Annotated in this window: 50 protein-coding genes and 2 rRNA genes (2 of these 52 only partly in view); 37 read left to right on the forward strand and 15 right to left on the reverse strand. The window is 72.4% G+C overall.

The window, feature by feature from the left end; translation table 11 throughout:
- The 10 genes from RVR_RS21220 to RVR_RS21265 all read left to right on the forward strand — a co-directional run.
- Nucleotides 1–2,164, forward strand: a 23S ribosomal RNA gene (locus RVR_RS21220); it begins 963 nt to the left of the window's first position.
- A gap of 109 nt (nt 2,165–2,273) precedes the next feature.
- Nucleotides 2,274–2,390, forward strand: a 5S ribosomal RNA gene (rrf, locus tag RVR_RS21225).
- A gap of 92 nt (nt 2,391–2,482) precedes the next feature.
- A complete protein-coding gene (locus RVR_RS21230; protein ID WP_202238872.1) occupies nt 2,483–3,142 on the forward strand; it encodes an HAD family hydrolase in 660 nt (219 codons plus the stop codon).
- Nucleotides 3,143–3,189: 47 nt separating this feature from the next.
- Nucleotides 3,190–4,491: an MFS transporter gene (locus tag RVR_RS21235; RefSeq protein ID WP_202235359.1), complete on the forward strand. Its 1,302-nt coding sequence runs from the start codon at nt 3,190–3,192 to the stop codon at nt 4,489–4,491.
- Nucleotides 4,460–5,647 carry an acetoin utilization protein AcuC gene (locus RVR_RS21240; RefSeq protein WP_202235360.1) on the forward strand — a complete coding sequence of 396 codons (1,188 nt, stop codon included), beginning with the start codon at nt 4,460–4,462 and terminating at the stop codon, nt 5,645–5,647. The genes RVR_RS21235 and RVR_RS21240 overlap by 32 nt, the downstream gene beginning before the upstream one ends.
- 188 nt (nt 5,648–5,835) lie before the next feature.
- Complete coding sequence (locus tag RVR_RS21245) at nt 5,836–6,636, forward strand: phosphatase (RefSeq protein ID WP_202235361.1); 801 nt, start codon at nt 5,836–5,838, stop codon at nt 6,634–6,636.
- Nucleotides 6,637–6,765: 129 nt separating this feature from the next.
- Entirely contained in the window at nt 6,766–6,978 is a 213-nt protein-coding gene (locus RVR_RS21250; RefSeq protein ID WP_202235362.1) for a helix-turn-helix domain-containing protein, read from the forward strand.
- 146 nt (nt 6,979–7,124) lie between these two features.
- Nucleotides 7,125–7,223 (forward strand): 30S ribosomal protein bS22, encoded by a 99-nt coding sequence (locus RVR_RS21255; protein ID WP_003948845.1) that lies wholly within the window; start codon nt 7,125–7,127, stop codon nt 7,221–7,223.
- A 173-nt stretch (nt 7,224–7,396) separates the two neighbouring features.
- A complete protein-coding gene (locus RVR_RS21260; protein ID WP_202235363.1) occupies nt 7,397–8,440 on the forward strand; it encodes an NAD-dependent epimerase/dehydratase family protein in 1,044 nt (347 codons plus the stop codon).
- Nucleotides 8,441–8,525: 85 nt separating this feature from the next.
- Nucleotides 8,526–9,737, forward strand: a complete 1,212-nt coding sequence (locus RVR_RS21265) for a lysophospholipid acyltransferase family protein (protein WP_202235364.1) — start codon at nt 8,526–8,528, stop codon at nt 9,735–9,737.
- A gap of 116 nt (nt 9,738–9,853) precedes the next feature.
- Here the strand turns inward: RVR_RS21265 and RVR_RS21270 are convergent, their stop codons facing one another.
- The 4 genes from RVR_RS21270 to RVR_RS21285 all read right to left on the reverse strand — a co-directional run bounded on the left by RVR_RS21270 (nt 9,854) and on the right by RVR_RS21285 (nt 14,977).
- Nucleotides 9,854–10,939: an IS110 family RNA-guided transposase gene (locus RVR_RS21270; RefSeq protein WP_202235365.1), complete on the reverse strand. Its 1,086-nt coding sequence runs from the start codon at nt 10,937–10,939 to the stop codon at nt 9,854–9,856.
- Between the two features lie 229 nt (nt 10,940–11,168).
- Nucleotides 11,169–12,524 carry a DUF5667 domain-containing protein gene (locus RVR_RS21275; protein ID WP_202235366.1) on the reverse strand — a complete coding sequence of 452 codons (1,356 nt, stop codon included), beginning with the start codon at nt 12,522–12,524 and terminating at the stop codon, nt 11,169–11,171.
- Nucleotides 12,525–12,721: 197 nt separating this feature from the next.
- The gene (locus RVR_RS21280; protein WP_202235367.1) at nt 12,722–13,519 is read right to left on the reverse strand and encodes an ECF subfamily RNA polymerase sigma factor, BldN family; all 798 of its coding nucleotides are present in this window, start codon (nt 13,517–13,519) and stop codon (nt 12,722–12,724) included.
- A gap of 531 nt (nt 13,520–14,050) precedes the next feature.
- A complete protein-coding gene (locus RVR_RS21285; RefSeq protein ID WP_202235368.1) occupies nt 14,051–14,977 on the reverse strand; it encodes an HAD family hydrolase in 927 nt (308 codons plus the stop codon).
- An 84-nt stretch (nt 14,978–15,061) separates the two neighbouring features.
- Here RVR_RS21285 and RVR_RS21290 point away from each other — a divergent pair, with 84 nt between their 5' ends.
- The 8 genes from RVR_RS21290 (at nt 15,062) to RVR_RS21325 (ending at nt 22,992) form a co-directional block, all read left to right on the forward strand.
- Complete coding sequence (locus RVR_RS21290; protein ID WP_237404883.1) at nt 15,062–15,307, forward strand: glutaredoxin family protein; 246 nt, start codon at nt 15,062–15,064, stop codon at nt 15,305–15,307.
- Nucleotides 15,308–15,479: 172 nt separating this feature from the next.
- Nucleotides 15,480–16,154: a 3'-5' exonuclease gene (locus tag RVR_RS21295; protein ID WP_237404884.1), complete on the forward strand. Its 675-nt coding sequence runs from the start codon at nt 15,480–15,482 to the stop codon at nt 16,152–16,154.
- A 131-nt stretch (nt 16,155–16,285) separates the two neighbouring features.
- Nucleotides 16,286–16,996: a redox-sensing transcriptional repressor Rex gene (locus RVR_RS21300; RefSeq protein ID WP_202235371.1), complete on the forward strand. Its 711-nt coding sequence runs from the start codon at nt 16,286–16,288 to the stop codon at nt 16,994–16,996.
- A 67-nt stretch (nt 16,997–17,063) separates the two neighbouring features.
- Nucleotides 17,064–18,428 carry a glutamyl-tRNA reductase gene (locus RVR_RS21305; protein WP_202235372.1) on the forward strand — a complete coding sequence of 455 codons (1,365 nt, stop codon included), beginning with the start codon at nt 17,064–17,066 and terminating at the stop codon, nt 18,426–18,428.
- Entirely contained in the window at nt 18,421–19,494 is a 1,074-nt protein-coding gene (gene hemC, locus RVR_RS21310) for a hydroxymethylbilane synthase (RefSeq protein ID WP_202235373.1), read from the forward strand. The genes RVR_RS21305 and hemC overlap by 8 nt, the downstream gene beginning before the upstream one ends.
- A complete protein-coding gene (locus tag RVR_RS21315) occupies nt 19,491–21,143 on the forward strand; it encodes a bifunctional uroporphyrinogen-III C-methyltransferase/uroporphyrinogen-III synthase (protein WP_202235374.1) in 1,653 nt (550 codons plus the stop codon). Before hemC ends, RVR_RS21315 begins: the two co-directional genes overlap by 4 nt.
- A 223-nt stretch (nt 21,144–21,366) precedes the next feature.
- Nucleotides 21,367–22,353 carry a porphobilinogen synthase gene (gene hemB, locus RVR_RS21320; protein ID WP_202235375.1) on the forward strand — a complete coding sequence of 329 codons (987 nt, stop codon included), beginning with the start codon at nt 21,367–21,369 and terminating at the stop codon, nt 22,351–22,353.
- 90 nt (nt 22,354–22,443) lie between these two features.
- Nucleotides 22,444–22,992 carry a hypothetical protein gene (locus RVR_RS21325; protein ID WP_202235376.1) on the forward strand — a complete coding sequence of 183 codons (549 nt, stop codon included), beginning with the start codon at nt 22,444–22,446 and terminating at the stop codon, nt 22,990–22,992.
- 52 nt (nt 22,993–23,044) lie between these two features.
- Here RVR_RS21325 and RVR_RS21330 read toward each other — a convergent pair whose 3' ends face one another.
- Both RVR_RS21330 and argS read right to left on the reverse strand, forming a co-directional pair.
- A complete protein-coding gene (locus RVR_RS21330; RefSeq protein ID WP_202235377.1) occupies nt 23,045–23,911 on the reverse strand; it encodes a DUF4253 domain-containing protein in 867 nt (288 codons plus the stop codon).
- Between the two features lie 137 nt (nt 23,912–24,048).
- The gene (argS, locus tag RVR_RS21335) at nt 24,049–25,824 is read right to left on the reverse strand and encodes an arginine--tRNA ligase (protein ID WP_202235378.1); all 1,776 of its coding nucleotides are present in this window, start codon (nt 25,822–25,824) and stop codon (nt 24,049–24,051) included.
- Between the two features lie 255 nt (nt 25,825–26,079).
- Here argS and lysS point away from each other — a divergent pair, with 255 nt between their 5' ends.
- Nucleotides 26,080–27,810: a lysine--tRNA ligase gene (gene lysS / locus RVR_RS21340; RefSeq protein ID WP_202235379.1), complete on the forward strand. Its 1,731-nt coding sequence runs from the start codon at nt 26,080–26,082 to the stop codon at nt 27,808–27,810.
- Between the two features lie 102 nt (nt 27,811–27,912).
- Here the strand turns inward: lysS and RVR_RS21345 are convergent, their stop codons facing one another.
- The 3 genes from RVR_RS21345 to RVR_RS21355 form a co-directional block, all read right to left on the reverse strand.
- Nucleotides 27,913–29,688, reverse strand: coding sequence for a DUF2637 domain-containing protein (locus tag RVR_RS21345; RefSeq protein WP_202235380.1), 1,776 nt, complete (start codon nt 29,686–29,688; stop codon nt 27,913–27,915).
- A gap of 221 nt (nt 29,689–29,909) precedes the next feature.
- Nucleotides 29,910–30,638 carry a DUF3558 domain-containing protein gene (locus tag RVR_RS21350; RefSeq protein WP_202235381.1) on the reverse strand — a complete coding sequence of 243 codons (729 nt, stop codon included), beginning with the start codon at nt 30,636–30,638 and terminating at the stop codon, nt 29,910–29,912.
- A gap of 89 nt (nt 30,639–30,727) precedes the next feature.
- A complete protein-coding gene (locus RVR_RS21355; protein WP_202235382.1) occupies nt 30,728–31,594 on the reverse strand; it encodes a hypothetical protein in 867 nt (288 codons plus the stop codon).
- 298 nt (nt 31,595–31,892) lie between these two features.
- On the opposite strand from RVR_RS21355, the gene RVR_RS21360 reads away from it, so the two are divergent.
- Nucleotides 31,893–33,086 carry an RtcB family protein gene (locus RVR_RS21360; RefSeq protein ID WP_202235383.1) on the forward strand — a complete coding sequence of 398 codons (1,194 nt, stop codon included), beginning with the start codon at nt 31,893–31,895 and terminating at the stop codon, nt 33,084–33,086.
- Between the two features lie 69 nt (nt 33,087–33,155).
- Here the strand turns inward: RVR_RS21360 and RVR_RS21365 are convergent, their stop codons facing one another.
- Nucleotides 33,156–33,920: an SDR family NAD(P)-dependent oxidoreductase gene (locus RVR_RS21365; protein ID WP_202235384.1), complete on the reverse strand. Its 765-nt coding sequence runs from the start codon at nt 33,918–33,920 to the stop codon at nt 33,156–33,158.
- 655 nt (nt 33,921–34,575) lie between these two features.
- Between RVR_RS21365 and RVR_RS21370 the strand changes: the two genes are divergently transcribed.
- Nucleotides 34,576–36,675 (forward strand): glycosyl hydrolase family 28-related protein, encoded by a 2,100-nt coding sequence (locus RVR_RS21370; protein WP_202235385.1) that lies wholly within the window; start codon nt 34,576–34,578, stop codon nt 36,673–36,675.
- A 61-nt stretch (nt 36,676–36,736) separates the two neighbouring features.
- On the opposite strand, the gene RVR_RS21375 is transcribed toward RVR_RS21370, so the two are convergent.
- Complete coding sequence (locus RVR_RS21375; RefSeq protein ID WP_202235386.1) at nt 36,737–37,180, reverse strand: SRPBCC family protein; 444 nt, start codon at nt 37,178–37,180, stop codon at nt 36,737–36,739.
- Nucleotides 37,181–38,022: 842 nt separating this feature from the next.
- Complete coding sequence (locus RVR_RS21380; protein ID WP_237404885.1) at nt 38,023–38,634, reverse strand: hypothetical protein; 612 nt, start codon at nt 38,632–38,634, stop codon at nt 38,023–38,025.
- A gap of 106 nt (nt 38,635–38,740) precedes the next feature.
- On the opposite strand from RVR_RS21380, the gene hemL reads away from it, so the two are divergent.
- From hemL to ccsB, 7 genes are all read left to right on the forward strand, one after another.
- Nucleotides 38,741–40,048, forward strand: coding sequence for a glutamate-1-semialdehyde 2,1-aminomutase (hemL, locus tag RVR_RS21385; RefSeq protein WP_202235387.1), 1,308 nt, complete (start codon nt 38,741–38,743; stop codon nt 40,046–40,048).
- Nucleotides 40,045–40,722 carry a histidine phosphatase family protein gene (locus tag RVR_RS21390; RefSeq protein WP_202235388.1) on the forward strand — a complete coding sequence of 226 codons (678 nt, stop codon included), beginning with the start codon at nt 40,045–40,047 and terminating at the stop codon, nt 40,720–40,722. Before hemL ends, RVR_RS21390 begins: the two co-directional genes overlap by 4 nt.
- A 221-nt stretch (nt 40,723–40,943) precedes the next feature.
- The gene (locus RVR_RS21395) at nt 40,944–42,263 is read left to right on the forward strand and encodes a polysaccharide deacetylase family protein (protein WP_202235389.1); all 1,320 of its coding nucleotides are present in this window, start codon (nt 40,944–40,946) and stop codon (nt 42,261–42,263) included.
- A 93-nt stretch (nt 42,264–42,356) separates the two neighbouring features.
- Nucleotides 42,357–42,968: a TlpA family protein disulfide reductase gene (locus tag RVR_RS21400; RefSeq protein WP_202235390.1), complete on the forward strand. Its 612-nt coding sequence runs from the start codon at nt 42,357–42,359 to the stop codon at nt 42,966–42,968.
- Between the two features lies 1 nt (nt 42,969).
- Nucleotides 42,970–43,737 (forward strand): cytochrome c biogenesis CcdA family protein, encoded by a 768-nt coding sequence (locus RVR_RS21405; RefSeq protein ID WP_237404886.1) that lies wholly within the window; start codon nt 42,970–42,972, stop codon nt 43,735–43,737.
- 108 nt (nt 43,738–43,845) lie between these two features.
- On the forward strand, nt 43,846–45,681 hold the full coding sequence (resB, locus tag RVR_RS21410; RefSeq protein ID WP_237405360.1) for a cytochrome c biogenesis protein ResB: 1,836 nt from the start codon (nt 43,846–43,848) through the stop codon (nt 45,679–45,681).
- Nucleotides 45,678–46,757, forward strand: coding sequence for a c-type cytochrome biogenesis protein CcsB (gene ccsB, locus RVR_RS21415; protein ID WP_202235391.1), 1,080 nt, complete (start codon nt 45,678–45,680; stop codon nt 46,755–46,757). The genes resB and ccsB overlap by 4 nt, the downstream gene beginning before the upstream one ends.
- 58 nt (nt 46,758–46,815) lie before the next feature.
- Here the strand turns inward: ccsB and RVR_RS21420 are convergent, their stop codons facing one another.
- The gene (locus RVR_RS21420) at nt 46,816–47,217 is read right to left on the reverse strand and encodes a PLD nuclease N-terminal domain-containing protein (protein WP_202235392.1); all 402 of its coding nucleotides are present in this window, start codon (nt 47,215–47,217) and stop codon (nt 46,816–46,818) included.
- Nucleotides 47,218–47,332: 115 nt separating this feature from the next.
- On the opposite strand from RVR_RS21420, the gene RVR_RS21425 reads away from it, so the two are divergent.
- Both RVR_RS21425 and mqnP read left to right on the forward strand, forming a co-directional pair.
- Entirely contained in the window at nt 47,333–48,784 is a 1,452-nt protein-coding gene (locus RVR_RS21425; protein WP_202235393.1) for a menaquinone biosynthesis decarboxylase, read from the forward strand.
- Nucleotides 48,781–49,698: a menaquinone biosynthesis prenyltransferase MqnP gene (gene mqnP, locus RVR_RS21430; RefSeq protein WP_202235394.1), complete on the forward strand. Its 918-nt coding sequence runs from the start codon at nt 48,781–48,783 to the stop codon at nt 49,696–49,698. Before RVR_RS21425 ends, mqnP begins: the two co-directional genes overlap by 4 nt.
- Nucleotides 49,699–49,785: 87 nt before the next feature.
- Here mqnP and RVR_RS21435 read toward each other — a convergent pair whose 3' ends face one another.
- Both RVR_RS21435 and RVR_RS21440 read right to left on the reverse strand, forming a co-directional pair.
- Entirely contained in the window at nt 49,786–50,901 is a 1,116-nt protein-coding gene (locus RVR_RS21435) for a hypothetical protein (RefSeq protein ID WP_202235395.1), read from the reverse strand.
- A 140-nt stretch (nt 50,902–51,041) separates the two neighbouring features.
- Entirely contained in the window at nt 51,042–51,599 is a 558-nt protein-coding gene (locus tag RVR_RS21440; RefSeq protein WP_202238887.1) for a rhomboid family intramembrane serine protease, read from the reverse strand.
- A 309-nt stretch (nt 51,600–51,908) separates the two neighbouring features.
- Here RVR_RS21440 and RVR_RS21445 point away from each other — a divergent pair, with 309 nt between their 5' ends.
- The 7 genes from RVR_RS21445 to RVR_RS21475 form a co-directional block, all read left to right on the forward strand.
- Nucleotides 51,909–52,700 carry a UbiX family flavin prenyltransferase gene (locus RVR_RS21445; RefSeq protein WP_237404887.1) on the forward strand — a complete coding sequence of 264 codons (792 nt, stop codon included), beginning with the start codon at nt 51,909–51,911 and terminating at the stop codon, nt 52,698–52,700.
- A 184-nt stretch (nt 52,701–52,884) separates the two neighbouring features.
- Complete coding sequence (locus RVR_RS21450) at nt 52,885–53,340, forward strand: Lrp/AsnC family transcriptional regulator (protein WP_202235396.1); 456 nt, start codon at nt 52,885–52,887, stop codon at nt 53,338–53,340.
- A gap of 70 nt (nt 53,341–53,410) precedes the next feature.
- Entirely contained in the window at nt 53,411–54,574 is a 1,164-nt protein-coding gene (gene mqnE / locus RVR_RS21455; RefSeq protein WP_202235397.1) for an aminofutalosine synthase MqnE, read from the forward strand.
- 57 nt (nt 54,575–54,631) lie between these two features.
- Complete coding sequence (locus RVR_RS21460; RefSeq protein ID WP_202235398.1) at nt 54,632–55,231, forward strand: GNAT family N-acetyltransferase; 600 nt, start codon at nt 54,632–54,634, stop codon at nt 55,229–55,231.
- A gap of 113 nt (nt 55,232–55,344) precedes the next feature.
- Nucleotides 55,345–55,659, forward strand: coding sequence for a DUF4229 domain-containing protein (locus RVR_RS21465; RefSeq protein WP_202235399.1), 315 nt, complete (start codon nt 55,345–55,347; stop codon nt 55,657–55,659).
- 109 nt (nt 55,660–55,768) lie between these two features.
- Nucleotides 55,769–56,338, forward strand: coding sequence for a TetR/AcrR family transcriptional regulator (locus RVR_RS21470; protein ID WP_202238891.1), 570 nt, complete (start codon nt 55,769–55,771; stop codon nt 56,336–56,338).
- Between the two features lie 443 nt (nt 56,339–56,781).
- A protein-coding gene (locus tag RVR_RS21475; RefSeq protein ID WP_202235400.1) for an acyltransferase family protein crosses the window boundary here: on the forward strand, nt 56,782–56,882 show its beginning. Its footprint extends 1,153 nt past the window's final position; the window shows 101 of its 1,254 coding nt (coding positions 1–101); the start codon lies at nt 56,782–56,784; its stop codon lies off the right edge, out of view.

Raw genomic sequence — 56,882 nt, forward strand, 5'->3', positions numbered from 1 at the left:
GGTAGAGCACTGGATAGGCGATGGGCCCTACCGGGTTACTGACCTTAGCCAAACTCCGAATGCCGGTAAGTGAGAGCGCGGCAGTGAGACTGTGGGGGATAAGCTCCATGGTCGAGAGGGAAACAGCCCAGAGCATCGACTAAGGCCCCTAAGCGTACGCTAAGTGGGAAAGGATGTGGAGTCGCAGAGACAACCAGGAGGTTGGCTTAGAAGCAGCCATCCTTGAAAGAGTGCGTAATAGCTCACTGGTCAAGTGATTCCGCGCCGACAATGTAGCGGGGCTCAAGCGTACCGCCGAAGTCGTGTCATTCGTACATGAGGGCCAACGCCCGTACGGATGGGTAGGGGAGCGTCGTGTGCCGGGTGAAGCCGCCGTGTAAGCGAGTGGTGGATGGTTCACGAGTGAGAATGCAGGCATGAGTAGCGATACAAGAGTGGGAAACTCTTGCGCCGATTGACTAAGGGTTCCTGGGTCAAGCTGATCTGCCCAGGGTAAGTCGGGACCTAAGGCGAGGCCGACAGGCGTAGTCGATGGACAACCGGTTGATATTCCGGTACCCGCTTTGAAGCGCCCAGTACTGAACCGAGCGATGCTAAGGCCGTGAAGCCGCCTCTGATCTCTTCGGAGTGAGGGGGAGTGGTGGAGCCGCTGAACCGGACTTGTAGTAGGTAAGTGATGGGGTGACGCAGGAAGGTAGTCCAGCCCGGGCGGTGGTTGTCCCGGGGTAAGGGTGTAGCCCGAGGGGTAGGTAAATCCGTCCTTCGTGAAGGGTGAGACCTGATGCCGAGCCGATTGTGGTGAAGTGGATGATCCTATGCTGTCGAGAAAAGCCTCTAGCGAGTTTCAAGGCGGCCCGTACCCTAAACCGACTCAGGTGGTCTGGTAGAGAATACCGAGGCGTTCGGGTGAACTATGGTTAAGGAACTCGGCAAAATGCCCCCGTAACTTCGGGAGAAGGGGGGCCACTTCTGGTGATGGGTTTTTACATCCTGAGCTGGGGGTGGCCGCAGAGACCAGCGAGAAGCGACTGTTTACTAAAAACACAGGTCCGTGCGAAGCCGTAAGGCGATGTATACGGACTGACGCCTGCCCGGTGCTGGAACGTTAAGGGGACCGGTTAGTCACATTTCGGTGTGGCGAAGCTGAGAACTTAAGCGCCAGTAAACGGCGGTGGTAACTATAACCATCCTAAGGTAGCGAAATTCCTTGTCGGGTAAGTTCCGACCTGCACGAATGGCGTAACGACTTCTCGACTGTCTCAACCATAGGCCCGGTGAAATTGCACTACGAGTAAAGATGCTCGTTTCGCGCAGCAGGACGGAAAGACCCCGGGACCTTTACTATAGCTTGATATTGGTGTTCGGTTCGGCTTGTGTAGGATAGGTGGGAGACTTTGATCATCGAGCGCCAGCTTGGTGGGAGTCGTCGTTGAAATACCACTCTGGTCGTGCTGGATGTCTAACCTCGGTCCGTGATCCGGATCAGGGACAGTGTCTGGTGGGTAGTTTAACTGGGGCGGTTGCCTCCTAAAGGGTAACGGAGGCGCCCAAAGGTTCCCTCAGCCTGGTTGGCAATCAGGTGTTGAGTGTAAGTGCACAAGGGAGCTTGACTGTGAGACTGACGGGTCGAGCAGGTACGAAAGTAGGGACTAGTGATCCGGCGGTGGCTTGTGGAAGCGCCGTCGCTCAACGGATAAAAGGTACCCCGGGGATAACAGGCTGATCTTCCCCAAGAGTCCATATCGACGGGATGGTTTGGCACCTCGATGTCGGCTCGTCGCATCCTGGGGCTGGAGTCGGTCCCAAGGGTTGGGCTGTTCGCCCATTAAAGCGGTACGCGAGCTGGGTTTAGAACGTCGTGAGACAGTTCGGTCCCTATCCGCTGCGCGCGTTGGAGTCTTGAGAAGGGCTGTCCCTAGTACGAGAGGACCGGGACGGACGAACCTCTGGTGTGCCAGTTGTTCTGCCAAGGGCATGGCTGGTTGGCTACGTTCGGGAGGGATAACCGCTGAAAGCATCTAAGCGGGAAGCCTGCTTCGAGATGAGGGCTCCCACCCACTTGATGGGGTAAGGCTCCCAGTAGACGACTGGGTTGATAGGCCGGATGTGGAAGCCTCGTGAGGGGTGGAGCTGACCGGTACTAATAGGCCGAGGGCTTGTCCATGTGTGCTCGCGTCCACTGTGTGGTTCTGAAACAACCAGCTACCCACATGCCATTGCCTGGTGAGAACCGGGTGTGTGGTGTGTGTGGTGTGTGGAGAGTTTCATAGTGTTTCGGTGGTCATAGCGTTAGGGAAACGCCCGGTTACATTCCGAACCCGGAAGCTAAGCCTTTCAGCGCCGATGGTACTGCAGGGGGGACCCTGTGGGAGAGTAGGACGCCGCCGAACAAATTTTGAATAAGCGCCAATTCTTGTGCATGTCACAAGGGTTGGCGCTTCTTCGCGTTGGGGGGCCAGGCGGGGGCATGTACCGTGACCTCGTGCAGTACGACCTGGTGATCTTCGACAACGACGGTGTCCTCGTGGACAGCGAGCCCCTCTCCAACCGCATCCTCGCGCAGTGCCTGACCGCGGCCGGCCACCCCACCACGTATGAGGACTCCCTCCGGGACTTCATGGGCGCCGCCCCGCACCGCGTCCACGACCTGGTGCGCGAGCGGTCGGGGGCCGAGCTCCCCGTGGACTTCGACGCGGCCTACCACGCGCAGGTCTTCGCCGCCTTCGAGCGGGAGTTGGAGCCCGTCGAGGGAGTCGCCGCGGTGCTGGACGCGCTCGCCGCGGACGGGGTGCCGTACTGCCTCGCGTCGTCGGGCGGGCACGAGCGCATCCGGGTCGCCCTGCGCAAGACCGGGCTGTACGACCGTTTCGGGGAGCAGCGGATCTTCTCGGCGCAGGACGTGGGGCGCGGCAAGCCGGCTCCCGACCTCTTCCTGCACGCCGCAGGCGCGATGGGCGTCGCGCCCGGGCGGTGCGCCGTGGTGGAGGACAGCCGGCTGGGCGTGCAGGCGGCCGTCGCGGCCGGGATGGACGTCTACGGGTTCACCGGGATGACGCCGGCAGCCCGGCTGGCGGGGGCCACCGCGCTCTTCGCGCGGATGCCGGAGCTGCCGGCCCTGCTGGCCGGCCCGGCGGAAGAGTGAGCGCAGACCCTACTCATCCGTAGCTCCCGCGCTTAGCCTGCTCGCTTATGGACGTCGCTCGCCCGCAGGCTCTGCGGCAAGGCCGGGCCGCCCTCGCGATCAGCTTCTTCGCGCAGGGCGCGCTGTTCGCGCTGCTCGTCACCCGTATCCCGGCGATCCAGGACCGCTACGGGATCAGTGACGGGCTGCTGCCGGTGTTCCTGGCGGCCGTGCCGATCCTGGCCGGCGTCGGGAGCGTGCTGACCGAGCGGCTGGTGAAGCGGGTGCGGCCGAGCGTGGTGCTGCGCTGGGTGCAGCCGGTGGTGGCGCTGGTGCTGGCCGGTCTGGGCGCCGGGAACCGGATGTGGGCGGCGGCGGTGACGCTCGCGCTGTTCGGGGTGTGCGTCGGCGGGCTGGACGCGTCGATGAACATGCTGGGCGTGAGCCTCCAGCGGGAGTGGGGCCAGAGCATCATGCTGGGGTTCCACGCGGCCTACAGCCTCGGCGGCATCGTCGGGGCGTCGCTGGCCTGGTCGGGCGCGCACTGGCACATCGCGCTGTTCTCGCTCTACGGCCCGGCGGTGCTGGTGCTCATTCCCCTGACGCTGACCGCGAGCCGCTGGTACCGCGACCAGCGGCCCCCGGCGGCCGGCGTGGAGGAGTGGGACGGCGGCCCGGCCGTCCCGTACGGGCCCGAACCCCCGGGAGCCGCCGCCGAGGGGCCTGCCGGCCCCTCCGGTGGCCGTCCGGTGGGGACCGGGGCCGCCCAGCAGGTCGTCATGCGCATGCTCCTTCCGCTGTGCCTGGTGATGGCCTTCGCGTACATCGGGGACTCGACGGTCTCCAACTGGAGCGCGAAGTACCTCCAGGACACGCTGCACAGTTCCGACCAGCTCTCCACGGTTCCGTACGCGGTGTACATGGTGACCACGCTGATCGGGCGGGCGGTCGGGGACCAGGGGGTGCGGCGCTTCGGCGCGGTCGCGGTGGTGCGGCTGGGCTCGGTGGTGGCGGTGGCGGGCTTCGCGGTGGTGGCGGTGGCGCCGGGGCCGTGGGTGGGCATGCTCGGCTTCACGCTGCTCGGCCTCGGGCTGTGCGTGATCGTGCCGCAGACCTTCGCCGCGGCCGGGCGGATGTTCCCGGACGACTCGGACTCGGCGATCGCGCGGCTGAACATCTTCAACTACGTCGGGTTCCTGGTCGGGTCGCCGCTGGTCGGGGCGCTCGGCGACGCGTGGAGCTACCGCGGCGCCATGGTCGTGCCGATGGTCCTGGTGGGGGCGACCCTGCTGTACGCGGGATCTTTCGCGAAGGGCGCCGCCGGGTACGGTGTCGGCCATGAGCGGCCGCGCGCAGTTGATGTGGGATGACCGGGTAACGGCGTACGACTTCGGGGCCGGGCATCCGATGGACCCGGTGCGGCTCGACCTGACCTGGGCGCTGGTGCGCGCGTTCGGCCTGGACGCGGGGGTGAAGGTGGTGGCGGCCCCGGCGGCCGGCGAGTCGACGCTGGAGCTGGTGCACCGGTCGGACTACGTGGCCGCCGTGCGCCGCGCCTCGGCGGACCCGCGGGCGGCGCAGGCGGGCGCCGAGGCGGCGTACGGCATCGGCAGCATGGACAACCCGGCGTTCGCGGCGATGCACGACGCGTCCGCGCTGATCGCCGGGCAGTCGGTGGCCGCGGCCGAGGCGGTGTGGCGGGGCGGGGTCGAGCACGCCGTGAACTTCGCCGGCGGGCTGCACCACGCCATGCCGGGCCAGGCGGCGGGCTTCTGCGTCTACAACGACGCGGCGCTCGCGGTGGCGCGGCTGCTGGAGCTCGGCGCCGAGCGGGTGGTGTACGTGGACACGGACGTACACCATGGGGACGGTGTGCAGACGGCGTTCTGGGACGAGCCGCGAGTGCTGACGATCTCGCTGCACGAGACGCCGCGCACGCTCTTCCCGTATGCCACGGGGTGGCCGGAGGAGACCGGCGGGGCGGCGGCGGAGGGCGGCGCGGTGAACGTGGCGCTGCCGGCCGGGACCGGGGACGAGGGCTGGCTGCGGGCGTTCCACGCGGTGGTGCCGGAGCTGGTGGCGGCGTTCCGGCCGCAGGTGCTGGTCTCGCAGCACGGCGCGGACAGCCACGTGGAGGACCCGCTGGCTCACCTGGCGGTGTCGTTGGACGCGCAGCGGGTGGTGGCGGAGGCGTGCCACCGGCTGGCGCACGAGCACGCGGAGGGGCGCTGGGTGGCGCTCGGCGGTGGCGGGTACGCGGTCGCGGACGTGGTGCCGCGGGCCTGGACGCACCTGGTGGGCATCGCGGCGGGTACGCCGGTCGAGCCGCGGACGGCGGTGCCGCGGGAGTGGCAGGACCAGGCGTACGCGCGGACCGGGACGCCGGTGTCGGCACGGATGACGGACGGGGCGGCGGGGCGCTGGACGGAGTTCGACGACGGCGGGTACGACCCGGCGTCACGGCTCGACCAGGCGGTGCTGGCCACGCGGCGGGCGGTGTTCCCGCTGCACGGGCTGCTGCCGTAGCCGCCCAGGGGGCGTCGCCGCCGTACCGGCCCCGCGCGGGCCGGTCCCCGCGCGAGCCCGCGCACGGAGCGCCCCCGCTCCTCCGACGTGGCCGCGCGGGACCGGTCCGGGCCCGGTGCCCACCCGTGGGGGTGATTACCGGACGGTTCGCCGTGTGCCGGTCGTACGGGGTGTGCAGGATCGGGCGCGTGGTGAGTGTGGGTGCGCTGCGCGCACATCTGGTGGCGGTGGGACTCGCGGGCGAGGTACGCACGGCGCGGGAGCAGAGCCTGGTGAACTACGGGCTGTTCGCGGCGCGTGATCCCCGGCAGACCTGCGGGCTCGAACCGGACGGCGAGTGGGGGCGGGCGGAGCTGCTGCGGCTGATGGCCGACCGGTGCGGGGTGTCGGCCGATCCGGACCGGACGTCCGGTCCGGACGTGATCGATCCGGACCGTACGCTGGCGGCCCTCGACGCGTTCGCGGAGCGCCTGGCGCGCGCGGCGCACGACCGGCTACCCGTCCTGCTGGGCACAGGACATCCACATCGTCTCCTCGGTTTCTACGCAACTTTGTCCGCTGCCCTGTCGGCGGCGGGGTGCCGGGTCCTCACCCCGCGCTACGACGAATGCATGCGCATGTCCACTCACTTCGGCGTACGCGCGCACCGCCTCGGCTACGTAGGGGGAGTGGCGCTGGTGCGCTCGGAAGGAGCCGAGAAGGGAGCGCACACCCACTCGCCGCTGCCGGTGCGGGCGGCGCTCGCGGCGGCCGCGCAGCAGGCCGGCACGCTACCGAAACTGGTGGTCGGGGACCATGGATTCGTCTGCGGGGCAGGGCAGTTGGGCATCGAGGCGATCGGTCTGGGGGACTGCGACGACCCGGCGGTTTTCGTGGCCGAGGCAGAGGGCATCGTCTCGGTGGCCGTACCACTCGACGACACCGCTCGCTCGGATTACTACCGGCCGGTCACCCGTTACGTCCTCAAGAGTGCGTGGCTCGGGCAGTAATCATCCCTTCGCAACTCCTCTTCCCCACTTGCATCATCCGCCCCTAATCTGAGGGGGAGCGCACATGCCTGTTTGGAGTCGCCGGAGGGGAAGCCGGTGGCCGTCATGTGCGGAAGGTTCAGGTGTGTCATGGCTGTAACTGAAAGTCGGCCTCTCAACGAGGTCGTGTTCCTCACCGTCGCCGAAGTCGCGGCGGTCATGAGGGTGTCGAAGATGACCGTGTACCGACTGGTGCACAGCGGTCATCTGCCGGCGATTCGCGTGGGTCGGTCGTTCCGGGTTCCGGAGCAGGCCGTGCACGAGTACCTGCGGGAATCCTACGTGGGGGTGGAGTCTGCCTGAGCTGCCCGGGACGGCCCGGTAACGGGCCGGTGACGGACCGCGTGGGCCTCGGTTACGTTCGTCCGCTCGGGGCGGGTAGGCTAGGCCGACGTAGGTCGTGTGGGCTCGGACGCCCCGCACCGAGTGAAACCGAAGCGAGGGTTGTCGTGGGCTCTGTCATCAAGAAGCGGCGTAAGCGTATGGCGAAGAAGAAGCACCGCAAGCTTCTGAAGCGGACGCGTGTTCAGCGCCGCAACAAGAAGTAAGCGCGCTGCTTGCCGCTCTCCTGCCCCCTCCCTCCGCCCGATTCAGGGCGGTCGGAGGGGGCAGTGGCGTGTACGGGGCCGGTCGGCGGCCGGCCGGAGGCGGGGGCGTTTCGTCGCCGCGGCGCAACACCGGCGGGGTACGGTGACAGCATTCCCTCAGGAAGGCGCTGAACGTGGGCAAGGTGGTGCTCGTCACCGGAGTCGCGCGGCAGCTCAGCGGGCGGTTCGTCCGGCGGGTGCAGCGCGAGCCCGAGGTCGACCGGGTGGTCGCCGTCGACGTGGTGCCGCCGGAGCACGACCTGGGGGACGCGGAGTTCGTCCGGGCCGACATCCGGCAGCCGATGATCGGAAAGGTGCTGGCGCAGCACGCGGTGGACACCGTGGTGCACCTGGACGTCAGCGGCACCCCGCTGGGCGCGGGCGGCCGCACCCAGGCCAAGGAGACCAACGTCATCGGCACGATGCAGTTGCTGGGCGCGTGCCAGAAGGCGCCGACCGTCCGCCGGCTGGTGGTGAAGTCCTCGACGAGTGTCTACGGTTCCGCATCGCGCGACCCGGCGGTGTTCACCGAGACCACCCCGGTCAAGTCGCTGCCCAGCGGCGGCTTCGCGAAGGACGCGGTCGAGGTCGAGGGCTTCGTGCGCGGCTTCGCCCGGCGCCGGCCCGACGTGGCGGTGGCGGTGCTGCGGTTCGCCAACATCCTGGGCCCGCGGGCGGACACCCCCCTGGCGGAGTTCTTCGACCTGCCGATACTGCCCACCGTGTTGGGGTACGACCCCCGGCTCCAGTTCGTGCACGAGGACGACGTCGACGAGGTCCTGGTGGTCGCCGCCACGGAGGCGCGGCGGGGGACGCTGAACAGCGGCACGTTCAACGTCGCCGGCGACGGGGTGCTGCTGCTGTCGCAGACCGCGCGGCGACTGGGGCGCCCGACGGTGCCGGTGCTGCTGCCCGCCGTGACCTGGGTGGGCCGGATGCTGCGGACGGCGGGGGTGACGGACTTCTCCGCCGAGCAGATCCGGCTGCTCACCCACGGCCGGGTGGTCGACACCCGGCAGATGCGGGAGACGCTGGGCTTCCACCCCGTCCACACCACGGCGGAGACCTTCCACGACTTCGCCCGCACCCGGCACCCCGGCCTGCTGCCGCCCGCCCGGCTGGCGGCCGCGGTCGACGGCGCGGCGGCCCGGGTGCGGCGCGCGGAGTCGGCGCGGTGACGGTGGGGGCGGACAGCGTGGTGGCGGCGGACGGCGGGGGATCGGGATCGGTGCGGGGGCAGGAGCGGCAGGAGGAGCGGCAGCCATGACGGACGCGAAGGTCATTCCGTTCGGGGATGACGCCCGTCGCCGCGGCGGTGGCGGGACGGGCGCCGGGAGTGGGGCGCGGCGGTCGCGGGGCCGGGAGCGCAAGGCGGGCGCGCCGGCGCCCGGGCAGAAGGCCGAGAACGGCCCCCAGCCGCCGCTGGCCGCCGTTCCGGAAGGCGGTGCGGGCATTCCGGCTCAGGCGGACGGCTCGCCGCCCACAGGGGCGGGACAGGGCTCCGCCGACGGCTCAGCCGACGGCGCCGACGACGGTGCCGCGACCTCGTCGGCGGGTCCGTCGGCGGCGGGCGCGGACGGGCCGGGGGAGTCGCTGTCCGCCGCGTTCGGCGCGGTCGCCGACCGGCTGCTCGGCGGGCCCTGGGAGCGGAAGGTCGCGCAGGGCCTGTCGTTCCTGCGCCGCCGGGTGACCGGGGACTACGACGTCGACGAGTTCGGCTTCGACGCCGACCTCACCGACCAGGTGCTGCTGTCGCTGCTGCGCCCGCTGTACGAGGGGTACTTCCGGGTCGAGGTCAAGGGCATCGAGAACATCCCCGCCGAGGGGGGCGCCCTGGTCGTGTCGAACCACTCCGGGACGCTGCCGATCGACGCGCTGATGACGCAGGTCGCGGTGCACGACCACCACCCGGCGGGCCGCCACCTGCGGCTGCTCGCCGCGGACCTGGTGTTCGTGCTCCCGGTGGTCAACGAACTGGCCCGCAAGGCCGGCCACACCCTCGCCTGCGCCGAGGACGCGCAACTGCTGCTGGAGCGCGGCGAGGTGGTCGGGGTGATGCCCGAGGGGTTCAAGGGCCTGGGCAAGCCCTTCTCCGAGCGGTACAAGCTCCAGCGGTTCGGCCGGGGCGGGTTCGTGGCGACGGCGCTGAAGACGAAGGTGCCGATCGTGCCGTGCTCGGTGGTGGGCGCCGAGGAGATCTACCCGATGGTGGGCAACTCCCGCACCCTCGCCCGCGTCTTCGGCTTCCCGTACTTCCCGCTGACCCCCACCTTCCCCTGGCTCGGGCCGCTCGGGCTCCTTCCGCTTCCGACGAAGTGGACGATCCAGTTCGGCGAGCCGATCCCCACGGAGTCGTACCCGCCGGAGGCCGCGGACGACCCGATGCTCGTCTTCAACCTGACCGACCAGGTCCGCGAGACGATCCAGCACACGCTGTACGAACTGCTGGTGGAACGGCGGTCGGTGTTCTTCTGATCCGGGTGACGTGTCCCGGGCGGGCTGAAACGGGCGGGCCGGTCCGGGTGCGGCGGGAGCGGGGGTCCGTGCCGGTTCCCGCCCCCGCCGCGTACCGGCGGATGCTCCTATGCTTGTCAAGCGGCCGGTGCGAGGTCGGTTTGAGTGATTCGTTCCGTTGGTGTGGTGGTCAGGGCGCGGTAGACCTCGCGGGCGACGAATCGCTTGAGGCAGCGCATGATGTCCTTCTTGTTCAGCCCTTCCTTGGTGCGTCGTTCGACGTAGGCGCGGGTGCGTTCGTCGAAGCGCATGCGGGTCAGGACGATGGTGTGCAGGGCGTTGTTGGCGGCCCTGTCGCCGCCGCGGTTGAGTCGGTGGCGGTGTGTGCGGCCGGAGGACGCCGGGATCGGTGCGACTCCTGCCAGGTGGGCAAACGCGGCCTCCGACCGCATTCGTTCGGGGTTGTCCCCAGCGGAGGCGAGCAGTTGGCCGGCGGTCTCGGGCCCGACCCCGAACAGCTCCAGCAGCTGCGGAGCGGCCTGCTTGACCAGCGGGCCGATCTCCGCGTCCAGCTCGGTGATCTCGGTGTCCAGTGCCTGGAGACGGCGGGCGAGGCGCCGCAACGATCCCCGGGTCGCCGCCAGCGGCCGCGAGAGGTCCTCGCCGGGTCGCAGCCGGGCCAGGGTGCGTATCAGCGCGGCCCGGTCCAGACCGGCGACCTGCTCGCGCAGCATCGCGGGGGCCGACACCAGCAGGCCGCGGATCTGGTTCATCGCCTGGGTGCGGGCCTTGACCGCGCTGCGGCGGGCGAGTCGCAGGACCCGCACGGCCTCGACCACGCCGTCCCGGCTCTTGGGGATGCCGGCGGCTCGGCCCGAGAGCACGGCCATTGCGGCGGCATAGGCGTCGATCGGGTCGGACTTGCCCTTCATCCGCCGTGTCTTGCGGTCCGGCCGGTCCACGTCGAAGACGGTGACCCCGGCGGCGGTCAGCACGCGGGCGAGCTCGGCGCCGTAGGCACCGGTGCCCTCGACGCCGACCGCGACCAGGTCGCCGTGCGAGCGCATCCAGTCCAGCAGGTACCGGTAGCCGCGGATGGTGGCCTCGAACTCGCGATCGGCCAGGTGCCGGCCGATGGAGTCGATCACGGCCGCGTGGTGGGTCAGGCCGTGGGTGTCGACTCCGCCGGTGATCCGCGGCCCGTCGTGCGTCATGCTGGTCATGTCCGTCCTTGCGTATCCGTACCGACGAGGGCGGCACGCGCCGGTCGGGCGGGTGGACAAGACAGTGACGGGGCTTATGCGACAAGCTCCTATGAAGTCACAAGCGCCCGTCCGGCCGCGTGCGTGGTGACGCCCGGATGGGCCGACAAATCCCAAACAGGACAGTCGAGACGTCAGTCAGCCGAGGGGTCAGACCCACCAGCAGCGTCACCACGTCACATCCTCACTGTCAGCCGTCGTCGTCGCTGGTCAGGCCGAGGCCGGGGAGCAGGCCGGGGAGCAGCGGGGGCAGCTCCACCGAGTGCCGGGGCGAGGTCGGGGTCGGCGTGGGGGTCGCCCCGGGGGCGGTGGGCAGCACCGGCTGCGTGTCGAGCAGCTTGCCGGAACCGCCGATCAGGCCGTCGGGCGCGCTCTCCGAGGGCGAGGGGCTGGGGCTCTGCCCGCTGTCCTGGCCGGCCGAGCCCTTCGTCGTGGTCGTCGCGGACGGGTCGCCCGAGGGTGCGCCGCCGGGTGTGCCGCCGTCGCGTCCGGTGCCGGAGCCGTCGCCACCGCGGGTGGCGGGGGAGGTGCCGGAGTGGTCCTTCTGCGGCAGGGACAGCGGGGCGACCTCGGCGTCTATGGCGTCGAAGAGCGAGGTCACCTGGTCGGAGACGTCGGTGAGCTGGCTGGGCAGTTTCCCGCTCAGGTCGGTCCAGCCCTGGCGGTGGTTCTCGGCGAAGGTGTTCAGCAGCTCCATCGGCTGGAGCGAGCCGTCCTTCCGGTACGCGGCGGTGAGCAGGCGGTGCCCCTCGGAGACCTCCTGGTGCATGCCGGACAGCGCCTTGCGCACCTCGGCGACGGACTCGGGGTCGAGCTGCCCGCCGCGGCCGCGGTCCATCAGCCGGCGCGCCTCCTGCATGCGGGTGGAGGCCATGTCGAGGTAGACCTTGCCGCGGGAGGCGTCGCTGCCCGCCATGTCCAGCTTGATGTCCTCCATGCCGCGCTTGAGCCCGTAGAGGCTGTCGCCCGGCAGGGCGTTGGTGCTCGCCGCGGCGACGCCGCCCAGGGCGCCGGCGGCGACCCCCATGGTCAGCCCGCCGACCGCGAGCCGGCGGGACAGCCGGGAGCGCGGGGCGAGCCTGCGCAGCGCGGAGGCCGGGGCGCGCACGCCGCTCTCGCCGCGCTGCTCGGGCACCCGGGCGGTGGCCCGGAAGCTGCCGTCGGCGATCGCCTGCTCCATGGCGGCGATCAACTGGGCGCGCTGCACCGTCTTGCGCGCGGGGTCCATCGCGGGGCGGGGGCGCCGGCCGAGGGCCTCGGCGAGGGCGACCATCGAGCCCTGCTCGGGGTCGGCGTGGCGGTCGGCGGCGTGGGAGCCGTGCGCCCCGCCGGGGTGCGCCCCGCCGGCGGCGTGCGCCCCGCCGTGCCCGCCGGCACCGCCGCCGGAACCGCGGTCCCCGGGCCCGTGGGCGTCGGCACCGCCGTCCGTCACGGCATCGGCGCCGTGTCCGCCGGGGGTCTCCTCGCGGCCGCCGTCAAGCCCGGCGTCCTCGACCGCCTGGGCGAAGGCGTTCGCCCGACGGTGTGCCGTTGCCTGTCCGATCACGGGCGGCACCTCCTCTCGTCTCCACACTCGACTCCCCCTGCCGTCCGGAGGTTGCCCTCTCCGTGGCCGTCCACCCGATCGGGTGAAAAACGGTGAGCGGCGCGCGGCGCGGAAGTGTCTGCATGTGATGCAACGAGTGCCGGTCCGGTTGGGTTACGCAGGTCTGATGATCGGGCAGCGCGAGCCGCGGGCGCCGCTCACCTGGCGTCCTCGGGCAGCAGGCGGGCCAGGGTGCGCACCGCGCGGTACTGGAGCGTCTTGATGGCGCCCTCGTTCTTGCCCATCACACGGGCGGTCTCGGCCACCGACAGGCCCTGGAGGAAGCGCAGGGTGATGCACTCCTGCTGCTGCGGGTTGAGCTTGCGGACGGCCGTGAGCAGCGCCTCGTTGGAGAGCTGTTCCAGCACTGATTCCTCGGGGCTGCGGGCCACTTCGTTGGCGTCCAGCATTTCGCCGGTGGTCACTTCGAGGCGGAACCTGCTCGACTTGAAGTGGTCGGCGACCAGGTTGCGGGCGATCGTGACCAGCCAGGCGCCGAAGTCGCGGCCCTGCCAGGTGAAGGTGCCGATACGGCGCAGGGCGCGCAGGAACGTCTCACTGGTGAGGTCCTCGGCGGTCGCCTTGGAGCCGACCCGGTAGTAGATGTACCGGTAGACGGTGTCGCTGTAGTGGTCGTACAGCCGGCCGAACGCCTCGGTCTCGCCGCCCTGCGCGGCCTCGACCAGGTCCATCATGCGGCCGCTGTCGGTGTCCGACGCGGGACGGCGTGCGGCGGTGCCCTTGTCGGCGGCCTGGCCGCGCTGCGGGCTGCTGTTGCGGGTGCGTCTGCCTGCGGCGGTGCTGATTTCGGCCAGGGCGTAGGCCGGGCCGGGGACGGTGGGACCGGACGTGGCGAGGGCGGGCGCGGCGTACGCGGGGACACGCGGCAACTGGTCGATGACCAGAGCGCGCAGCGCAGCCAGGCCGGAGGTGACAACCCCGTCGTGTGGGTACACGGGACTCCCAGAGGCAGAACTTCCATCACGTGCAGTACGGGACCGTTCACCCGTCGTGGCGACGTGTGGGTACCGGAATGCGTCTGAGGAGAATAACGCTTCGTACAGGCGACGCTACACCGAGTTGTGGAAATCGCCGTTTCCGGCACTTCCTGTGCGGAATCGTGATCGACCAATTATCGAACGGGGCACCCGAGTTGACCACTTGCGGTCGTGAAGCGCTCGTGTGAAGGGCGTGTTGTGCTCGTGTCGAAGTCGAGGATGCGAGCCGCGTGTTCGGCGGAACGAGCCGTGCGCGCCGCGCGGAGGGCGTACGGCCGCGCGTACGCGGCGGGCCGTGCGCGCGGGCGGGCCGGTTCCGGACGGGGCGCTCCCGCGCGGCGCGCACGGCTCGAACGGCCGCCGGGCCCGGCGCGGCGCGCACGGCCGCGCCGCGGCGGTTCGAACGCGCCGCGCGCCCCTTGCGGTGCCGCGCGCGCCCCTTCCGGTGCCGGGCGGCTCCCGCCGACCGGCGCGGCCCTGGCGCGGGTCCTAGCGGTAGCGCCTGCGGGCGGCCAGGGCGGCGAGCACGCCGCCGGTCACCGCGCCCATCCCCGCGGCCGCGGGAATCCCGATCTTCGCCGCCTTGCGCCCGGTGCGGTAGTCGCGCAGCCGCCAGCCCTCGGCCCGCGCGTGCTTGCGCAGGGCGCTGTCGGGGTTGACCGCGTAGGGGTGCCCGACCAGGGAGAGCATCGGGATGTCGTTGGTGGAGTCGCTGTAGGCCGCGCACCGCGACAGGTCGAGGTCCTCGGCCGTCGCCAGCGCGCGTACCGCCTCGGCCTTGGCCGGGCCGTGCAGGGGCTCGCCGACCAGGCGGCCGGTGTAGACGCCGTCGACCGACTCGGCGACGGTGCCCAGCGCGCCGGTCAGTCCGAGCCGGCGGGCGATGATCGTGGCGGTCTCCACGGGAGCGGCCGTGACCAGCCAGACCCGCTGCCCGGCGTCGAGGTGGGCCTGGGCGAGGGCGCGGGTGCCCGGCCAGATCTTCCCGGCCATGTACTCGTCGTAGATCTCCTCGCCGATGCGGGTCAGTTCCTCGACGCGGTGCCCCTTGACGATGGACAGCGCGCTGTCGCGGGCGTCCCGCATGTGCTCGGGGTCCTCGGAGCCGGCCAGCCGGAAGTACGCCTGCTGCCAGGCGAACCGCAGCAGGTCGCGCTTGTCGAAGAACTTCCGCTTGTACAGGCCGCGGCCGAAGTGGAAGAGCGCGGCGCCCTGCATCACGGTGTTGTCGAGGTCGAAGAAGGCGGCGGCCCGCGGGTCGCCCGCCACCGGGAACTGCGGTTCCTCCGGGTCGGCGGTCGCGTCGTCGGACCGCGCCCGGTTGTCGAGGGCGGCCTCCGCGGCGGCCTCTCCTGCCAGCACGCTCCGCTCGGTGGCGGACTGCCTACGGGGGGTGAGCCATTTGAGAGCGGCCATGCCGCCGAGCATAACCACGCCCGGGGGCGGTCCCGCCTCGGCCGGGATGCCGGTACGTGAACGGGGCGGGACACAATGGCGGTCATGACGACGACCCCGAAGACGGTGACCCTCATCGGCCGGCCCGGCTGCCACCTGTGCGACGACGCCCGCGCGGTGATCGGCAAGGTCGCCGCGGAGACGGGCGCGACCGTGACCGAGCAGGACATCACGCAGGACGCCGCGCTGCACGACCGCTACTGGGAGCAGATCCCGGTGGTGCTGGTCGACGGCGAGCAGCACACCTTCTGGCGGGTGGACGAGGGGCGGCTGCGGGCGGCGCTGGCCTGACCGGCGGTGCGCCGGGTCCGGCCGCGACGGCCCGCGTGGGCCGGCCCGGGTCCGACCGCCCGGGTACCCGAACCGGTGGGCATTTTGAGCGGATTGCCGACGGAGCCGCGTATTCGATTACCATCGAGGGCGTTTTGTACACCCGGGGGCGATGCGTGAGGAGTGTGGACGCGTGCTTCCGGGCCGGAGTGAGGGTGCGTACGGCTACGCCGTCGTGGACGTCGAGGCGACGGGTTCGTCCTCGCACCGGCACCGGGTGGTGGAGCTGGCGGTGCTGCTGCTGGACCCCGACCTGGTGCCGCAGGGCGAGTTCACCACGCTCGTCGACCCGCAGGGCCCGGTCGGCCCCACCCACATCCACGGCATCGAACCCGAGCACCTGATCGGTTCGCCGCGGTTCGCCGCGATCGCCGCCCGGCTGCTGGCGCTGCTGCGCGGGCGGGTGCTGGTCGGGCACAACGTCGGCTGCGACCGGGCCTTCCTGGCGGCGGAGTACGCGCGGCTGGGGCTGCGGCTGCCCGCGGTGCCCGAGGTGTGCACCATGCGGATCGCGGCGGCCGGCGACCGCCCGCTGCCGTACGGGCTGTCGCTGCGGGCCTGCGCCGCCGGGATCGGGCTCACCGACTGGAGTCCGCACACCGCGCTCGGTGATGTCCGGGCCACCGCGGCGCTGCTCGCCCACCACGCGCCGCGGCTGCCCGGGCTGTCCGACCTGCTGGTGACCGCGGCCGGGCTGCCGTGGCCGGAGCCGTCCGGCGTGCTCGCGGCGGCGGACGGCCTGTGGGTGCGCCGCCGCAACGATTCGGCGCGCGCGACCGTGCCGAATGTCCGGCATGGACATGCGTGATGCCCATCACTTCCGCCGGGCAAATCGGACACCATCTTTGTGCACGCGTTCACAAAGACATAGCCTGGCGTCCACGGGGCGTCCCCAAGGACCGTGGCCGCCCTCAGCCCAGCTCTACCCGCAGGAGCACCGTGGCAACTGGCCGAACACACCGACCGGCGACCCGCGGCCGAGGGATTCCCGAGGCCACCGTCGCCAGGCTTCCGCTGTATCTGCGGGCACTGACAGCACTCTCGGAGCGCTCGGTGCCCACCGTCTCCTCGGAAGAACTCGCCGCCGCCGCCGGAGTCAACTCCGCGAAGCTGCGCAAGGACTTCTCCTACCTGGGCTCCTACGGGACGCGTGGAGTCGGATACGACGTGGAGTACCTCGTCTACCAGATCAGCCGTGAACTCGGCCTCACCCAGGACTGGCCCGTCGTCATCGTCGGGATCGGCAACCTGGGCGCCGCGCTCGCCAACTACGGCGGGTTCGCCTCCCGCGGCTTCCGCGTCGCCGCGCTGCTGGACGCGGACGCGGCGCTGGCCGGCCGCCTGGTCGCGGGACTGCCGGTGCGGCACATCGACGAACTCGAGACGATCGTCGCGGACAACCAGGTGTCCATCGGCGTGATCGCCACCCCCGCCGGCGCCGCCCAGGAGGTCACCGACCGCCTCGTCGCGGCCGGCGTGACCTCCATCCTCAACTTCGCCCCGACGGTGCTGTCGGTGCCCGACGGGGTCGACGTGCGCAAGGTCGACCTCTCCATCGAGTTGCAGATCCTCGCCTTCCACGAGCAGCGCAAGGCCGGTGAGGAACGCCAGGACCCGGACGGTGACGTACCCGCCGTGATGCCGGCATGAACGAGCCCAGCGCCATGAGGCGACGTGTGTCCGGCGGCGGCCGGCCCGAGCACGACGGGGAGTGTGCATGAGCCTCCTGGTCGTCGGGCTGAGCCACCGCACCGCCCCCGTCAGCGTCCTCGAGCGCGCCGCGCTGCCCGAGGGGGCGCGCGGCAAGCTGCTCCAGGACGCGGTCGCCTGCGAACCGGCCACCGAGGCCGCGGTGCTGGCCACCTGCAACCGGATAGAGCTGTACGCCGACGTCGACAAGTTCCACGCCGGGGTGGCCGAGCTGTCCACGCTGCTCGCCCAGCACAGCTCCGCCGACCTGGACGAGCTCACCCCCCACCTGTACGTGCACTACGAGGACCGGGCCGTCCACCACCTGCTGTCGGTGGCCTGCGGCCTGGACTCCATGGTCGTCGGCGAGGGCCAGATCCTCGGCCAGATCAAGGACGCCCTCGCCCTCGGCCAGCAGCAGCACACCGCCGGCCGCCTGCTCAACGACCTGTTCCAGCAGGCGCTGCGGGTCGGCAAGCGCGCCCACTCCGAGACCGGCATCGACCGCGCCGGACAGTCCCTGGTCACCTTCGGGCTCTCCCAGCTCGCCCCGGCCACCGGCCCGCTCGAGGGCCGCAGCGCCCTGGTGGTCGGCGCCGGGTCGATGTCCTCGCTCGCCGCGGCGACCCTGGCCCGGGCCGGGGTCCGCGAGCTGGCGATCGCCAACCGCACCGTGGAGCGCGCCGAACGGCTGGCCGCCCTGCTGACCGAGCAGCACCCCGGGCTCAGCGCCCGCGCCCTGACCATCCCCGAGGTGCCCGACGCCGTCTCCCGCGCCGACCTCGTGGTGTCCTGCACCGGCGCCACCGGCCTGGTGCTGACCGCCGACGACCTGCGGTCCGCGATCGGGCGCCGCGCCGCCGAAGGGCCGCTGGCCGTCCTGGACCTGGCGATGCCGCGGGACGTGGACCCGGCCGCCCACCAGATCGACGGCCTGCACTTCGCGGACATAGAGTCGCTCGCCGCGGCCTCCGCCGACGCCCCGATGGCCGCCGACGTGGACCAGGTCCGGGCCATCGTCTCCGAGGAGGTCGCCGCCTTCGGCGCGGCCCAGCGGGCGGCCCGGATCACCCCCACCGTGGTGGCGCTGCGCGCGATGGCGGCCGACGTCGTGGCGGGTGAACTCGCCCGTCTCGACGGTAGGCTGCCCGGTCTGGACGACAAGCAGCGCGCCGAGATCACGCAGACGGTGCGCCGCGTGGTCGACAAGCTCCTGCACGCCCCGACCGTGCGGGTCAAGCAGCTCGCCGGTGAGCCCGGCGGGGCCGGCTACGCCGACGCGCTGCGCGAACTCTTCGACCTCGACCCGCAGGCGGTCGCCGCCGTCAGCCGGGCCGACACCCGGCCGCCGACACGGGTGGCACGCAACCGAATCGAGGCGGGCAATGAGTAACCCTGCGGGGGCGGAGCCGGTGCGGACGCCGGCGGCGGCCCCCGGACCGACCGGCGCGGACCGGCCGCCGGAAGACGCGGACGCGCGCGCCTCGCGGCGCGGCCCCGCCGCCGACGGGGCGCCGCTGCGGCTGGGCACCCGCCGCAGCAAGCTCGCGATGGCGCAGTCCGGCATGGTCGCCGACCAGGTACGGCAGCTCACCGGCCGACCCGTCGAACTCGTGGAGATCACCACCTACGGCGACGTCTCCAAGGAGTCCCTCGCCCGCATCGGCGGCACCGGCGTCTTCGTCTCCGCGCTGCGCGACGCGCTGGTCGCCGGCGACATCGACTTCGCCGTGCACAGCCTCAAGGACCTGCCCACCACGGTGCCCGACGAGCTGGTGATCGCCGCGATCCCGGTCCGCGAGGACCCGCGGGACGCCCTGGTGGCCCGTGACGGCCTCACCTTCGCCACGCTGCCGCCCGGCGCCAGGATCGGCACCGGCTCGCCGCGCCGCATGGCGCAGCTCAACGCGTGGGCACGGTCACACGGACGGGACATCGAGACGGTCCCGATCCGTGGCAACGTTGACACCCGAATCGGGTACGTTACTTCCGGCACGCTCGACGCGGTCGTGCTGGCCGCCGCCGGGCTGAACCGTATCGGCAGGCTCGCCGAGGCGAGTGAGCTGATCGGTACCGACGTCAGCCTGCCCGCTCCGGGGCAGGGCGCACTCGCCGTCGAATGCGCCGCCTCCCGCCAGGAGTTGGCCGCACAGCTCGCCGAACTCGACGACCCGTTCACGCGGGCTGCCGTGACCGCCGAGCGATCCCTGCTCGCCGCCCTTGAGGCCGGTTGCTCCGCCCCCGTGGGCGCGCTGGCCGACCTCGTGGCCGACGGGCAGTCCACCGAGCTGCGCCTGCGCGGCGTCGTCGGCAGCACCGACGGCACCTCGCTGGTGCAGATGTCCACCACCGGTCCCGTACCGGCGTCGGACGACGAGGCGCGGGCCGTTGGCCGCGAACTCGCCGTGGCGATGCTTGCCAAGGGTGCGGCCGGTCTTATGGGGGAGCGCACATCTTGAACCCCGCCGCCGTCGCTACAACCACCCCGGCCGGCACCGCCGCCGGCCTCGCCGCACCAGCCGCCGGGCATGTGACCTTCCTCGGTGCCGGACCCGGTGACCCGGGACTGCTGACCCTGCGCGCGGTCGAGGCACTGGCCCTCGCCGACGTGCTGGTCGGCCCCGGCGACGTGCTCGACGTCGTCCGCGGCCACGCCCGCCCCGATGTGGGCACGGCCGAACCCGCCGCCGGCGGTGAGGTGTTGGACGCCGCCGCTGCTGCGTCACAGCTTGTCATGTCGTCCGCGCGCACCGGTAAGCGGGTGGTGCGTGCGGTGGCCGGCGACCCCGGCCTGGACGCGTCCGCGGCCCAGGAGATGCTGGCCTGCGCCCACGCGGGCATCCCGTTCGAGGTCGTCCCCGGCGTCGCCGCCGCCCTCGGTGTGCCCGCGTACGCCGGCGTGCCGCTCAGTGGCGACGTCCGGTTCGTGGACGCCGCCACCGCCTCCGACCAGTGCTGGGGCGAGGTCGGTGCCAGCACGGCGACGCTGGTGGTCTCCACCACGCTCCAGACCGTCGCCGCGGCCGCCGCCGAACTCGTCGCCGCCGGGCGCAAGCCCGACACCGCGCTGACCGTCACCGTGGCCGGCACCACCACGCGCCAGCGCACCTGGAGCGCGACCCTGGCCACCATCGCGGCCGAACTGAAGTCGACCAAGGCGCTGCCGACGCCCGAGGGCCCGATCGCCGCGATAGCCGTCGTCGGCGAGCCCACCGCGTACCGCCGGCAGCTCTCCTGGTTCGAGACCAAGCCGCTGTTCGGCTGGCGCGTCCTGGTGCCCCGCACCAAGGAGCAGGCCGCCTCGCTGTCCGACCAGTTGCGCTCCTACGGCGCGGTGCCGCACGAGGTACCGACCATCGCGGTCGAACCCCCGCGCACCCCGCAGCAGATGGAGCGCGCGGTCAAGGGCCTGGTCACCGGCCGCTACGAGTGGATCGCGTTCACCTCGGTCAACGCGGTCAAGGCGGTCCGCGAGAAGTTCGAGGAGTACGGCCTGGACGCCCGGGCGTTCGCCGGGATAAAGGTCGCCGCCGTCGGCGAGCAGACCGCGCAGGCCCTGGTCGAGTTCGGCGTCAAGCCGGACCTGGTGCCCAGCGGCGAGCAGTCCGCCGCCGGGCTGCTGGAGGACTGGCCGCCCTACGACCCGGTCTTCGACCCGATCGACCGGGTGTTCCTGCCGCGCGCCGACATCGCCACCGAGACGCTGGTGGCCGGTCTCGTCGAGCTGGGCTGGGAGGTGGACGACGTGACCGCGTACCGCACGGTGCGCGCCTCGCCGCCGCCGGCCGAGACCCGGGAGGCGATCAAGGGCGGCGGCTTTGACGCGGTGCTGTTCACGTCGTCCTCGACGGTGCGCAACCTCGTCGGGATCGCCGGCAAGCCGCACAACGTCACCGTCATCGCGTGCATCGGGCCCGCGACCGCGAAGACGGCCGAGGAGCACGGGCTGCGGGTGGACGTGATGGCCCCCGAGCCGTCCGTACACGCGCTCGCGCAGGCGCTCGCCGAGTTCGGGCGGGCCCGCCGCGCGACGGCCGAGGCGGCGGGCGACCCCGTCACCCGGCCCAGCGAGCGCCGTCCCGGCGCCCGCCGCCGTTCCCGGGTGTAGCGACCGCACCTACGCGCCCGAAGGGCCCCTCCCGCCACGGGAGGGGCCCTTTGCGCCCGCGGCGCGGGAAGCTGCGCGTCCGCCCGTCCGGGCGGGCCCCGGAGCCGGCCGGAGAGCCCCCCTTCCAGGGCCGCCGGCGCCGACTGATCGTCGGCAACCGCACCCCCTGGGCGGGCGTACCGTGGAAGCGGCCCCTGGTCCCCACAGAAAGGCGGCGCAGCCGATGAGCAGCCGGTACGGCGAGTTCCCCGGAGCGCGGCCGAGGCGGCTGCGGACGTCCCCCGCGATGCGCCGCCTGGTCGCGGAGAACCGCCTGGACCCCGCGGAGCTGATCCTCCCGATGTTCATCCGGGAGGGCATCGGCGCGCCCGTCGAGATCTCCTCGATGCCGGGCGTGGTCCAGCACACCCGCGACACCCTCCGCAAGGCCGCCGTCGAGGCGGCGGAGGCCGGAGTCGGCGGATTGATGCTCTTCGGCGTCCCGGAGTCCAAGGACGCGGTGGGCAGCGCCGGCACCGACCCGGACGGCATCCTCCAGCAGGGCATCCGCGACGTCGTCGCCGAGGTCGGTGACGCGGTCGTGGTGATGTCCGACCTGTGCCTGGACGAGAACACCGACCACGGCCACTGCGGTGTCCTGGACGACCAGGGCCGGGTCGACAACGACGCGACCCTGGAGCGCTACGCCGAGATGGCCCGGGTGCAGGCCGACGCCGGCGTCCACGTGGTCGGCCCGTCCGGCATGATGGACGGCCAGGTCGGTGTGATCCGCGACGCACTGGACGAGATAGGCCGCCAGGACGTGGCGATCCTCGCCTACACCGTGAAGTACGCCTCCGCGTTCTACGGCCCCTTCCGCGAGGCGGTCAACTCCTCGCTGCGCGGCGACCGCAAGACCTACCAGCAGGACCCGGCGAACTTCCGGGAGTCGATGCGCGAGCTGGCGCTCGACCTCGCCGAGGGCGCCGACATGGTGATGGTCAAGCCCGCGTTGCCGTATCTTGACGTGCTGAGGAAGGTCGCGGACACCGTCGACGTGCCCGTGGCGGCGTACCAGATCTCCGGTGAGTACGCGATGGTCGAGGCCGCTGCCGAGAAGGGCTGGATCGACCGCGACCGTGCGATCCTGGAGACGCTGACGTCGATCCGGCGGGCGGGTGCGAACATGATCCTGACCTACTGGGCCACCGAGGTCGCGCAGCGGCTGTAGCGGCCGCCGCGGTCCCGCGGCCGCCCGGGGCCGCGGGGAGCAGCGGCCGGACCGTCCGCCGAGCGCGTGTTGAGGAAGGGGAGGGGTCCGATGAGTCGGGGCATACCCTCGTGGGCCGCGGTGAGCGGGCTGACGGCCGGGGCGATGGCCGTGGTGTCGGTGCTCGCGGTCCAGGCCAGCGGATCCGCCCCGGGCGGCAAGCCGACCGCGGCGCCGCCCACCCCGCACCCTTCCGTCAGCAAGCAGGCACCGCAGACCCCGCCGCCGGTCCCGCCGAACTCGGACACCGGCAAGCGGATCGTCTACTCGGTCTCCCAGCACCGCGTGTGGGTGGTGCCGCGCTCCGGACCGACCTCCACCTTCCTGGTGCAGCCCGGCACCGTGCCGGCCCAGATCGGCACGCACTACGTGACCGGGCGCAACGCCACCGGCACCGGCTCGGACGGGGTCAAGGTCGAACACGTGGTGTTCTTCGAGTACACCGCCGAGACCTGGGTGGCCTTCTCGGCTCCGATCGACGACAAGGTGACGGCGCCGTCGTCCTCGCTGCGCACCGGCGCGATCCGTGTGCACCGCGCCGACGAGACGAAGATCTGGAACAACACGGTCATCGGGTCCACGGTCGTCGTGCTGAAGTGAGCGCGCCCCGGGCCCCGGTCCCGGTCCTGGTCCTTGTCCCGGGCCCACCGGCTCAGTCCCACCAGAAGGTCCAGACCCTCTCGCCCACCAGCGTCTTCGCGTAGCCGCGCAGCGTGTCGGGGCCCTGCTCGACGGTGTCCGGGCAGAAGGCCAGGTGCTCGGCGGCGACCGCCTCGGCCTCCTCCACGGTGATGGGCGGGGCGGCCAGCGCGGCGACCAGCGTGCTGAAGCCGAGCGCCACCACGCGCAGGCCGAACCGGTCCTCCCAGGAGCGCAGCACCGCGCAGAGCAGGGCCACGTCGCCCACGTGGTTGGCCGGGCCGTTCCAGCCGATGGCGGCGGGGATGTCGGCGCTGCGGCGGGCGTACACCAGGGCGGCGCGCGGGTCGTGGAGGCGGCCGGAGGCGGTGAGCGCGGCGGCCAGTTCGGCGGCCACGGCGTCCGGGCGCCCGGCGGCGGCGTCGGCGGCGGTCAGCAGCGCCGGGGCCAGGCCGGGGAAGTCGGCGCCGAACGGGGCGGCCCAGTCCGCGAGTCCGGCGTCCCCCTGCGCGCCGTCGCCGCCCGGGTCCGCGGCGCCCTCCTCGCCGACGGCCGGCGGCCACGCCCCGGCCAGGTACTCCTCGGCGTCATGGTGGCCCGGGTACGACATCGCGCCGGGGTCCAGCTCCCAGTCGGCCACGTCCTCCAGGCCGGGTATCTCGCCGCACTCCAGCAGCAGCGGCAGCAGCCCGACCGCCCGGGCCGGCGCCAGTCGCGCCCAACTGCCCGCGTCGGCCGGGGCGTCCGCCTGCCACAGCAGCGGCTCGTGCTCCCCGTCGTCGCCGTCGCCGACCAGCCGGCCCGGGGGCAGCCGCAGGCCGAGGGCGGCACCGCTCGGGTCGTCGGTGAGCCGGGGGAGGGGGTTCGGAAGCATCGCCATGCGCCGACTCTAGGGCCGCCCACCGACACCTCGGTCCGGCGGCCGCCGGCGGCATCCGGTCCCCGGCAGTCCCCGGCCCGCGGCCGTCGGCAGGCGTCCGTCCGGCCTCCGGCACGCGCCGGGGGCCGGACGTCCGGCTACAGCCGGTCGGGGCTGCGGATGCCCAGCAGTTCGAGGCCCTTGGCCAGGGTGCGGCCGGTCAGCTCGCACAGCAGCAGGCGGTTCTCGACCTGCGCCGGGCCGCCGTCCGCGGTCAGCACCGGGCACTGCTCGTAGAACGTGGTGAACAGCGAGGCGAGCTGGAAGAGGTACGAGGCCAGCCGGTGCGGTTCGTAGCTCTCCGCGACCTCCGCCAGCGCGTCCCCGAACGCGTCCAGGTGCAGGCCCAGCGCCCGCTCGGCGGGCTCCAGGGCCAGCTCCGGGTGGGCGGCGGGACGCTGGTCGGCGCCCGCCTTCCGGAAGATCGACCGGGTCCGGGCGTACGCGTACTGCAGGTAGACGCTGGTGTCGCCGTTGAGCGAGACCATCCGGTCGAGGTCGAAGATGTAGTCCCGGCCCAGCGACGTGGACAGGTCGGCGTACTTGACCGCGCCGATACCCACCTGCCGGCCGTTGTCCACGATCTCTCGCTCGGACAGGCCGATCTTCTCGCCCTTCTCCCGCACCACCGCGGTGGCCCGCCCGACCGCCTCGTCCAGCAGGTCCTCCAGCTTCACGCTGGCGCCGGCCCGGGTCTTGAACGGCTTGCCGTCGGCGCCGAGCACGGTGCCGAACGGCAGGTGGCGCGCCACCACCCCGTCGGTGAGCCAGCCGGCCCGCCGGGCGGTCTCGAAGACCATCCGGAAGTGCAGCGACTGCCGGACGTCCACCACGTAGAGCAGGGTGTCGGCGTGCAGGTCCTGGGTGCGGTTGCGGACCGCGGACAGGTCGGTGGCCGCGTACCCGAAGCCGCCGTCGGACTTGCGGACGATCAGCGGGACCGGCTCGCCGTCCTTGCCCTTGATGTCGTCGAAGAAGACGCACAGCGCGCCCTCCGAGCGCACCGCCACCCCGGACTTCTCCAGCAGCTCGCACGTCTCGACCAGCATGTCGTTGTACCCCGACTCGCCGACGATGTCCTCGTCGGCGATCGGGATGTCCAGCTTGTCGTAGACCGAGAAGAAGTAGATCTTCGACTCGTCGACGAACCGCTGCCAGGTCGCCAGCGTCCCGGGGTCGCCGGCCTGGAGGTCGACCACCCGGCGCCTTGAGCGCTCCTTGAACTCCTCGTCGGAGTCGAAGAGGCCGCGGGCCGCCTTGTACAGCCGGTCGAGCCGGGACATGGACGCCTCGCCGGCGTCGGCGCCGCCGGGCTCGGTGTGGTCCAGCGCGTGCGGGTGCTCCAGCAGGTACTGGATCATCATGCCGAACTGGGTGCCCCAGTCGCCGATGTGGTGCCGCCGCACCACCTGCTCGCCCTCGAACTCCAGGATCTTCGCGATCGCGTCGCCGATCACGGAGGACCGCAGGTGGCCGACGTGCATCTCCTTCGCCACGTTCGGCTGGGCGTAGTCGATGACGGTGATGCCGGGGGCGGGCTTGCCGGCCACGCCGAGCCGGTCGTCGGCCGCGCGCAGGGCGAGGTTCGAGGTGATCGCGGAGTCGGCCACGCCGATGTTCAGGAACCCGGGGCCGGAGACCTCGACCGAACCGACCACCTCGTCCGCGGGCAGCGCGGCGGCCACGGCCGCGGCCAACTCCCGCGGGTTGGCCTTCGTCCGCTTGGCCAGGCCCAGCACCCCGTTCGCCTGGAAGTCCGCCCGGTCGCTACGTCGCAGCAGCGGGTCGGCGTCGACGGCCGACGGCACCGCGGACGCGAGGGCCGCGGAGACGCGCTGCTGGAGCGAGGCGGAGAGGGAAGGGACCGAGGCCATGGAGGTGCCGTTCCGTGTGTCGGGAGGTCGGACGTGCCACGTGGCGTGGCGGCACCATTGTCCCACGGGCCCCGCGACCGCCTCACCGGGTTATCCACAGGCCGGCGGTCCGACGTCGAAGTTGTCCACAGGCGGATATTCCGCTGGCGGGCGGGTGTGCCAGGTCTGGGAGAATGAACGTGCCGGGCCGCTCCCGGCCGCCGGGGCCGGACCCCGGCGGAAGACCGCCGGAAAACCCCCAGGAAGAAGAGGACCGTGGCTGCAAGCACCGAGGCCGACTGGGTCTCCCGTTTCGCGGACGACGTCATCGCCGAGTCGGAGCGCCGCGCCCCCGGGAAACCCGTCGTCGTCGCGTCCGGGCTCAGCCCCTCCGGCCCGATCCACCTGGGGAACCTGCGCGAGGTCATGACCCCCCACCTCGTGGCCGACGAGATCCGCCGCCGCGGCATCGAGGTGCGCCACCTGATCTCCTGGGACGACTACGACCGGTACCGCAAGGTGCCCCAGGGCATCCCGGGGGTCGACGACTCGTGGGCCGAGCACATCGGCCGGCCGCTGACGTCGGTGCCCGCCCCCGCCGGCTCCGCGCACCCGAACTGGGCCGAGCACTTCAGGTCCGCGATGGTCGACGCCCTCGCCGCCCTCGGTGTGGAGTTCGACGGGATCAGCCAGACCGAGCAGTACACCGCGGGCGCCTACCGGGACCAGGTGCTGCACGCCATGCGGCACCGCGCCGACATCGACGCGATCCTCGCCCAGTACCGCACGAAGAAGCCCGCGCCCGCCGCCAGGCAGGGCCAGAAGCCGGTCGACGACGCGGAACTGGCCGCCGCCGAGGGCTCGGGCGCCGCGGAGGAGGACGACGGCAGCGGCGCCGGCGCGGAGTACTTCCCGTACAAGCCGTACTGCGCGCGGTGCGGCAAGGACCTCACCACCGTCACCGCGTACGACGACGCGAGCACCGAGCTGACCTACACCTGCGCCTGCGGCCACGGCGAGACGGTCCGGCTCGGCGAGTTCAACCGCGGCAAGCTGGTCTGGAAGGTCGACTGGCCGATGCGCTGGGCGTACGAGGGCGTGGTCTTCGAGCCGTCGGGTGTCGACCACTCCTCGCCGGGCTCGTCCTTCCAGGTCGGCGGCCAGATCGTCGGCCCGATCTTCGGCGGCGAGCAGCCGATCGGGCCGATGTACGCGTTCGTCGGCATCTCCGGCATGGCCAAGATGTCCTCCTCCAAGGGCGGGGTGCCCACCCCCGGCGACGCCCTGAGGATCATGGAGCCGCAGATCCTGCGCTGGCTGTACGCCCGCCGCCGCCCCAACCAGTCCTTCAAGATCGCCTTCGACCAGGAGATCCAGCGGCTGTACGACGAGTGGGACTCCCTGTCCCGCAAGGTCGCCGACGGCACCGTGCTCCCCGCCGACGCGGCGGCGTACGGCCGGGCGGTCGGCACCGCCCGCGGCGAGCTCCCGCGCACCGTCCGCCCGCTGCCCTACCGCACCCTGGCGTCGGTCGCCGACGTGACGGCGGGGGCCGAGGCGCAGACGCTGCGCATCCTCTCCGAACTCGACCCGGAGCACCCGCTGACCTCGCTCGCCGAGGTGCGGCCCCGGCTGGACCGCGCCGAGGACTGGATCTCGACCTACGTCCCGGCCGAGCAGCGCACCGTGGTGCGCGACCGGCCCGACACCGAGCGGCTCGCCGCCCTCGACGACGCCGACAGCGGCGCCCTGAAGCTCCTGCTCGACGGGTTGGAGGAGCACTGGTCGCTGGACGGCCTGACCACGCTGGTCTACGCGGTGCCGAAGATCCGGGCCGGACTCGCGCCCGACGCGAAGCCGACCCCCGAACTCAAGGCGGCCCAGCGGTCGTTCTTCGTGCTGCTGTACGAACTGCTGGTCGGCCGGGACACCGGCCCGCGGCTGCCCACCCTGCTGCTGGCCGTCGGCCAGGACCGGGTGCGGTCGCTGCTGGGCGGTGCTTCCTGACCGGCCCGGGCTGAGCCGCACCCGGCGGCGAGGACGGAGAAGTCCGGACCGGACGCGGAGGACCGTGGCGGGGCGGACCGGGACGTCACCGGGTCCAGCGGATCAGGGGATGTACTCGGTCTCCGCCTCGGAGGTGTAGCGGTAGCGCAGCTCGCGGTGCGCGGCGATCAGTTCGCGCTGCTCGGGCGCGGTGCCGCCGTACGCCTCCTCCAGCAGCCGGGCGAGCTGGCGGGCGTTGGGGAAGGTGCCCTGCTCCCGGACGTACTGCCGGTAGGCGGCGAAGTAGGCGTCCTCGACCGGCACGTCGTCGGGCAGGCGCAGGGTGCCCGACGGGTAGGTCGTGAGGTTCGGCTCCGGCTCGGCCCCGGGAGCCGGCCCGGACGCCGGGGCGGCGGCCTGCTGTGCGGCGGTACCGGGCTCCTCGGTGCGCTGACCGGGAAGGGCGAGGCCGCCGGGGGCGCCCTGCGCGCCGTCGACCGCGTCGGGCGCGGCGCCGTCGGTCCCCACACTGCCCAGCGGGCGGGTGCGGTTCGGCCCGTTCGGCACCATCACCTGCGGCTGCTGCGGACCGTCCGTCGCGGGGGCGCCCACCGGCGCCCGGCCCTGCTCCGAGGTGTCCTGGCCGGGCCCCTCCGGCCCGGCGCCCTGCTGGGCCGCGTACTCCTGCTGCGCTGCGAACGCCTGTTGGGCTGCGAACGCCTGTTGGGCTGCGAACGCCTGCTGCGCCGCGTACTCCTGCTGGGGGTCGTACCCCGGCTCGCCGTACGGCGCGGGGTAGGGGTGGCCCTGGGCGGCGGCCCGCTGCGCGGCGAACCAGGGGCTGTGGTGCGGCGCGCCCTGCCAGTCGCCCTGCTGGGAGATCTGCTGCTCCAGCAGTTGGCGCTCGTAGAGCTGCCGCTCGTACTCCTGCGCCTGGGCCAGCGCCAGGTCGAAGTCGTCGTCGAGGTCGGCCGGCGGGCTGTCCGCCTGTTCGGCTCCGCCTGCCCCGCCTGCCCCGCCTGCCGCGGTCGGCGCCTGCTCCGCGGCGCCCTGCCCGCCGGCGGTCCGCCCGCCCGGAACCTGCTCGCCGCGGACCTGTTCGCCGGAGCCCTGGCCGTCGGCCGCGCCGCCGTCCGGGGCCGGCGCACCCGCTCCGGCCGCGTCCCCGGACGCCGCCGGCCCGGCCGTCAACTGCTTGGCCGCGGGCATCACGTCGATCCCGGCCGCCTCCAGGCCCGCGCCGGCCGTCTCGGACAGCGGCACGCCGTAACGGGCCAGCCGCAGCGGCATGATGGCCTCGACCGGGGCACGGCGCCGCCACGCGATGCCGTAGCGGGCCCGCAGCCGGGCCCGGTAGACCAGCCGGTCCTGCTCGCGCCGGATGACCTCCTCGTAGGAGCGCAGCTCCCACAGCTTCATCCGCCGCCACAGCCGGAAGGTCGGCACCGGGGCGAGCAGCCAGCGGGTGATGCGCACGCCCTCCATGTGCCGGTCGGCGGTGATGTCGGCGATCCGGCCGATCGCGTGCCGGGCAGCCTCGACCGCCACCACGAACAGCACCGGGATGATCGCGTGCATCCCGACGCCGAGCGGGTCGGGCCAGGCCGCGGCGCCGTTGAAGGCGATGGTGGCGGCGGTGAGCAGCCAGGCGGTCTGCCGCAGCAGCGGGAAGGGGATGCGCAGCCAGGTCAGCAGCAGGTCGAGCGAGAGCAGGACGACGATCCCGGCGTCCACGCCGATCGGGAAGACGTTGGCGAACCAGCCGAAGCCCTTGTGCAGGGCGAGCGTGCGCACGGCGGCGTACGAACCGGCGAAACCGATCCCGGCGATCACCACGGCACCGGAGACGACGATGCCTATCAGTATCCGGTGAGTCCGGGTCAAACGTATCGCGGCCACCCGCGGCCCCTCCTGCTGCTCGGCACCTCTCCCCGTGAACTGGCCGCCCCAGAGTGCCACATGCGGGTGCCGTCGGCGGGACCGGTGGACGCCCCGAGCCCGCTCGCGGTCGGACAAACGTACGGATAGGGGGCCGGTGAGGCCGAGTTGTTACGCGTGCTGCCGCTGCCGCTGGCACCGGCGTCGTCGGCGCCGTCGTATCGGCCGCCGTCGCGGTGGCGTCAGGCGTTGGCGGCGGCGATCGCGGCGACCACGTCCTTCGCAGCCTGCTGCGCGTCGCCGTCCACGGTCTTCGCGCTCGGGTTCTTCTTGCCCTCCAGCCCGGCGCCGTCGTACTCGACGAGCACGACGACGTTGCCGGTGCGGACCACCACGGAGTCGTTCTGCGACTTGACCTTCGACACGATCGTCCAGCCGCTGATCGACCTGGCCTCGTCGCCCACCCCGGTCACGCCGGTGGCGGTGGTGCCGGCGGTCTTCTCGGCCGCGGAGACCGCGTCGGTGAACCGCTGGTGCGCCTGGAGGTCGGCGGCGCCGAGGGCGGCCGAGGAGTCGTACCGCTCCAGGCTGACCGACAGCCAGCGGTACTGGAAACCGTCCGTGCCGTTGCCGGTCCAGGAGCAGCCGCTGCGCGAGCCGCCGGTGTCGGCGGTGTCCGTCGCGGTGCCGCCGCTGTGCTTGGCCTTCGGCACCAGCTTGGTGACCGTGTCCTTCGTCACCGTGGAGCAGGGCGACGGCAGCGTCGTGAACCGCGCGGGCGCCAGCGGGGGGGTGGTGGTGGCGCTCGGGGCCGCCGAGGCGGAGCCGTCCTTGCCGCCGTCCGCGTCCGAGTCGGAGCCGGACGAGCCCCCGGAGCCCGAGGAGCAGCCGGCCACCAGCAGGGCGGGCACGGCGGCGCCGGCGAGCAGCACGGCCAGGCGGCGCTTGGAGGGGCGTCGGCGTCGTTCCATGGTCTCGGGTCCTTCGGCAGCGGGGGTGGTCGGCCGGTTCGGCCCACCACCCTAAGGGGTCGCGGCGCGGGCCCGGCCCGCGCCGCGGTTCAGCCCTCGACCTTGTGCTGGAGGTCGCCCGCCACCTTCTCGGCGTCCTTCTGCAGGTCAGCGCTCTTCGGTGGCTGCGCGTCAGTGGCCGACGACTGCGTGTAGGTGACGGTCGCCAGCACGTTCGCGGTGCGGAAGACCAGCGTCACCGTGCGGCTCGAACCCTTCCCGGGTGTCTTGGCCACGTCGTTGATGAATGCGGCGTTCCCCACACCCGACAGCAGGCGCGGGGCGAGGCCGGCGCTGTCCGTGCCGGTGTTCTCCCCGTCGCCGGAGCCGGCCGCGTCGGTCGGACCGGAGGACGGGGTGCCGGAGCCCGAGGCCGCGTCGTCCGCGTCGTCGCCGGAGCCCCCGCCGGAACCGCCGCCCGTGGCCGTCGGGGTCGCGCTCGCCGACGAACCGCCGGGCGGGGTGAGCGGGATGGAGGCGGCCTGCGCCTTCTTGTCGAAGTCCGTCGTGGCCTGCGCCTCGTCGCTGACCGAGGGGTTGTAGGACACCACGCGGACCAGGCTCAGGTTCAGCGAGCGCGTGGTGCCGTCGGCGGCCTTCGCCTTCCACGAGCAGCCGACCAGCCGGTCGATGTCGTAGGTCAGGGACTCGGTGCCGGAGTAGTCCGCCAGGCCCGGGACCAGCTTCTTCAGCGAGTCCGCGTCGACCGAGGTGCACGGCTGCGGCAGGGTCTGGTACTTGCCGGGCGGTGCCGAGGCGGCGCTGTCGCCCCCGACCAGCCCGGTCTTCCCGTCCTTGTCCGCGCCGTCGGACGAGCCGGTTCCGGTGCACGCGCTGAGGACGGCGACCGCGACCGCGGTCAGCACCGCCCCGGCGGCGAGCGGCAGCCTTCGTGTCGACGGCAACGTGGACCGCACCGGCCGGACCCCTTTCGTCGTTCCTCGCGGTAATTCCTTGGCGCATACGAGCGAGCCTTGGACACAATGTCTATCGCACCCGGGGCCGAAACCGCCCGTCGGGGCGGTGCGCCGGACGGCCCCGCGAGCCCGTCGGTACGGCCCCGCCGCCCTGCCGTGCGCGTCCTCGCGGACCCGGGCGGAGCGCGCCCGCAACCCGTTCTTCGTATTGTCGCTCAATTACCTGTGTCGCTCTCCGCACGGAAATCCGCGCCGGAACCGCACCACCGCCTGTCCGTACCGCCATCGGGGGGAATCCATGTCGTACACCGAGCTGCCGGGCGTCCACGTACCGATCCGGATGTGGGCCGATCCCGCGTCCGTCGAGCACGGCGCCCTCCAGCAGTTGCGCAACGTCTCCTCGCTGCCCTGGGTCAAGGGCCTCGCGGTCATGCCCGACGTGCACTACGGCAAGGGCGCGACGGTCGGCTCGGTCATCGCGATGCACGGCGCGGTCTGCCCGGCGGCGGTCGGCGTCGACATCGGCTGCGGCATGAGCGCGGTCAGGACCTCGCTGCGGGCGGGCGACCTCCCGGGCGACCTGTCCCGGCTGCGGACGAAGATCGAGCAGGCCATCCCGGTCGGCCGCGGCATGCACGCGGACCCGGTGGACCCGCGCTCGGTCCACGGCTTCCGCACCGCGGGCTGGTCCGACTTCTGGTCCCGCTTCGACGGCCTCGCCGACGCGGTGAAGTTCCGCGCCGAGCGCGCGGCCCAGCAGATGGGCACGCTGGGGTCGGGCAACCACTTCGTCGAACTGTGCACGGACACGTCCGACGCGGTGTGGCTCATGCTGCACTCGGGCTCCCGAAACATCGGCAAGGAACTCGCCGAGCACCACATCGGGGTCGCCCAGGGCCTGTCGCACAACAAGGGCCTGGTCGACCGCGACCTCGCGGTCTTCGTCGCCGACACCCCGCAGATGGCCGCCTACCGCAACGACCTGTTCTGGGCGCAGGAGTACGCCAAGCACAACCGTGCGGTGATGATGGCCCTGTTCCAGGGCGTGGTCGCCAAGGAGTTCAAGAAGGCCCGGCCCACCTTCGAACAGGTCATCTCCTGCCACCACAACTACGTGGCCGAGGAGCGGTACGACGGGATGGACCTGCTCGTCACCCGCAAGGGCGCGATCCGCGCGGGGAGCGGCGAGTACGGCATCATCCCCGGCTCCATGGGCACCGGTTCGTACATCGTGCGGGGGCTCGGCAACGGCGCGGCGTTCAACTCCGCCTCCCACGGCGCGGGCCGCCGGATGAGCCGGAGCGCGGCGAAGAGGCGCTTCACCGTCCGGGACCTCGCCGAGCAGACCCGCGGCGTGGAGTGCCGCAAGGACTCCGGCGTGGTGGACGAGATCCCGGGCGCGTACAAGCCGATCGAGCAGGTGATGGAACAGCAGCGCGACCTGGTCGAGGTGGTGGCGAAGCTCAAGCAGGTCGTCTGCGTCAAGGGCTGACCCGCCCGGTGCCGCCCGTGCCCGGTGCCGCCCGCGCCCGGGGGCGCCGGGCGGCGTGGGCGGCGTGGGTCAGTGTTCGCGGTGGACCTTGGAGTTGCTGGCCTGGGCGCGGGGGCGCAGGACCAGGAGGTCGACGTTGACGTGGGCGGGGCGGGTGACGGCCCAGGCGACGGTGTCCGCGACGTCGTCGGCGGTGAGGGGCTCGGCCACGCCGGCGTAGACGGCCTCGGCGCGGGCGGAGTCCCCGCGGAAGCGGGTGAGCGAGAACTCCTCGGTCCTCACCATGCCGGGGGCGATCTCGATCACCCGCACCGGCCGGCCGTTGAGTTCCAGGCGCAGCGTCTCGGCGATGACGTGGGCGCCGTGCTTCGCCGCCACGTAGCCGCCGCCTCCCTCGTAGGTGGCCAGCCCGGCGGTCGAGGAGAGCACCACCACGGTGCCGTCGCCGGAGGCGGTCAGCGCCGGCAGCAGCGCCTGGGTCACGTGGAGCACGCCGAGCACGTTGACCTCGTACATGGTGCGCCAGTCGGCCGGGTCGGCGGTGGCGACCGGGTCGGTGCCGAGCGCGCCGCCCGCGTTGTTGACCAGGACGTGCAGCGGGGGGAGGGCGTCGAGCGAGGCGGCGAAGGCGTCCACCGCGGCGCGGTCGGTGACGTCGAGGGCGTGGACGGAGGCGCTGCGGCCGGAGGCGGTCAACTCCTCGGCCAGCGCGGTCAGCCGGTCGGTGCGGCGGGCGGCGAGGGCGACGTGGTAGCCGGCCTCGGCGAGCCTGCGGGCGGTCGCGGCGCCGATGCCGCTGCTCGCACCGGTGACCACTGCGGTACGGGAAGTCATGTCGCGCTGCCTTTCGGACGGTCCTGCTGCTGAAGCCGGAGGGCGCGCCGGGCGCGTGGGGGCCGTACCTGTCCGGTCCCCGCCCGCCCGGCTCCTTCCTGATCAGCATAGGTGGGGCCGTCCCGGGCCGTCCCGGGTCCCTCACGCGGCCGCGTCGAGCGCCCGCAGTGTCACCCGCTGGTCGAAGGCGAGCCGGGGCGACCGTCGTCACGCACATCAGCGGCGCGCGGGCTGTGTGCGCGCCGGCGGGGGCGCGGTGCCGCGGGGCCGGTCCGGTGTCGGTCCGCGGGAGTGCCCCGGTGGTTGCCATGACCCGGGTTCCCGTCCGCCGGGGTGCCGTCGGCAGAGCCGGACGTCCGGAGGCGGGGAGGGCATCTGTCATGTCCCGACCCCCGCGCCCCGCCTGCCCCGCGCACCTCCCAGCAGCAGCCCGGAACCCTCCCGGGGAGCGCCCCCGGCGTCCCTCCCGCCTCCTCCGCCACGGGCGTCCGGCCGCAATGACTTCAACGTGCGCCGCAAGAACTCAACATCCAGGCGTACGTGTTCGCCATTTATGAGAAATAGCTGTGCAGGAATCTTGTGGCGGTGGATCGGGCCGCCCTACTGTCACCTCACCGTTCAGCCCTCGACAGACACCGAGAGAAACGAGCTAGCGATGTCACGGAGCAGCACCGGCGCGGTGGCAAGTGGGCCCGGCAGACCCGGACGAAGAGCGGCGGCCGCCCTCGCCGCGGTGACCGCGGCGGCGGTCGGCCTCGGCGTGCTGGCGGGCGCGCCCGCGTACGCCGTCGGCGCCGGACGCCCCGGCGGGCAGCAGGGCGCGGGCACGGCCGCGTCCGTCACCCGTGCCGCCCTCGATCCGTCGCTCGTCGCGGGCCGGGGCGCGGACCCCGGGTTCGCCGAGCAGGAGGCCGAGGACGCCGCCACCGACGGCACGGTGATCGGCCCGAGCACGGCCGCCTACACCCTGCCCGCCGAGGCGTCCGGCCGCAGCGCGGTCACCCTGGAACCCGGCCAGTACGTCGAGTTCACCCTGCCGAGCGCGGCCAACGCGATCAACGTCCGCTACAGCATCCCGGACGCGCCGGCCGGCGGCGGCATCACCTCGCCGCTGGACGTGACGCTCGCGGCGAAGAGCGGTGGCGCCGTCCAGGGCCGCAGGACGATGACGCTCACCTCGCAGTTCGCGTGGCTGTACAACCAGTACCCGTTCTCCAACGACCCCGACGCGGACCTGCTCGCCCCCGACCAGTGGATCACCGAGTGCGCGTGCGTGCCGGACCAGACCACCCCGGCGCCGGTGGTCAGCAAGCCGTTCCGCCCCAACCACTTCTACGACGAGCAGCGGCTGCTGCTTGGCCGCACCTACCAGGCCGGGGAGAAGGTCCGGCTCACGGTGCCGAAGGGCGCCGCGGCCACCACGGTCGACCTGCTGGACTCCCAGGTGGTGGCCGCGCCGAAGGTGGACCTGCGCGCGGTGGACGTGCTGGCCTTCGGCGCCGACCCGACCGGCCGCAGGGACTCCGCGCCCGCCCTCGACAAGGCGATCGCCTTCGCCCGGCGCGCCCACCTGAAGGTCTACATCCCCCCGGGCACCTTCCAGGTGAACCGCCACATCGTGGTGGACGACATCACGATCGAGGGCGCCGGCAACTGGTACACGGTCATCAAGGGCCACCAGACCACGCTGGACGCGTCGGCGTCCGGCGGCCCGGCCCACACCGGTGTCGGCTTCTACGGCAAGGACGCGGCGGACGGCGGCAGCAGCGACGTCCACCTGTCCGGCTTCGCGATCGAGGGCGACGTCCGGGACCGGGTGGACACCGACCAGGTCAACGGGATCGGCGGCGCGCTCAGCGACTCCAGCATCTCGGGCCTGTACATCCAGCACACCAAGGCCGGCATGTGGCTGGACGGCCCGATGCACGACCTCACGATCACCGGCAACGAGATCGTGGACCAGACCGCGGACGGGATCAACTTCCACACGGGCGTGACGGATTCGGTGGTGCGGGACAACTTCGTCCGCAACACCGGTGACGACGGGCTGGCGATGTGGTCGGACCAGGTCGAGGACGCCCGCGACACCTTCGACCACAACACCGTGCAGACGCCCGTGCTCGCCAACGGCATCGCGCTCTACGGCGGCACCGACAACACCGTCTCCGGCAACCTGGTCGCCGACCCGATCCGCGAGGGCAGCGGCATCCAGGTCGGTTCCCGCTTCGGCGCCGAGGCGTTCACCGGGCACCTGTCGATCACCGGCAACACCACGGTGCGGGCGGGGACGTACGACCTGAACTGGAACATCGGGATCGGCGCGATCTGGTTCTACGCGCTGGAGCGGAGCATCAGCGCCGACATCGAGGTGACCGGGGACGACTTCCTCGACAACACCTACAACGCGATCATGCTGGTGAGCGACTACCCGGTGAAGGACCTCTACTCGATCACCGGCGTGCACTTCAAGGACATCAGGGTGGACGGCACCGGCACGTCGGTGGTGAGCGCGCGGGCCGCCGGCGGCGCGACCTTCCAGGACGTGCGCGCCCGCAACGTGGGCGCGGTCGGCGTCAACAACTGCGGTGCGTTCGACTTCACGCCCGCCGGCTCGGAGTTCACGCTCACCGACCTCGGCGGGAACACCGGCGGGGGCACCACCGGGGACTGGCTGGCCCCGTGGGAACTGCCCAACACGATCACCTGCGACGACCGGCCGGCGGTGGTCCCGCCGCCCGCCCCCTCGGCCTGGTGACCGGCTGAGGACACGCATCCCGTGACCGCCGCCGCCCGGACCTCCCCCCGGGCGGCGGCGGTCACGTCCGCGCCGCGGTGTCCTCCGCGCGGGCCTTCAGGGACGCGCCCTCGGTGTCGACCATGCGCCGTACGGTGCCCGCGCCGAGCCGGCCGAGGAGCGCGCCGACGGGACCCTCCATCGCGAAGGTGAGGACGACCTCGCAGCGGTCGGCGCCCTCGGGCCGGACGACGTGGTCGGCCCACTGCCGCACGCCGGCGGCCGTACGGCTCCAGCGGAAGCGGCGGCCGGGCTCGAAGGCGTCGACGGTGTAGGTGGTGGGGCGGCGGCCCGGCTGGGTGAGGGTGACCGCGCTGCCGGTGCCGAACCCGCCGACAGGGCCCGGTCCTTTCACCTCGGCCGCCGTGACCGTGGGGGTCCACCCCGGCCAGCCGCCGGGGTCGGCCAGCAGTTCCCACACCGTCCGCGCCGGCGCCGCCACCCGTAGCCGCGACTCGTACCGCATGCCCGCCTCCCGGGGTCCGGCCGTTCAACCGTTTGACCGTCTGGTCAAACCGCTCGCTCCACTGTAGCCGTGGGCCCCGTAGGGTGAGGGCGTGAGCGCGAAGGACGAGTTGGCCGGCGCCGTCCTGGACCACCTGCTGGGCGACGAGGGCCGGGACGGGCTGGACGGGAGCCTGCGCGCGCTCGCCGGCGCGATCGGGGTGGGGCACTCGCTGCTGCTGTACCACTTCGGGTCGCGCGAGGGGCTGCTGGCGGCGGTGCACGAGCAGTGCGAGCGGCGCGAGCGGGCGCACCTGGCCGCCTTCCGCGCGCAGGGCGGCGACCCCGTCTCGACCATGCGCCGGATGTGGCGCCACCTCGCCGAGCCGCGCATGTGGCCGCTGTACCGCCTCGGCTTCGCGCTGCGGTCGCGCCGGCCCGGGGTGGACGGGACCCGCGAGCCGTGGATCGCCGAACTGCTCCCGCTGGTAGGGGCGGTGGGCGTGCCGGCCGACCGGGCCCGGGCCGAGGCGATGCTGTGGCTGGGCACCAGCCGCGGCCTGCTGTGGGAACTGGCCACCGGTGCGGACCCGTCGGAGGTGGACGCGGCGGCCGAGGTGTTCTTCGCGCTACGGCTGACCCCTGGCCGGCCCGCTGCGCGGGGCGCCGCGGCCGCCGGGAACCGCCGTACGCCCGCGGCCGCCGGGAAGGCCGGTGCGCCCCGGGACGTCCCGCTTTCTCCCCGTCAGAGAAGGGGAGTTGTGCGTGTCCCGGCCGTTGCGCCGATCCGCCAGAGGCAAAAGCGGGCGAAGGGGGTGAAGCGGGCGGCGGAGCCGGCCGGCGTCCGGCGGGCCGGCGCCGGGCTCACGGCCAGACCAGGCAGTAGAGCTGGTGGCCGGATTCCTCGCAGCGGCGGGCGAAGTCCTGCCACTCGTGGAGCATCTGGTAGATCACGAACGCGTCCCGCGGGCCGCGCCGGTCGGGCACCGTGGACCAGATGAAGGCGGCCGCGCCCAGCGACTCCTCGTTGGCGGTGCGCAGCGGGTCCACCACGGACGCGGGCAGCCGGACGACGGCGTAGTCCGGGTGCAGCACGACGAGTTCGAGCGGCGGGACCTTCGACGGCGGTATGCCCTCGATGCCGGTGAGCACCATCGCGGCCATCGTCTCCGGCTTGACCTTGGTGTACATGCCCTGACCGAGTTCGTCCCCCCCGAGTTCCTCCGGGCGCATGGAGATGGGGACGCGGGCCGCCGTGGCCCCGTCGGGCGCGCCGAAGTACTTGTAGGTCACCCCCACTCGGCCACCCCTGCTCCTGCCCTCTGCGGTCGGTCGCTGCTCCGGACGGTCGGCTCCGGAGCCGGTGTTCTCCTGCGGTGCGCGATCGGCGGGCCGGCGTCGCCGGCCGGTGGGACGGGGGTTTTCAGGCTCGCGATCGCCCGGCACGTCGCCCGGTTCACCACCGCGCTGCTGCATTCCACTACCCGACCATCCGTCGACCCAACCATGCAACCCGATCATCGTCTCAGATGCGAGGTCGAGACGTTGCGGCGCAACGCCCGTCGTTTGAGAGCATGTGCCTGTGAGCTATCCGTACGAAGCACCAGTGTCCCAGGAACTCTTCGACCGCGCGGCGGCCGTGACGCCAGGTGGCGTGAACTCCCCGGTGCGGGCGTTCCGCGCGGTGGGCGGCACCCCCCGGTTCATGGTCTCCGGTGCGGGCCCGTATCTGACCGACGCCGACGGGCGCGAGTACGTCGACCTCGTGTGCTCGTGGGGGCCGATGATTCTCGGCCACGCGCACCCCGAGGTGATCGCCGCGGTGCAGGCGGCCGTGGCGGCGGGCACCTCCTTCGGCACGCCCACGGAGGGCGAGGTCGCGCTCGCCGAGGCGATGGTGGCGCGGGTGGAACCGCTGGAGCAGGTGCGCCTGGTGTCGTCGGGCACCGAGGCCACGATGTCGGCGATCCGGCTGGCCCGCGGGTTCACCGGCCGCGCGAAGGTGGTGAAGTTCGCCGGCTGCTACCACGGTCATGTGGACGCCCTGCTGGCGGCCGCCGGTTCCGGGGTTGCCACGTTCGGGTTGCCGGACACCCCCGGGGTGACGGGCGCGCAGGCCGGCGAGACCCTCGTGCTGCCGTACAACGACATCGAGGCCGTACGGGCCGCGTTCGCCGCCCACCCGGGCGAGATCGCCTGCGTGATCACCGAGGCGTCGCCCGGCAACATGGGCGTCGTGCCGCCGCGGGACGGCTTCAACGCCGCGCTGCGGGAGCTGTGCACCGCCGAGGGCGCCCTCTACGTCTCCGACGAGGTGATGACCGGCTTCCGGGTCAGCGCCGCCGGCTGGTACGGCCTCGACGGGGTGCGGCCTGACCTGATGACCTTCGGCAAGGTGATGGGCGGCGGTTTCCCGACCGCGGCGTTCGGCGGCCGCGCGGACGTGATGGCCGCGCTCGCCCCGGCCGGGCCGGTCTACCAGGCCGGCACCCTGTCCGGTAACCCGGTCGCCACCGCCGCCGGCCTGGCCCAGTTGCGGCTGCTGGACGCGGCCGCCTACGCCCGGCTCGACGCGGTCTCCGCGCAGATCCGCGGGCTGGTGAGCGCCGCGCTGGACAAGGAGGGCGTCGCGCACCGGGTGCAGACCGCGGGCAGCATGTTCTCCGTCTTCTTCACCGACGCCGAGGTACGCGACTTCGCGGACGCGAAGCAGCAGGAGGCGTACCGTTTCACCGCTTTCTTCCACGCGATGCTGGCGCAGGGCGTCTACCTGCCGCCGTCCGCGTTCGAGTCCTGGTTCGTGTCGACCGCACACGACGAGCAGGCGGTGCAGCGGATCGCCGCCGCGCTGCCCGCCGCCGCACGTGCCGCAGCGGAGGCCCACGCATGAGCGCCGAACAGAACGATCTGACCGTCGTGCACCTGATGCGCCACGGCGAGGTGCACAACCCCGAGGGGGTGCTGTACGGGCGCCGGCCCGGCTACCACCTGTCCGACCTCGGCCGGCAGATGGCCGAGCGGGTCGCGGAGCACCTGGCGGGGCGTGACATCCGCCACGTCGTCGCCTCCCCGCTGGAGCGGGCCCAGGAGACCGCGACCCCGATCGCGAAGGCGCACTCCCTGGACCTGGCGACCGACCCGCGGCTGATCGAGGCGGCGAACATCTTCGAGGGCAAGACCTTCGGCGTCGGCGACGGGGCGCTGAGCCGCCCGGCGAACTGGAAGCACCTCACCAACCCGTTCCGGCCGAGCTGGGGCGAGCCGTACGTCGACCAGGTGGTGCGGATGATGGCCGCGCTGGGCGCGGCGCGCGACGCGGCGCGCGGCCACGAGGCGGTGTGCGTCAGCCACCAGTTGCCGATCTGGATCGTGCGCTCCTACGCGGAGAAGCGCCGGCTGTGGCACGACCCGCGCAAGCGGCAGTGCACGCTCGCCAGCGTGACCAGCTTCACCTTCCAGGGCGACGACATCGTCTCCGTCGGCTACAGCGAGCCGGCGATCGACCTGGTCCCGGCGAAGCTGCGGGCCGGCGCGAAGCCGGTCCGGGGGTCCGTCGGCGCGTAGTGCCCGGTCGGCGGCGGCGCCCCCGGCGCGGGCCGCCCGGCCGTCTTCCGCACCCCTTCACTACGGCACCCGTGCGCGCATATGCCAGCTCCGAGCCTCTTTTAAGGTGATCTTATTAGTCCATAAGTGCCCTCTCTCTCGGCGAGTCCCTGTTTTCGCCACGACCGCGCGGAAGTGGTGAGGGGCAACGAGGACGCAGACGCCGAGAGACGGGGATTTGCATGAGCGCCATGACCCGAAGGGCCCTGTTGACCACCACCGCCGGAGCCGCCGCGGGTGTCGCCGTGGCGGGCTGCGGAGCCAGCGACGGGAGCCACTCGGGAGCCGCGCCGAGTGCCCGCAGGACGGGCGAGCACTCCGGCGCGAGCGGGGCGAGGGCGCCGTCCACCACCGTGCGGCTGATCGGCGACGGCTCCACCGCCGACACCGGACCGCAGCCCGGCCAGCCCGTGGTGGACCGGCTCGAACCGGGCCAGACGCCCCCGCAGTTCGTGGTCTTCTCCTGGGACGGCGCCGGCGAGATCGGCAACGGCCTCTTCCCCCGCTTCCGCAAGCTCGCCGACGACCACGGCGCCAAGATGACCTTCAACCTCTCCGGCCTCTACCTGCTGCCGGAGTCCAGGAAGCTCCAGTACGCGCCGCCCAACAGCCCGCTGGGCGCCTCCGACATCGGCTACCTCGCCGACGACCACATCAGGATGACCCTGGACAACCTGCGGCAGGCGTGGACAGCGGGCCACGAGATCGCCACCCACTTCAACGGCCACTTCTGCGCCGGCGCCGGCAGCGTCGGCCGCTGGACCCCGGCGGACTGGAAGAGCGAGATCGACCAGGCCGTGGCGTTCGTCACCCAGTGGAAGACGAACACCGGCTGGCACGACGACGAGCCGCTGCCGTTCGACTACGCGAAGACCCTCGTGGGCGGCCGCACCCCCTGCCTGCTCGGCCAGGACAACCTGCTGCCGACCGCGGCCGCGCTCGGCTGGCGGTACGACACCAGCAACCCCGGCGGCAACCAGACCTGGCCGGACAAGATGCAGGGCCTGTGGAACTTCCCGCTCCAGCTCATCCCGTTCCCCGGGCACACCTTCGAGGTGCTGTCGATGGACTACAACATGCTCGCCAACCAGTCCCACGCCGCCACCAAGTCCGACCCGCGCAACTACCCGTACTGGCGCAGCCAGGCGACCGCCTCGTACATCGCCGGCTTCCAGCGGGCCTACGAGACCAACCGCGCGCCCTTCTACATCGGCAACCACTTCGAGGACTGGAACGGCGGCATCTACATGGACGCCGTCGAGGGCGCGTTCCAGCACATCGCCTCGCTCGGCTACAAGGACGTGCGGCTGGTCTCCTTCCAGCAGCTCAGCGACTGGCTCGACGCCCAGGACCCCGCGATGCTGGCCAGGCTGCGCGAACTGGAGGTCGGCCAGCAGCCGGTCGGCGGCTGGAAGCGGTTCACCGGACAGGTGCCGGCCTCCGACGCGACCGGGGCCGCCCCGGCGGCCGGCGCGGCGGCCCCGGTGCCGTCGGCGACCTGACCCCTCGCATCCTTACTTGGGGCAATTGCCGTCTTTGGGGTTGCCGGTGGGGGGTGGGGAAGATCGTGCGGAGGCCCATGCGAAACTTTTCACATGAGTTCTCCGCGCGCCCTCGGACGCCACCTGCTCCGTCGTGCCGTCGTGCCGGCCGGAGCCGTCGCGCTGGCGCTGACACTCGCCGCGTGCAGTTCGTCCTCGTCGTCCTCCGGCGCCGGCAACTCCAACTTCGTCAGTGGCAACGGCAACATCACCGTGGTCAAGGCCGCCCAGCGCAAGGCCGCGCCGGCGCTGTCCGGCGAGACCGTGGCCGGCGGCAAGACCAGCCTCGCCGACTACAAGGGCAAGGTCGTCGTCGTCAACATCTGGGGATCGTGGTGCGCGCCCTGCCGGGCCGAGGCACCGAACCTGGCCAAGGTCTCCGCGGCCGAGGCCGGCAAGGGCGTCCAGTTCCTCGGCATCAACACGCGTGACCTCAACCGCTCCAACGCCGCCCGGTTCGACAAGCGCTTCGGCATCACCTACCCGAGCCTGTACGACCCGTACGGCAAGCTGATCCTGAAGTTCCCCAAGGGCAGCCTCAACCCGCAGAGCCTGCCGGCCACGCTGGTGATAGACCGGCAGGGCCGGGTCGCGGGCCGGGCGCTGGCCGCCCTCACCGAGGACCAGCTCCACAAGCTGGTGGACCCCATCGCCGCGGAGAAGTGACGTGGCGGACGGCACCTACCTGCTGGCCGGCAGCGCGGACACGGTGACGTCCGGCGCGCTCGTGGCGGCCATCCCGGTCGCGATGCTCGCCGGGCTGGTCTCCTTCGCCTCGCCGTGCGTCCTGCCGCTCGTGCCCGGCTACCTCTCCTACGTGACCGGGGTCACCGGCAGCGACCTCGCCGACGCCCGGCGCGGGCGGATGCTCGCCGGGTCGCTGCTGTTCGTGCTCGGCTTCAGCGCGGTGTTCGTCTCCGGCGGCGCCCTGTTCGGCAACTTCGGCGCCGAGCTCTTCGCGCACCGGCAGGTGCTGGTGCGCGTCTTCGGGTCGCTCACCATCGTGCTCGGGCTCGCCTTCATGGGGCTGATCGGCGGCATCACCCAGCGCGAGTTCCGCTTCCACTACCGGCCCGGGGTCGGGCTGGCCGGGGCGCCGCTGATCGGCGCCATGTTCGGGCTCGGCTGGACGCCCTGCGTCGGGCCGACGCTCGGCGCGGTGCAGTCGCTGGCCTTCAGCAACGCCAGCGCGGGGCGCGGCGCGCTGCTGATGGCGTTCTACTGCCTCGGGCTCGGGGTGCCCTTCGTGGTGGCCGCGGTGGCCTTCCGCCGTACGCTGGGCGCCTTCGGGTGGGTCAAGCGGCACTACGCGTGGGTCATGCGGATCGGCGGTGGCATGCTCGTGGCCGTCGGGGTGCTGCTCGTCACCGGCGTGTGGGACCACATCACCTACCAGATGCAGATCTGGTCCACCGGCTTCACCCCAGGGGTCTGAACCGTGAGCATCACGCACAAGCCAAGCGACGGCCGCGTCCCCGGCCAGGGTTCCGGGCCGGACGCCGGCGCCGGGACCCGGCCGGAGGGGCCCGGGGGCGAGGACGGCATCGGCGCCGCGGGCGCGCAACTGTCCACCCAGCCGGCGGACACCCTGGCCAGCGGCCCGTCGCTGGGCCCGCTCGGCTGGCTGCGCTGGATGTGGCGGCAGCTCACGTCGATGCGGATCGCGCTGATCCTGCTCTTCCTGCTGTCGCTGGCCGCGATCCCCGGCTCGCTGATCCCGCAGCGCAGCGACGAGCTGAAGGTCACCGCGTTCAAGAAGGCGCACCCGGACATCAGCCCGCTGTACTCCCGGCTCGACCTCTTCCACGTCTACGGCTCGCCGTGGTTCTCGGCGATCTACATCCTGCTGTTCGTCTCGCTGGCCGGCTGCATCGTGCCGCGGAGCTGGCAGTTCGTCGGCCAGCTCCGGGCGAAGCCGCCCGGCGCGCCGCGCCGGCTGGACCGGCTGCCGGCGTACAGCACCTGGCGGACCGACGCGAGCCCGGAGCAGGTCGCGCAGGCCGCCCGCAAGGCGCTGCGCGGACGGCGGTTCCGGGTGGACGTCACCGGCACCTCGGTGGCCGCCGAGAAGGGCTACCTGCGGGAGGCCGGCAACCTGCTCTTCCACGTGGCCCTGTTCGGCCTGCTGATCGGCTTCGCCTGGACCTCGCTGAACGCGGCGTCCGGCGGCAAGCTGGTGGTCGAGGGCCAGGACGGCTTCGTCAACAACCTCACGCAGTACGACGACTTCTCCGGCGGCACGCTCTACGGCGCCGACGACCTCAAGCCGTTCGGCTTCTCGCTGGACAGCTTCGAGGACCAGTACGCCACCAGCGGGCCGGAGCGCGGCACCGCGCTGAAGTTCCAGGCGGACATCCACTACTGGAGCGGCACCAGCAGCGCGCACCCGACCAAGGGCACGATCTCCACCAACCACCCGCTGAGCATCGGCGGGGAGAAGGTGTACCTGATCTCGCACGGCTACGCGCCCGTGGTGACCGTCAAGGACGCCCAGGGCAACGTCGCCTACCAGGGCCCGGTGCCCTTCCTGCCGCAGGACGCCAACCTCACCTCGACCGGGGTGATCAAGGTCCCCGACGCCATGGGCAAGAACGGCAAGCCCGACCAGCTCGCGTTCGAGGGCTTCTTCACCCCGACCGGCGACACCGCGCAGGGCCCGGTGTCGCTCTTCCCCGCCGAGCTCCAGCCGATCCTGTGGCTCAACGCGTACCACGGCGACCTCGGCCTGGACTCCGGCATCGCGCAGAACGTGTACCAGCTCGACACCACCCACATGAAGCAGTACAAGCTCAACACCAAGACCGGGGTCAACGGTGTCGCGCTCGGCGTGGGCGACTCCATGACGCTGCCCGGCGGTGCCGGCAGCCTGGAGTTCGACGGGGTCAAGCGCTGGGCCAGCTTCACCATCTCCCACCAGTCCGGCAACGAACTGGCCCTGGTCAGCGGCATCATCGCGATCCTCGGCCTGATGGGGTCGCTGTTCATCCAGCGGCGCCGGATCTGGGTGCGCGCGGTGCCGTCGGACCAGGGCACGCTGGTGGAGACGGGCGGCCTCGGCCGCAGCGAGTCGGCCCGGATCGCCGACGAGCTGGGCCACCTCGTGGACCAGCTCCAACCCGACGCCCCGGTCAGGGCCGCCCCGGCGCACGCCTCGCAGCCCGACGCCGGCTCCGGCGCGGCCGACGACGACGCCGGACCCGGGTCCGGCGCGACGCCCGACGCCGAGGCCACGCCCGAGGCCGGCGCGACGCCCGGCCCCGCGGCCCCCGCACCCGATCCCGCCGACGAGGCCGAACCCGCGACCGTACCCGGGTCCGGCGCCTCGAACGCCCCCGACGAACCGCCAACCCCGCCCCACGACGAAGGAGCCCGCGCGTGAACCTCGCGTCCGCGGTCAACGAGAACTTCGCGAACTACAGCAACTACCTGATCCGCTCGGCGATGTTCGTCTACGCGCTCGCCTTCCTCGCGCACCTCGCCGAGTGGGTCTTCGGCGGCCGCAGCAAGATCGCCGTGCAGTCGGCCGCGCTCACCACCACGGGCCCGGCGGCCGCCGCCCCCGCGGTGGCGGTGCGCTCCGCGGGGGGCACCACCACCCTGGAGCGGCCCAAGGTGATCACGCGCGCCTCCGCCAGCGACCGCGACATGGCCGACGGCCCGGGCGCGTCGGGCGGCAACGAGAGGGCCGACCTGTACGGCAGGATCGCCATCTCCTTCACCGCCCTGGCCTGGCTGCTGCACGTCTGCGGCGTCGCCTTCCGGGCCGCCTCGGTGCAGCGCGCGCCGTGGGGCAACATGTACGAGTTCTCCACCACGTTCGGCGCGGTGGCGGTCGGCGCGTACCTGCTGCTGCTGGTGCTGAAGAAGAACGTCCGCTGGATCGGGCTGTTCCTGACCACCTCGGTGCTGCTCGACCTGGGCCTGGCGCTGTCGGTGCTCTACACCTCCAGCGAGCAGTTGGTGCCCGCGCTGCACTCGTACTGGCTGTGGATCCACGTGTCGTGCGCGATCATCTCCGGCGCGGTCTTCTACCTCGCGGCGGTCGGCACGCTGCTCTACCTGTTCCGCGACCACTACGAGGTGGCGGTGCTGGCCGGGCGGGCGCAGAACAACCGGTGGGGCGACATCATGCGCCGGCTGCCGTCCGCGGCGAGCCTGGACAAGTTCGCGTACCGGATGAACGCGCTGGTCTTCCCGCTGTGGACGTTCACCATCATCGCGGGCGCGATCTGGGCGCAGGCGGCGTGGGGCCACTACTGGGAGTGGGACCCGAAGGAGACCTGGTCGTTCATCACGTGGGTGGTGTACGCCGGCTACCTGCACGCCCGCGCGACCGCCGGGTGGAAGGGCCGCAAGGCCGCCTACCTGGCGCTGATCGCCTTCGCGTGCTTCCTGTTCAACTACTACGGCGTGAACATCTTCGTGACCGGCAAGCACTCCTACGCCGGGGTGTGACCGCCGGGGTGTGACCGCCGGGTGTGACGAAGGTCGCGGCCGACCGGGACGGTACGGCTCACTCGCCCTCGGGCGAGGGGGGCGTGCCGTCCCCGCGCTTCTGGCGGTTCAACTCGTCCAGCGAGCGCAGGAACTCCGGGTTGTCGTCCGGCGGGATCCAGCCCTCGCGCGGCGCCTGGAGCACGTCGCCGTCGAGCGGGCGGCGCTCCTGCGGGCCGGTCCGGCGGGAGGCGTCCGGCCCCCACCCGGCGCCGAAGCCGCCGCGCGGGCCCGCCACGCGCCGCTTGCCCAGCGCCAGCCAGGCCAGCGGGCCGATCAGGATCTCGCCGAAGAAGAGCACGATCAGCAGCCAGACCACCTTGGGCAGTCCGCGCACCTGCCGGTCCGGAGTGCCCAGGCAGTCCACGAAGGCGTATATCCATACCGCGATGACCAGCAGGAACGGCATGTAGCGCGTCATTCGAAACCCCGGCCCCCTTGTTGACCAACCCTTGACCCCACCCAGGTTACGACCTGGTCGCCGGCACCCGACGGCCCGGCCGCGTGCGGGCGGCGCGGGGTGGAAGACTGGCCGCATGGCTTACGACGACCTCCGCTCGCTGCTCAGGGCACTGGAGAAGGACGGCGACCTCAAGCGGATCACCGCCGAGGTGGACCCGTACCTCGAGGTCGGGGAGATCACCGACCGGGTCAACAAGGCCGGCGGCCCCGCGCTGCTCTTCGAGAACGTGCGCGGCTCCCTCGCCCCGCTGGCGATGAACGTGTACGGCACCGACCGGCGGCTGCTGAAGGCCCTGGGCCTGGCGTCGTACGCGGACATCGGGGAGAAGATCGGCGGGCTGCTCAGGCCGGAGCTGCCGCACGGGTTCGTCGGGGTGCGCGAGGCGTTCGGCAAGCTCGCCGGGATGGTGCACGTCCCGCCGAAGAAGGTGAAGGACGCCCCCGTCCAGGAGGTCGTGCTCACCGGCGACGACGTGGACCTGGACCGGCTGCCCGCGCTGTTCACCTGGCCGCAGGACGGCGGCTCCTTCTTCAACCTGGGCCTGACCCACACCAAGGACCCCGTCAGCGGGGTGCGCAACCTCGGCCTGTACCGGCTCCAGCGGCACGACCGGCGCACCATCGGCATGCACTGGCAGATCCACAAGGACAGCCGCAACCACTACCAGGTCGCCCAGCGGCGCGGCGAGCGGCTGCCGGTGGCGATCGCCTTCGGCTGCCCGCCCGCGGTGACCTACGCCGCGACCGCCCCGCTGCCCGGCGACATCGACGAGTACCTGTTCGCCGGGTTCGTGCAGGGCAGGCGGGTCGAGCTGGTCGACTGCAGGACGGTGCCGCTCCAGGTCCCCGCGCACGCCGAGGTGGTGGTCGAGGGCTGGCTGGAGCCCGGACGGACGCTGCCGGAGGGGCCGTTCGGCGACCACACCGGGTTCTACACCCCGCAGGAGCCGTTCCCGGCGCTGACCGTCGACTGCGTCACGATGCGGAAGCGGCCGGTGTTCCAGTCGATCGTGGTCGGCCGGCCGCCGACGGAGGACGGCCCGCTGGGGCGCGCCACCGAGCGGTTCTTCCTGCCGCTGCTGAAGATCATCGTGCCGGACATCGTGGACTACCACCTGCCGGAGGCGGGCGGCTTCCACAACTGCGCGATCGTCTCGATCGACAAGAAGTACCCCAAGCACGCGCAGAAGGTGATGCACGCGGTGTGGGGCGCCCACATGATGTCGCTCACCAAGCTCATCGTGGTGGTGGACGCCGACTGCGACGTGCACGACCTGCACGAGGTCGCCTGGCGGGCGTTCGGAAACACCGACTACGCGAGGGACCTCACGGTGGTGGAGGGCCCGGTCGACCACCTCGACCACGCGTCGTACCAGCAGTTCTGGGGCGGCAAGGCGGGCATCGACGCGACCCGTAAGCTGCCTGAGGAGGGGTACACGCGGGAGGGCGGGTGGCCCGAGATGGTGCTCTCCGACCCGCAGACGGCAGAGCTGGTGACCAAGAGGTGGAAGGAGTACGGCCTGTGAGCGCCACGACGCCGGACCTGTTCGAGTCGGAGCCGCGGCCCGACGGCAAAGTCCGGGCCTTCCTGCGGCTGGTGATGATCGAGCACTCGGTCTTCGCACTGCCCTTCGCCTACATCGCCGCGCTGACCGCGATGTTCCGCGAGGACGGCAGCGTGCACTGGGGCGAACTGCTGCTGGTGACGGTGGCCATGGTCGGCCTGCGGACCTTCGCGATGGCCTGCAACCGGATCATCGACCGGGAGATCGACGCCCGCAACCCGCGCACCGCCGGGCGCGAGCTGGTCACCGGTGCGCTGTCGGTGCGTTCGGCCTGGGCCGGCGCGCTGGTGGCCGTGGTGGTCTTCCTCGGCGCCGCCGCGCTGCTCAACCCGCTGTGCCTGGCACTGGCGCCGATCGCGGTGGTGCCGATGGTGGTCTACCCGTACGGCAAGCGGTTCACGAACTTCCCGCACGCGATCCTGGGCCTCGCGCAGGCGATGGGCCCGATCGGCGCGTGGCTGGCGGTGACCGGTTCCTGGGACTGGCACGCGGTCGTGCTGGGCGTGGCGGTCGGGGTGTGGATCGGCGGGTTCGACCTGATCTTCGGCAGCCAGGACGTGGCCGCGGACCGGGCGCACGGCGTGAAGTCGGTGCCGGCCCGGTTCGGCGTCCCGGCGGCGCTGTACGGGGCGCGGGCCTGCCACGTGGTCACCACCGCGCTGCTGGTCTGGTACGGCGCCACGACCGGCTCGGGCGGCTTCTGGTGGGTCGGCATGGCGATCGTGGCCGGCGCCTTCGTCTACGAGCACTCGATCGTGAAGCCGCACGACCTCAGCCGGCTCAACCGGGCGTTCTTCACGGTGAACGGCGTGATCGGCATCACGCTGTTCGTCTTCGCGCTGCTCGACCTGATCGCGCGCGGCCTGAGCTGGTAGCCCGCACACGCGGCGGCGGCCCTCACGCGGAGGCGGCCCCGGCGGATCATCCGCCGGGGCCGCCGCCGTCCTGCGCGGGGGCGCCGCTCAGAACATCGAGTCGTCCGAGCTGCCCGAGTCGTCACCCATCATGCCCATGACCGCGCTCACCACGTCCTGCGGGTTGAGCGCCACCGCGCCGCTCGGCGCGGTGATCGGCGCCGCGCTGCCCTTGAAGGACACGGTCAGCGGCAGCGGGCCGGTGGACTCGCTGTCGAGCTGGTGGATGTCGAAGGTGATCGACGAGACGCTGCCGTCCTTGACGGCGACGTCGGCGGTGACCTTCTTCGCCGGCACGCCCTCGGCCCGCTGCATCTCGTCGAGGTCGGACTGCTTCATGCCCGGGATCTGCTTCAGCGCGGGGGCGACACCGGAGGCGACGTCCTGGGCGAACTGCCGCGCGGGCACGGTGACCGTGATGTGGTCGGCGCCGTCCTTCTTGCCGGCGTCGGCGAAGGTGGCGTCCTTCGTCAGCGCGGCCTGCAGCCCGGCGACCACCTGGTTCTGCGTCTTCGCGTCCAGCGTCGGGGTGGTGGAGCCGGAGTCGCTGCCGCCGCCCTGGGCGGCGAGGGCGGTCTTGACGAACGCGCTCCACACCGCCGGGTCGATGCTGACCCACTTGCCGCTGGCCGCCGCGCCCACCGAACCGGGCGTGCTGGACAGGCTGTCGAGGTACTGGTCGTTGAACTCGGCGATGGAGCCCGCGTCGGACCGGTCCGTGTCGAGCTTCTCCAGGCCCTGCACGTCGGCGCGGAGGTAGACCTTCTGGCCGACCGCGCGCACCTCGATCAGCTTCTTGCCGCTCGGGCCGTCGGTGGAGAGCAGGAAGCCCGCGGAGGAGTCCTTGGTGGCACCTGCGTCCTTGCCCAGGCTCTTGCCGAGCAGGGACAGCGACTTCTGCGAGCTGCCGCCGATCGTCACGTGCAGGGACGCGAGCAGGTCGGCGTCGGCCTGGGTGAAGCCGTCCTCACCCTTCATGGCCGAGTAGATCGAGGCGGAGGTGCCGCTGAAGCCCAGGTCCACGGTGATGGTGTTCTGCTTGCCGAGCTTCTGGAAGGCGTTGTCCACCTTCCCCTGCGGCGAGGCCGGGTCGTCCGCACCGCACGCTGCGGACCCGGCGGATATGAGGGCCACCACTCCGGCGGCGGCGAGGCCCTTGCGCATGCTGATGATGACGAACTCCTAGGAAGCGGTGGGTAAGCGGACGAGCTGGAGCAGAAGCGTAGCTGTGCGGGCGCTGTGTCTTCACCCGGGTTGTTCCGGGCGAGTCGGGGGGCGGTTGGCTGCCGGGGTCCGGCAACCGGTCACCCGGCGAACGGTGGTCGGCCGGCCCGCACTTCGGGTGGCCGGTCGCGGAAGAGGTAGGCCGCGGCCACCCCGCCGACCAGGCCGAAGAGGTGGCCCTGCCAGGACACGCCGGTGTGCACCGGCAGCACGCCCCACAGGATGGAGGTGCCGTAGTACGCCCCGACGAGCAGGCCCACCACCAGGTCCAGCGCGCGGCCGTCGACGAAGCCGCGCACCAGCAGGTAGCTGAACAGGCCGAAGACCAGGCCGGAGGCGCCCGCGGTGTTGGTGTGCGCCGGGGAGCAGGCCCACACGCCGAGCCCGTCGACGACCACGACGGCGAACGACACGGCCAGGAAGCGGCCGATGCCGCGCAGCGCGGCGATGAAGCCGAGCACGAACAGCGGCAGCGTGTTGGACGCCAGGTGCCCGTAGCCGAAGTGGACGAACGCCGACGGCACCACGTCCGCCAACTCGCCCGCCCGGCGCGGCTGGATGCCCAGGCTGTCCAGCCGGTGGCCGGTGGCCGTGTCGACCACCTCCAGCGCCCACAGCAGCGCGACCCAGGCGGTCATCAGAGCCGCGGCGGACACGATCCGGTCGCCCGCGGAACCGGCACCCGCCCGGTCGCGGATCCGCAGCGCCCCGAGCCGTGCCCCCGTGCGGCCGGTGTACGCCGCGATACGTCCGTACGCCACCGGATCCCCCCAATCCACCACGCCCCCAGGTGGTTTCTGTGCACTCCAGTGTGCACGACGCCACCGACACCGTCAGCGGTTCCCCCCGGGCGCCGGCCGAACGGCCGGAAGCGGTCGTTCCGACCGGAATGCGGGCGAACCCGCCCGGGTCGGCGGCCTGCCCAGGTCGCGGCTACGCTCGACGGCGTGGAGGACGCGGGCGGGCAGGACATGGACGGCGACGGCGACACCGCCGCGGGCGCCGCGGGCGCCGCGCGGGACGTTCCGGAGGGCGCCCGCGAGCGGCGCGGCCCCCGGGCGCCGTGGATCGTCGGCGTCTCCGGCGCCTCGGGCACGCCGTACGCGGCGGCGGTGCTGCGCGCGCTGCTGGCCGCGGGGGAGAGCGTGGACCTGGTGGTCAGCCGGGCCGCCCGGCTGACGCTGCTCGACGAGACCGGCGCCGCGGTGCGGGACGCGCACTGGCGGGAGGACCTGGCGCGGTGGCTGGCCCGCGGCGCCGACGGCAGGCCCGACGCCTTCGCCCCCGGCCCCGACCTGGCGGCCGTACGGTACTGGCCGGCCGGTGACCTGGCGGCCGGACCGTCCTCCGGGTCGTACCCGGCCCGGGGCATGCTGATCGTGCCGGCCAGCACCGCGTGCGTGGCCGGCGTCGCGCTGGGCCTGTCCAAGGACCTGCTCCAGCGCGCGGCGAGCGTCACGCTCAAGGAGCGCAGGCCGCTGGTGGTCGCGGTGCGCGAGACCCCGCTGAGCGGCCAGACGCTGCGCCAGCTCACCGCGCTGGCGGACGCGGGCGCGGTGGTGCTGCCCGCCTCGCCGGCCTTCTACGCCGGCGGCACCACGGCGCAGGACCTGGTGGACTTCGTGGCCGGGCGGGTGCTGGACGCGGCGGGCGTGCCGCACCGGCTGTACCGGCGGTGGACGGGCGAGCTGGGCGGCGCGTCCTCGGACGCCGGCGGCGCGGGGCCCGCGGAGGGCTGACGCCGGCCGCGGACCGGGGTGCCGGATCTGGGTGCCCCCGACCCGGTACCGCCGAGGGTGCGGCGGACAGCGTGTCCCAGCCTGTGGAGGCGAACGGGCGGCAAAGAGAGGGCGGGAAGCGTTCCATGCCTTAGATTCGTGTCCAGACAGCGCAGTCACCAGGCGAACGGGAGGGTCCAATCCGATGGACGCGGTGGACAGGCAGCTCATCCAGGCGTTGCGCGAGAACGGGCGGGCGTCCTACGCCGAGCTGGGCCGGCTCGTGGGCCTGTCCGGGCCGAGCGTCACCGACCGGATCAACCGTCTGGAGCAGGCGGGCGTGATCACCGGCTACCGCGCGACCGTCGCCCCCGCCGCGATGGGCCTGGGCGTGACCGCGCTGGTCGGGCTCCAGCTCTCGGACGCCGCCGACCACGAGGAGGTGGCCCGGCGGCTGTCGGACCTGGACGAGATCGAGGACTGCTGGTTCATCGCGGGGGACGACTCGTACATGCTCAAGGTGCGCGTCGGCGACGTGGACGGGCTCGAACACACCATCCGCAGGCTGTCCGGCACGAAGGGCGTCGCCCGGACCCGCACCACCATCGTGCTGTCCACCAAGTGGGAGAACCGGGTCGGGAACCTTCCCGAGGAGGGGTGACGGGGGCGCGAGCGGCCGGAGGGCGGGGGAGTACCGTCGGGGAGAACCCCGTAGGAGGAGAGACACAGACATGGACGCTGGGCTGAAGCGCGAGCTGGAGGAGAAGGTCCACGCCGGCGAGCGGCTGACCCGGGAGGACGGGGTCGCGCTCTACGCGTCCGACGACCTGGCGTGGCTGGGCGGTCTGGCGCACGAGGTGCGCACCCGCAAGAACGGCGACGTGGTCCACTTCAACGTCAACCGCCACCTCAACATGACGAACGTGTGCACCGCGTCCTGCGCGTACTGCTCCTTCCAGCGCAAGCCGGGCGAGAAGGACGCGTACACGATGCGGATCGAGGAGGCCGTCCGGCTGGCGAAGGCCATGGAGGGCGACAACCTCACCGAACTGCACATCGTCAACGGCCTGCACCCGACGCTGCCGTGGCGGTACTACCCGCGGTCGCTGAAGGCGCTCAAGGAGGCGCTGCCGCAGGTCTCGCTGAAGGCGTTCACCGCCACCGAGATCCACCACTTCGAGACCATCTCCGGGATGTCCGCCTCCGACATCCTGGACGAGCTGATCGACGCCGGCCTGGAGTCGCTGACCGGCGGCGGCGCCGAGATCTTCGACTGGGAGGTGCGGCAGCACATCGTGGACCACCGCACCCACTGGGAGGACTGGTCCCGTATCCACCGGCTGGCGCACTCCAAGGGGCTCAAGACCCCGGCGACCATGCTCTACGGCCACATCGAGGAACCGCGGCACCGCGTCGACCACGTGCTGCGGCTGCGCGAGCTCCAGGACGAGACCGGCGGCTTCCAGGTCTTCATCCCGCTGCGCTACCAGCACGACTTCGTGGACATGAAGGACGGCAAGGTCCGCAACACCCTCCAGGCCCGGACCACCATGGCCACCGGCGCCGAGGCGCTGAAGACCTTCGCGGTGTCCCGGCTGCTGTTCGACAACGTGCCGCACGTGAAGGTGTTCTGGGTGATGCACGGCCTGTCCACGGCCCAACTCGCCCTGAACCACGGCGCCGACGACATGGACGGCTCGGTCGTGGAGTACAAGATCACCCATGACGCGGACGACTACGGCACGCCCAACAAGCTGACCCGGGACGACATCCTCGACCTGATCAGGGACGCCGGCTTCCGCCCGGTGGAGCGCAACACGCGCTACGAGATCATCCGCGAGTACCCGGGCCCGGACGGCTCCCGCCGGGAGTCGCCGCAGCCGATGCGGGTGTGACCCGGGCGACACCGGGACGGTGGAGGACCGGGTCGAGGTAATGGGTAGGCTGCCCGCATGGCACTTACCTTCACCCTCGACCCGGCGCTCGACGAGGAACTGCGCGCGGGCCTGCTCGCGCTGTGGGCGGACGTGAGCAACGCCGGCGGCGCGGTCGGTTTCGTGCCGCCGGTCACCGCCGAGGACATCGCGCCGAGCCTGGCGGGCGCGGTGGCCGAGGTCGAGGCGGGGCGCCGGCGGCTGCTCGTCGGCCGCGACGAGGACGGCCGGATCGCCGCGACGGCGTTCCTCACCTTCAACGCCCACCGGCTGATGACCCACTGGATATGGCTCTACACGGTGATGGTCCACCCGCGCCACCAGGGCACGGGGCAGGGCCGGGAGCTGCTGGCCGCGGCCGAGCGGGCCGCGCGCGGGTTCGACGGGATCGAGGCGATCCGGCTCACCTGCCGCGGCGGCCTCGGCCTCGAACGCTTCTACGCCTCCTGCGGGTACAAGGAGGTGGGCCGGGTGCCGAACGCGATCCGCGTCGCCCCCGGCGACGACCGCGACGACGTCTTCATGCTGCTGCCGCTCTTCCCCGCCGCCGACTCCCTCGCCGACTCCTCCGCCGCCGGCTCCTCCCCCGCCTCCGGCGGCGGCGCGCCCCGGCTGTAGACCCGGCGCGGGCCCTTCGGCTCGGCGGCGCGGCCGGCCGTGCTCCCGTGGGGCGGGGCCCTTGCCCCGGGGGCGGGCCGATGATCCGGAAGCGGGCGTGCTTCACTGGACGCATGCTCCGATACACCGCACTGCGCTTCGGCCTCATCGTCGCCAGCTTCGGGGTCATCTGGGGCCTGGTCCGGCTGCGCGTCCTGCCGGCAGGGCTCGGTGACTCGAACTACCTCTGGGTCGCGCTGCTCGCGCTGATCGTGTCCGCGCCGCTCAGCTTCATCCTGCTGCGCGGTGTCCGCGAGCAGGCCGCCACCCAGGTCTCGAACCGGGTCGAGCGCACCCGGATGAACCTGGCCGCCGCCGCCGGCCAAGAGGACGAGGCCGACGACCAGGCCCGCGAGGTCGCGCGCGACGGGGAACCGCACACCGCCTGACCCGCCCGGTCGCCGCGACCGGTCGCCGAGCGAGCACGGGGGAGGGTGCGCAGTGGAGACCCAGGGCAAGCGCGCGCAGCGCGTGCCGCGGGCGGTCCGCGAGCAGCAGATGCTGGACGCGGCCGTCTCCGTCTTCGCCCGCCGCGGGTTCCGCGCCACCTCCATGGACGAGATCGCCGAGGCGGCCGGCGTCAGCAAGCCGCTGGTCTACCTCTACCTGAAGTCCAAGGACGAGCTGTTCACCGCGTGCGTGCGGCGCGAGGCCAAGGCGCTCAGCGCCGCGGTGCGCGCGTCCGTCGAGGCCGGTGCCGCGCCCGACCGCCAACTGTGGTCCGGCCTGCTCGGGTTCTTCCGGTACACCGCCGAGCACCCCGACGGCTGGAACCTCCTCTACGGCCAGGCCCGGAGCGGCGGCGCGCCCTCCGCGGACGAGGTCGCCGCGATGCGGGTGGAGATCGTGGAGTTCGTCACCGCGCTGATCGGCACCGCCGCCCGCGAGGCGCCCTGCGTACCGGTGCTCGCCGACCGCGAGGTGCGGGCGCTGGCGCTGGCGCTGGTGGGCGCCGCGGAGTCCCTGGCCGGGTCCTCCGCCAACGGGCGGGAGACCGCCGCCACGTTGATGAACTTCGCGTGGGCCGGCCTCGGCAACCTGCTCGCCGGCCGGCCCTGGTCGCCCTGACCCCCGGGGGCGCCGGGAGTGCCCCGACCGCTGGCCCTGTCGAGGGCCGCCCCGTCCGCCCCCCCACGTCCGCCCACGCCGACGGTCATTCCCGCTTCGCCCGGGCCGGCGGTCACTTCGGCTTCGCCCGGGCCGGCGGTCACCCCGATATCCCGTCCCGCGCCGAAGGTTGCCCTGGCGCGGATGAATTCGCCGTGGCCCGGCGGTTAATGTCCTGTCCGGATTCGCCCCAAGAACGGCACACGGGTTTTTCACAGCAATTCGGCGGCTAGGGTTCCGGGGACCGGTGCGGAGAGCGAGCGCCGACGGCGGACACCGAACTCCGTTCCGGAGTACCGCCGTCCTGCGGCGCCCGCGTCGGGACGGCGTCCGCTTTTCCCCGACGGCGCCGGCAATTCCCCTGCCCACGATCTCTGCCCCCGCCGGCAGGAAGGAAGAACGGGATGAGTTCGACCCTCCCCCCGCCCGGCCCGCCGCCGACGGACGCGCCGCCCCGCACCGGAGCCGCGATCTCCGAAGCCGCGGTGCCCGAAGCGGCGTTGCC

Source organism: Streptomyces sp. SN-593, assembly GCF_016756395.1.
Lineage (GTDB): Bacteria > Actinomycetota > Actinomycetes > Streptomycetales > Streptomycetaceae > Actinacidiphila > Actinacidiphila reveromycinica.

What these genes read in the sequence shown, in the direction of transcription:
- RVR_RS21235 (WP_202235359.1), top strand. Translation starts at nt 3,190, where the DNA reads ATGGACGTCGCTCGCCCGCAGGCTCTGCGGCAAGGCCGGGCCGCCCTC.
- RVR_RS21240 (WP_202235360.1), top strand. Translation starts at nt 4,460, where the DNA reads ATGAGCGGCCGCGCGCAGTTGATGTGGGATGACCGGGTAACGGCGTAC.
- RVR_RS21250 (WP_202235362.1), top strand. Translation starts at nt 6,766, where the DNA reads ATGGCTGTAACTGAAAGTCGGCCTCTCAACGAGGTCGTGTTCCTCACC.
- RVR_RS21265 (WP_202235364.1), top strand. Translation starts at nt 8,526, where the DNA reads ATGACGGACGCGAAGGTCATTCCGTTCGGGGATGACGCCCGTCGCCGC.
- RVR_RS21270 (WP_202235365.1), bottom strand. Translation starts at nt 10,939, where the DNA reads ATGACCAGCATGACGCACGACGGGCCGCGGATCACCGGCGGAGTCGAC.
- RVR_RS21285 (WP_202235368.1), bottom strand. Translation starts at nt 14,977, where the DNA reads ATGGCCGCTCTCAAATGGCTCACCCCCCGTAGGCAGTCCGCCACCGAG.
- RVR_RS21290 (WP_237404883.1), top strand. Translation starts at nt 15,062, where the DNA reads ATGACGACGACCCCGAAGACGGTGACCCTCATCGGCCGGCCCGGCTGC.
- RVR_RS21305 (WP_202235372.1), top strand. Translation starts at nt 17,064, where the DNA reads ATGAGCCTCCTGGTCGTCGGGCTGAGCCACCGCACCGCCCCCGTCAGC.
- hemC (WP_202235373.1), top strand. Translation starts at nt 18,421, where the DNA reads ATGAGTAACCCTGCGGGGGCGGAGCCGGTGCGGACGCCGGCGGCGGCC.
- hemB (WP_202235375.1), top strand. Translation starts at nt 21,367, where the DNA reads ATGAGCAGCCGGTACGGCGAGTTCCCCGGAGCGCGGCCGAGGCGGCTG.
- RVR_RS21325 (WP_202235376.1), top strand. Translation starts at nt 22,444, where the DNA reads ATGAGTCGGGGCATACCCTCGTGGGCCGCGGTGAGCGGGCTGACGGCC.
- RVR_RS21330 (WP_202235377.1), bottom strand. Translation starts at nt 23,911, where the DNA reads ATGGCGATGCTTCCGAACCCCCTCCCCCGGCTCACCGACGACCCGAGC.
- argS (WP_202235378.1), bottom strand. Translation starts at nt 25,824, where the DNA reads ATGGCCTCGGTCCCTTCCCTCTCCGCCTCGCTCCAGCAGCGCGTCTCC.
- RVR_RS21350 (WP_202235381.1), bottom strand. Translation starts at nt 30,638, where the DNA reads ATGGAACGACGCCGACGCCCCTCCAAGCGCCGCCTGGCCGTGCTGCTC.
- RVR_RS21360 (WP_202235383.1), top strand. Translation starts at nt 31,893, where the DNA reads ATGTCGTACACCGAGCTGCCGGGCGTCCACGTACCGATCCGGATGTGG.
- RVR_RS21365 (WP_202235384.1), bottom strand. Translation starts at nt 33,920, where the DNA reads ATGACTTCCCGTACCGCAGTGGTCACCGGTGCGAGCAGCGGCATCGGC.
- RVR_RS21370 (WP_202235385.1), top strand. Translation starts at nt 34,576, where the DNA reads ATGTCACGGAGCAGCACCGGCGCGGTGGCAAGTGGGCCCGGCAGACCC.
- RVR_RS21375 (WP_202235386.1), bottom strand. Translation starts at nt 37,180, where the DNA reads ATGCGGTACGAGTCGCGGCTACGGGTGGCGGCGCCGGCGCGGACGGTG.
- RVR_RS21380 (WP_237404885.1), bottom strand. Translation starts at nt 38,634, where the DNA reads ATGCAGCAGCGCGGTGGTGAACCGGGCGACGTGCCGGGCGATCGCGAG.
- RVR_RS21390 (WP_202235388.1), top strand. Translation starts at nt 40,045, where the DNA reads ATGAGCGCCGAACAGAACGATCTGACCGTCGTGCACCTGATGCGCCAC.
- RVR_RS21395 (WP_202235389.1), top strand. Translation starts at nt 40,944, where the DNA reads ATGAGCGCCATGACCCGAAGGGCCCTGTTGACCACCACCGCCGGAGCC.
- RVR_RS21400 (WP_202235390.1), top strand. Translation starts at nt 42,357, where the DNA reads ATGAGTTCTCCGCGCGCCCTCGGACGCCACCTGCTCCGTCGTGCCGTC.
- RVR_RS21420 (WP_202235392.1), bottom strand. Translation starts at nt 47,217, where the DNA reads ATGACGCGCTACATGCCGTTCCTGCTGGTCATCGCGGTATGGATATAC.
- RVR_RS21425 (WP_202235393.1), top strand. Translation starts at nt 47,333, where the DNA reads ATGGCTTACGACGACCTCCGCTCGCTGCTCAGGGCACTGGAGAAGGAC.
- RVR_RS21435 (WP_202235395.1), bottom strand. Translation starts at nt 50,901, where the DNA reads ATGCGCAAGGGCCTCGCCGCCGCCGGAGTGGTGGCCCTCATATCCGCC.
- RVR_RS21440 (WP_202238887.1), bottom strand. Translation starts at nt 51,599, where the DNA reads ATGACCGCCTGGGTCGCGCTGCTGTGGGCGCTGGAGGTGGTCGACACG.
- RVR_RS21450 (WP_202235396.1), top strand. Translation starts at nt 52,885, where the DNA reads ATGGACGCGGTGGACAGGCAGCTCATCCAGGCGTTGCGCGAGAACGGG.
- mqnE (WP_202235397.1), top strand. Translation starts at nt 53,411, where the DNA reads ATGGACGCTGGGCTGAAGCGCGAGCTGGAGGAGAAGGTCCACGCCGGC.
- RVR_RS21460 (WP_202235398.1), top strand. Translation starts at nt 54,632, where the DNA reads ATGGCACTTACCTTCACCCTCGACCCGGCGCTCGACGAGGAACTGCGC.
- RVR_RS21465 (WP_202235399.1), top strand. Translation starts at nt 55,345, where the DNA reads ATGCTCCGATACACCGCACTGCGCTTCGGCCTCATCGTCGCCAGCTTC.
- RVR_RS21470 (WP_202238891.1), top strand. Translation starts at nt 55,769, where the DNA reads ATGCTGGACGCGGCCGTCTCCGTCTTCGCCCGCCGCGGGTTCCGCGCC.